This is a genomic window from Stutzerimonas stutzeri (assembly GCF_024448985.1).
Taxonomy (GTDB): Bacteria; Pseudomonadota; Gammaproteobacteria; order Pseudomonadales; family Pseudomonadaceae; genus Stutzerimonas; species Stutzerimonas stutzeri_AP.
Window position 1 is genome coordinate 1 of record NZ_JAMOII010000021.1, and the last position, 53,666, is coordinate 53,666.

Genomic DNA, 53,666 nt, shown 5'->3' on the forward strand with positions numbered 1-53,666 from the left:
AGTAATCATTCGGTGGTGGAAAAAGGGCCTCTTGGGGCCCTTTTTCTATTGCTGATCATTTATTGACACCCTCTGGACGCATCCGTACAATTGCGCCTCCTTTTACCGGGCGTATTGCGTTTGGTAGGGATGGCTAATTGGAGTCTGAGGTCAAAATGCAAAACCAACAAATCCGTATTCGGTTGAAGGCTTTTGACCATCGCCTGATCGATCAATCAACCCAGGAAATCGTGGAAACCGCGAAACGTACTGGTGCTCAGGTGCGTGGTCCGATTCCACTGCCGACCCGCAAAGAGCGGTTCACTGTTCTGGTTTCTCCGCATGTCAACAAAGATGCGCGCGACCAGTATGAGATCCGTACTCATAAGCGTGTGCTGGACATCGTTCAGCCAACCGACAAAACCGTCGATGCGCTTATGAAGCTTGATCTTGCGGCTGGCGTGGAAGTGCAGATCAGCCTCGGCTAAAACTTCGAGTTTTAGTCGTGTAACGCTCTGAAATGGGCGGCCATAGCGGGTGAAAGCCCCGTACACTCAAGAGGTTACAACATGACTATTGGTGTAGTCGGTCGTAAGTGCGGTATGACCCGCGTTTTCACCGAAGATGGTGTCTCTGTTCCGGTCACGGTCATTGAGATCGAGCCGAACCGCGTCACTCAGTTTAAGAATGAAGAGAGCGATGGCTATCGCGCTGTGCAGGTAACTGTCGGCGAGCGTCGTGCGTCCCGTGTTACCAAGGCTCAGGCTGGCCATTTCGCCAAGGCGAACGTTGCTGCCGGTCGTGGCGTCTGGGAATTCCGTCTCGATGGTGAGGAATTCCAGATTGGTGACCAGATCAACGCTGAAATTTTCCAGGCTGGACAGATGGTGGATGTCACCGGTCAGTCCAAGGGTAAAGGCTTTGCCGGTACCATCAAGCGCTGGAATTTCCGTGGTCAGGACAATACCCACGGTAACTCCGTTTCCCACCGCGTTCCGGGTTCGATTGGCCAGTGCCAGACTCCTGGTCGTGTTTTCAAGGGCAAGAAGATGTCCGGGCACATGGGCGCCGAGCGCGTAACCGTGCAGTCCCTGGAAATCGTGCGTGTCGATGCAGAGCGTAACCTGCTGCTGGTGAAGGGCGCAGTGCCCGGCGCCACTGGTGGTGACGTTGTCGTGCGTCCGGCTGCCAAGGCTCGCGGGTAAGGGGGAGTTCACATGCAATTGAATGTAAATGGCGCACAGGCCATCGAAGTCTCCGAGCAAACCTTTGGTGGTGAGTTCAATGAGACGCTGGTGCACCAGGCAGTCGTCGCCTATATGGCTGGCGGTCGTCAGGGCAGCAAGCAGCAGAAGACTCGCTCCGATGTCTCGGGTGGCGGTAAGCGTCCCTGGCGTCAAAAAGGTACTGGCCGCGCTCGTGCGGGTACCTCGCGTGGTCCGATCTGGCGTGGCGGTGGCGTAACATTCGCTGCTCGTCCGCAGAACCATGAGCAGAAGCTCAACAAGAAGATGTACCGCGCAGCGCTGCGTTCCATTCTCTCCGAGCTGGTTCGTTCCGAGCGTCTGGTCGTCGTTGAAGATTTCGCCGTCGACAGCCCCAAGACCAAGCTGCTTGCCAACAAGCTGACCGGTATGGGCCTGAATGACGTACTGATCGTTTCCGATGCTGTCGATCAGAACTTGTATCTGGCGGCTCGCAACCTGCCGCACGTCGATGTTCGTGACGTCCAGGGTTCCGATCCCGTCAGCCTGATCGCCTATGACAAGGTGTTGATCACCGTGTCGGCTGTGAAGAAATTCGAGGAGCTGCTGGGATGAACCAGGAACGCGTATTCAAAGTCCTGCTTGGTCCGCACGTCTCCGAGAAGGCAACCATGCTGGCTGACAGCAAGAGCCAGTTCGTTTTCAAGGTTGCTACTGATGCAACCAAGCTGGAAATCAAGAAGGCCGTCGAAAGCCTGTTCAACGTGAAAGTCGCCAAAGTCAGCACTCTGAATGTTCAGGGCAAGACAAAGCGTACTGCTCGCGGTCTGGGCAAGCGTAACGACTGGAAGAAGGCGTACATCGCCCTTCAGCCCGGCCAGGATCTCGATTTCTCCGGCAACGCTGAGTAAGGAAGGGGTGCATCATGGCAATCGTTAAATGCAAACCGACTTCCGCGGGCCGCCGTTTTGTGGTCAAAGTGGTCGGTCAGGAGCTGCACAAAGGCGCTCCTTATGCTCCGCTGCTCGAGAAGAAGTCGAAGTCTGGCGGTCGTAACAATAACGGTCGAATCACCACTCGTCACATCGGTGGTGGTCACAAGCAGCATTACCGTCTGGTCGATTTTCGTCGCAACAAAGATGGTATTCCAGCCATCGTTGAGCGCGTTGAATATGACCCGAACCGTACTGCGCACATTGCGCTGCTCAAGTACGCGGATGGTGAGCGCCGTTACATCATTGCCCCTAAGGGCGTGAGTGCTGGTGATCAGCTTCTCTCGGGCGTCAACGCGCCGATCAAGGCTGGTAACAGCCTGCCGCTGCGCAATATTCCGCTGGGTTCTACCATCCACGGTGTGGAGCTGAAGCCGGGCAAGGGTGCCCAGATCGCTCGTTCCGCTGGTGCGTCGGCTCAGTTGGTGGCGCGTGAGGGTGCATACGTGACGCTGCGTCTTCGCTCCGGCGAAACACGCAAGGTGCTGGCTGAGTGCCGCGCCACTCTGGGTGAAGTTTCGAATGCCGAGCATAGCCTGCGTTCGCTGGGTAAAGCCGGTGCCAAGCGCTGGCGTGGCGTTCGTCCGACCGTCCGCGGCGTGGCGATGAACCCGGTTGATCACCCGCATGGTGGTGGTGAAGGTCGTACCTCTGGTGGTCGTCATCCGGTGTCGCCGTGGGGCTTCCCGACTAAGGGCGCGAAGACTCGCTCGAACAAGCGCACCGACAACATGATCGTCCGTCGCCGCAAGTAACTAGAGGGATACGACAGTGCCACGTTCTCTGAAAAAAGGTCCTTTTATCGATCTTCACCTACTGAAGAAGGTCGAGGTGGCAGCGGAAAAGAATGATCGCAAGCCGGTGAAAACTTGGTCGCGTCGTTCGATGATTCTGCCGCAAATGGTCGGTTTGACCATCGCTGTGCATAACGGTCGCCAGCACGTCCCCGTTCTCGTGAACGAAGACATGGTCGGTCATAAACTCGGCGAGTTCGCTGGTACCCGCACCTATCGCGGGCACGTAGCGGACAAGAAAGGCAAGCGCTAAGGGGTAAGGAAAGATGGAAGTAGCCGCTAAGTTGTCGGGCGCTCGCATCTCCGCCCAGAAAGCCCGCCTGGTCGCCGACCAGATCCGCGGGAAAGGGGTGGGCGAGGCGCTCAACCTGTTGGCTTTCAGTAGTAAGAAAGCCGCCGAGATCATGAAGAAAGTGCTGGAGTCGGCCGTGGCCAACGCCGAGCACAACGAAGGCGCTGACGTGGACGACCTGAAGGTTTCCACCGTCTTCGTCAACGAAGGGCGTTCGCTTAAGCGCATCATGCCGCGTGCCAAAGGCCGCGCTGATCGCATCGTCAAGCGGTCTTGCCATATCACTGTCAAGGTTGCGGACAAGTAACGGAGTCGATCAGATGGGTCAGAAAGTACATCCCACTGGCATTCGCCTGGGAATCGTCAAGGAGCACACCTCCGTCTGGTACGCAGACGGTCGTACGTACGCCGATTATCTGCTTGCAGATCTGAACGTGCGTGAGTATCTCCAAGACAAATTAAAAAGCGCGTCCGTAAGCCGTATTGATATCCATCGTCCGGCTCAAACAGCACGCATCACCATCCACACCGCTCGTCCCGGCATCGTGATCGGCAAGAAGGGTGAGGATGTTGAAAAGCTGCGTCAGGACCTGACCAAGCAAATGGGTGTGCCTGTGCACATCAACATCGAAGAAATCCGCAAGCCGGAACTCGATGCAATGCTGGTAGCACAGAACGTCGCTCAGCAGCTGGAGCGTCGCGTGATGTTCCGTCGCGCCATGAAGCGCGCGGTACAGAACGCGATCCGCATTGGTGCCAAGGGCATCAAGATCCAGGTGAGCGGTCGTCTGGGTGGGGCTGAAATCGCCCGTACGGAATGGTATCGGGAAGGTCGTGTGCCGCTGCACACCCTGCGTGCCGATATCGACTACAACACCTACGAAGCACACACCACATACGGTGTGATCGGCGTCAAGGTCTGGATCTTCAAGGGCGAAGTAATTGGTGGTCGCCATGAAGAGCTCAAGCCGCAAGCGCCTGCGCCTCGTAAAAAAGCTACCAAGTAAGGAGTACGCCAAATGTTGCAACCAAAGCGTACAAAATTCCGCAAGCAGATGACTGGTCACAACCGTGGCTTGGCTCAGCGCGGTAGCAAAGTCAGCTTCGGCGAATTCGCTCTGAAATCTGTCGCTCGTGGTCGCCTGACCGCGCGTCAGATCGAGTCCGCACGTCGTGCGTTGACTCGTCACGTTAAGCGTGGCGGCAAGATCTGGATCCGCGTTTTCCCCGACAAGCCCATTTCTAAAAAGCCGCTTGAGGTGCGGATGGGTAAAGGTAAGGGTAACGTCGAGTACTGGGTAGCCCAGATTCAGCCGGGCAAAGTGCTCTACGAGATCGAGGGTGTTTCCGAAGAGCTGGCGCGTGAGGCATTCGCCCTGGCCGCTGCAAAGCTGCCGCTCGCCACCTCCTTTGTTAAGCGGACGGTGATGTGATGAAAGCGAATGAACTTCGTGATAAATCCGCTCAGCAGCTGAACGAGCAATTGCTCGAGTTGCTGCGCGACCAGTTCAATCTGCGTATGCAGAAAGCAACTGGCCAGTTGGGGCAGTCTCACCTGCTCTCGCAAGTCAAGCGCGACATCGCTCGTGTCAAGACTGTGCTCAACCAGCAGGCAGGTAAGTGATCATGGCTGAAGTTGAAAAAACTGTCCGCACGCTGACTGGCCGCGTCGTCAGCGACAAGATGGACAAAAGCATCACCGTTCTGATCGAGCGTCGCGTAAAGCACCCGATCTACGGTAAATACGTGAAGCGTTCGACCAAACTGCACGCCCACGACGAAACCAACCAGTGCCGTATCGGCGACAAGGTCACGATTCGTGAGACTCGTCCGCTGGCAAAGACCAAGTGCTGGATGTTGGTTGATGTCGTTGAACGTGCCGTCGAAGTCTAAGGGCTAGGGGTCGGAGAAATTATATGATTCAGACTCAATCCATGCTCGATGTGGCCGATAACAGTGGCGCTCGTCGCGTCATGTGTATCAAGGTGCTCGGCGGCTCGCACCGCCGTTACGCCGGCATTGGCGACATCATCAAGGTTACCGTTAAGGAAGCGATTCCGCGTGGCAAGGTCAAGAAAGGCCAGGTAATGACTGCGGTTGTAGTCCGTACCCGTCACGGTGTTCGTCGTCCGGACGGCTCCATTATTCGCTTCGATGGCAACGCTGCTGTTCTGTTGAACAACAAGCAGGAGCCTATTGGCACCCGTATTTTCGGGCCGGTGACGCGTGAACTTCGTTCCGAGAAGTTTATGAAGATCGTCTCGCTCGCGCCTGAAGTGCTGTAAGGAGAAGCCGCATGCAAAAGATTCGTCGCAACGACGAGATCATCGTCATCGCCGGCAAAGACAAGGGCAAGCGCGGTAAGGTGCTCCGGGTTCTCGCTGACGACCGTCTGGTCGTCGGTGGTATCAACCTCGTGAAGCGTCATACCAAGCCTAACCCGATGTCGGGCGTTCAAGGCGGTATCGTCGAAAAAGAGGCACCTCTGCACGCCTCTAACGTCGCTATCTTCAATGGCGAAACCAACAAGGCTGATCGCGTTGGTTTCAAAGTAGAAGACGGCAAGAAAATTCGTGTCTTCAAGTCGACCCAAAAGCCGGTTGAAGCTTGAGACTGCTAGGTAGATAACCATGGCACGACTAAAAGAAGTTTATCGGAAGCAAATCGCTCCCAAGTTGAAGGAAGAGCTTCAGCTTGGCAACGTGATGGAAGTTCCGCGCATCACCAAGATCACCCTGAACATGGGTATCGGCGAGGCGATCGGTGACAAGAAGATCATCGACAACGCAGTTGCCGACCTGGAAAAAATCACCGGCCAAAAGGTCGTCGTGACTCACGCTCGCAAGTCCATCGCTGGCTTCAAGGTCCGTGAAGGCTGGCCGATCGGTGTCAAGGTGACGCTGCGCAGTGATCGTATGTACGAATTCCTGGATCGTCTGCTTTCGATCTCCCTGCCTCGGGTTCGCGACTTCCGCGGCCTGAATGCCAAGTCCTTCGATGGTCGCGGCAACTACAGCATGGGCGTGAAAGAACAGATCATTTTCCCGGAAATCGATTACGACAAAATCGATGCCCTGCGTGGTCTGGACATCACGCTGACCACTACTGCTCGGACGGACGAAGAGGGGCGCGCGCTGTTGCGTGCTTTCAACTTCCCGTTCCGTAACTGATAGGAGTAGGAAATGGCTAAGCAAAGCATGAAGAACCGTGAGCTGAAGCGTCAGCAAACGGTTGCTAAGTACGCTCAGAAGCGTGCCGCGCTGAAGGCTGTCATCGCTAATCCCGAGTCGTCTCCTGAGGCGCGTTGGGAGGCCCAGGTCGCCCTGCAGAAGCAGCCGCGTGATGCCAGCGCTTCGCGTCTGCGCAATCGTTGCCGTCTGACGGGTCGTCCGCATGGCGTGTATCGCAAGTTCGGTCTTGCACGCAGCATGCTGCGTCAGGCTGCGATGCGTGGTGACGTACCGGGCCTGGTGAAAGCCAGCTGGTAAAAAGCCGCTCCGGCCTCGTTGTCGGAGCTGTGGTCTCGAATCAAGCCCCTTATGGGGCTTGATTCGTTTCTGAACTGTCTCTAGAATGTCCGGCTCGCCCGAGTCACGCCTTTAGGCGTCCGCTCATTTAGCCGGCGACAAGAGCCCTAGCGGGCTTATTTTTTTGAATTAGGAGCCAAGCGCCCATGAGTATGCAGGACCCGTTAGCGGACATGCTAACTCGTATCCGTAATGCCCAGATGGCCGAAAAGTCCGTCGTAAGCATGCCGTCTTCCACATTGAAGGTGGCTGTAGCCAACGTTCTTCAAGGTGAAGGCTATATCGCAGGATACAACGTCAGCAGCGACGCCAAGCCGCAGCTGTCTATCGAGCTCAAGTACTTCGAAGGCCGTCCGGTTATCGAAGAGTTGAAGCGCGTAAGCCGTCCTGGCCTTCGCCAGTACAAATCCGTTGATCAGTTGCCGAAAGTACGCGGCGGTCTGGGTGTTTCGATCGTGTCCACCAACAAAGGTGTGATGACTGATCGGGCTGCTCGCGCTGCTGGCGTTGGCGGCGAAGTGCTCTGCACAGTGTTCTAAGGGGGGATAAGCATGTCTCGCGTTGCTAAGAACCCCGTCAAGCTGCCCGCTGGTGTTGAATTCAACATGGCCGGCCAGCAGCTTTCGGTGAAGGGTGCCAAAGGCACTCTCGAACTGAACGTGCACTCGTCTGTGGAAGTGATCCACGAGGCCGGTGAGCTCCGTTTTGCTGCGCGTAATGGCGATCAGCAGAACCGTGCCATGGCCGGTACCACCCGTGCGCTGGTTAACAACATGGTAATCGGTGTCAGCCAGGGCTTCGAGCGCAAGCTCCAGCTGGTCGGTGTTGGTTACAAGGCGCAAGCCAAAGGTCAAGTGCTGTCCCTGGCCCTCGGCTTCTCGCACCCGGTGGAATATGAACTGCCGCAAGGCGTTACCGCTGAGACCCCCAGCCAGACCGATATCCTGATCAAGGGTGTCGATAAGCAACTGGTCGGTCAGGTGGCCGCTGAAATCCGTGACTTCCGTCGCCCTGAGCCTTACAAGGGCAAAGGCGTACGTTACTCGGACGAAGTGGTCCGTCGTAAAGAAGCTAAGAAGAAGTAGGGCATAGCAAATGAGCGTAAAGAAAGTTACTCGTCTGCGTCGCGCTCGCAAGGCACGCCTGAAGATGCGCGAGCTGGAAACCGTACGCCTTTGTGTGTACCGCTCTTCCCAGCACATCTACGCCCAGGTCCTTTCGGCCGACGGCGGCAAGGTCCTGGCCAGTGCCTCGACTCTCGACAAAGAACTGCGCGGCGGTGCCACTGGCAACGTCGACGCTGCCAAGAAAGTTGGTCAGCTGGTCGCTGAGCGTGCTAAGGCCGCAGGTGTCACCCAGGTGGCGTTCGACCGTTCTGGCTTCAAGTACCACGGTCGTGTTAAGGCACTGGCTGATGCTGCTCGTGAAGGCGGGCTGGAGTTCTAAGTTATGGCATATAACGAGCAAAAGCGCGACGAAGGCTACATTGAGAAGCTGGTTCAAGTTAACCGCGTCGCCAAGACTGTAAAAGGTGGTCGTATCTTCACTTTCACCGCGTTGACCGTGGTGGGTGATGGTAAAGGCCGTGTAGGTTTCGGTCGCGGCAAGTCCCGCGAAGTCCCTGCTGCCATCCAGAAGGCCATGGAGGCGGCGCGCCGCAACATGATCCAGGTCGATCTGAACGGCACCACGCTGCAATACGCCACCAAGGCTGCGCATGGCGCTTCCAAGGTGTACATGCAGCCTGCTTCCGAAGGTACCGGTGTCATCGCCGGTGGTGCCATGCGCGCCATTCTGGAAGTTGCTGGCGTGCAGAACGTCCTGGCCAAGTGCTACGGCTCTACCAATCCGGTGAACGTGGTTCATGCCACTTTCAAAGGTTTGAAGGCCATGCAGTCGCCTGAGTCGATCGCTGCAAAGCGTGGCAAGAGCGTTGAGGAGATTTCCTGATCATGGCTAACACCGTCAAGGTCACGCTGATCAAAAGCGTCAGCGGTCGTATCCCCAATCACAAGCTTTGCGTCAAGGGCCTCGGCCTTCGTCGTATTGGTCATACTGTCGAAGTTCAGGACACTCCTGAAAATCGGGGCATGATCAACAAGGCTTATTACATGCTCCGTGTGGAGGGCTAAGCCATGCAACTGAACGATCTGCGTTCTGCGCCAGGCGCCCGTCGCGAAAAGCTGCGTCCGGGCCGTGGTATCGGCAGCGGTCTCGGCAAGACCGGTGGTCGTGGTCACAAGGGTCAGACTTCCCGCTCCGGCGGCAAGATCGCTCCCGGTTTCGAAGGCGGCCAACAGCCTTTGCATCGCCGTCTGCCGAAGTTCGGTTTCGTCTCCCTGAAAGCTATGGATCGTGCTGAAGTACGCACCTCCGAGCTGGCCAAGGTTCAAGGCGACATCGTGACCGTGCAGAGCCTCAAGGATGCCAACGTCATCAACCAGAACGTGCAGCGTGTGAAAGTCATGCTGTCCGGCGAAGTTGGTCGCGCGGTAACTCTGAAGGGCATCGCCGCCACCAAGGGTGCGCGTGCGGCTATCGAAGCAGCTGGTGGCAAGTTCGAGGAATAAATGGCTAAGCAAGGTGCTCTCTCCGCTCTGAGTAATGGCGGGCTGTCCGAACTCTGGGCTCGTCTGCGTTTTCTGCTGATGGCGATCATCGTCTATCGGATTGGAGCGCATATCCCGGTGCCGGGTATTAATCCCGACAGGTTGGCCGAGCTGTTCCGTCAGAACGAAGGGACCATCCTTAGTCTGTTCAACATGTTTTCCGGTGGTGCACTGGAGCGCATGAGCATCTTTGCATTGGGGATCATGCCGTACATTTCGGCGTCGATCATCATGCAGCTCATGACCGCCGTCAGCCCCCAGTTGGAGCAGTTGAAGAAAGAGGGTGAGGCCGGTCGGCGGAAGATCAGCCAGTACACGCGTTACGGTACGCTTGTGCTTGCCGTGGTGCAGGCTATTGGCATGTCGGTCGGCCTTGCCGGACAGGGAGTTGCATTCAGCAATGACTTCGGCTTCTACTTCGTGGCAATCACCACCTTTGTGGCTGGTGCGATGTTCATGATGTGGTTAGGCGAGCAAATCACCGAGCGGGGCGTCGGCAACGGCATTTCGATGTTGATCTTCGCAGGTATCGTTGCCGGCCTTCCGGGTGCGCTGGGGCAGTCCTTCGAGTCCGCGCGGCAGGGTGATGTGAATATCATCGCATTGCTGGCTGTGGGGCTGGTGGCTGTTGCCATCATCGGTTTTGTGGTCTTCATTGAGCGTGGGCAGCGGCGTATCGCCGTGCACTATGCCAAGCGTCAGCAGGGTCGTAAGGTCTTCGCTGCGCAGACGAGCCACCTACCGCTGAAGGTCAACATGGCAGGTGTTATTCCAGCCATCTTCGCCAGTAGCATTCTGCTGTTCCCCGCTTCGCTGGGGCAATGGTTCGGCCAGTCGGAAAGCATGGGTTGGTTGGCTGATATCTCTCAGTCGATCGCTCCTGGTCAGCCGTTGAATATCCTGTTGTTCAGCGCCGGTATCATCTTCTTCTGCTTCTTCTACACGGCATTGATGTTCAATCCGAAAGACGTCGCGGAAAATCTGAAGAAGTCCGGTGCGTTTATCCCGGGGATTCGGCCTGGTGAGCAGTCGGCGCGCTATATTGATGGCGTATTGACTCGCTTGACCATGTTCGGCGCCCTGTACATGACGGCTGTGTGTCTGCTACCTCAGTTCCTTGTGGTGGCAGCAAATGTGCCGTTCTACCTTGGCGGGACATCGTTGCTGATTGTGGTTGTGGTTGTAATGGACTTCATGTCTCAAGTGCAGTCGCATCTCATGTCTCACCAGTACGATTCCCTGATGAAAAAAGCCAACCTGAAGGGCTATGGCAGCGGAATGCTCCGCTGAAGGTAGTTCGTAAGGTTCCAGGAGTTGTCATGAAAGTTCGTGCATCGGTCAAAAAACTGTGCCGCAACTGCAAGATCGTCCGTCGCGAAGGCGTTATTCGGGTGATCTGCAGTGCAGAACCGCGTCACAAGCAGCGCCAAGGCTGATTGTGAGCTAAGGCTCGAGCCCGGTAGCTAGTGCGCTGCCGGGTTGATTATTTGTTATTACAGCGTTAGTATCTCGCGCCCTTTTCTTGGCTTCCGGGGCGTTGGGTAGCTGTCAATTGGAGTTTCACTGAATGGCCCGTATTGCAGGCGTAAACATTCCGGATAACAAGCACACTGTTATCTCGCTGACCTACATCTATGGTGTTGGTCGCACTCGCGCGCAGACTATCTGCGCAGCTACCGGCGTAAACCCGGCGGCGAAAATTAAGGATCTCTCCGACGAGCAGGTCGAACTGCTGCGCGGCGAAGTGGCAAAGTTCATCGTTGAGGGTGATCTGCGTCGCGAAGTCAACATGAAGATCAAGCGCTTGATGGACCTGGGTTGCTACCGCGGCCTACGTCATCGTCGTGGTCTGCCAGTACGCGGTCAGCGTACCAAGACCAACGCCCGCACCCGTAAGGGCCCGCGCAAGCCGATCCGCAAGTAATCGCGTAGGAATTTAAGTAATGGCAAAACCTGCTGCTCGTCCTCGTAAAAAAGTCAAAAAGACAGTGGTCGATGGGATCGCCCATATCCACGCGTCTTTCAATAACACCATCATCACGATCACCGATCGCCAAGGCAATGCTTTGTCCTGGGCTACTTCCGGTGGCTCGGGCTTCCGTGGTTCGCGTAAAAGCACTCCGTTCGCTGCTCAGGTAGCGGCAGAGCGCGCCGGCCAGGCGGCTCTGGAATATGGCTTGAAGAACCTCGACGTCAACGTCAAGGGTCCAGGTCCAGGTCGTGAATCCGCCGTTCGTGCTCTGAACGGCTGTGGTTATAAAATCGCCAGCATCACCGACGTGACGCCAATCCCGCATAACGGGTGCCGTCCGCCGAAGAAGCGCCGCGTGTAATCAGGAGACAGTGAAGAATGGCTCGTTATATTGGTCCCAAGTGCAAACTGTCTCGTCGTGAAGGCACCGATCTCTTTCTGAAGAGTGGTGCGCGCGCGCTCGAATCGAAGTGCAACATCGAAACCCCACCAGGTGTTCACGGCCAGCGCCGTGGTCGTCTGTCTGATTACGGTACTCAGCTGCGCGAAAAGCAGAAGGTCCGTCGTATCTATGGCGTGCTCGAGCGTCAGTTCAGCGGTTACTACAAGGAAGCTGCCAGCCGCAAGGGCGCTACCGGCGAGAACCTGCTGCAACTATTGGAATGCCGTCTGGATAACGTGGTGTACCGCATGGGCTTCGGCTCCACTCGTGCGGAATCCCGTCAGCTGGTTTCCCACAAGTCGATCACCGTCAACGGCCAGACCGTGAACATTCCGTCCTACCAGGTCAAAGCTGGTGACGTAGTAGCCGTTCGCGAGAAGTGCCGTAACCAACTGCGTATCGCCCAAGCCCTGGAACTGTGCACACAGCGCGGTCGTGTTGAGTGGGTCGAAGTAGATGCCGATAAGAAATCCGGCGTTTTCAAGAATGTTCCGGCTCGCAGTGACCTGTCTGCCGACATCAACGAAAACCTGATTGTCGAGCTCTACTCCAAGTAAGGGCTAGAAAATAGGTGTATCCATGCAGATTTCGGTAAATGAGTTCCTGACCCCCCGCCATATCGATGTGCAGGTGGTCAGTCCGACCCGTGCCAAGATCACTCTCGAGCCTCTCGAGCGTGGTTTCGGCCATACCCTGGGCAACGCGCTGCGTCGTATTCTGTTGTCCTCCATGCCCGGCTGTGCTGTGGTCGAGGCTGAGATCGACGGTGTGCTCCACGAGTACAGCGCTATTGAGGGCGTGCAGGAAGATGTCATTGAAATCCTGCTCAATCTCAAAGGTATCGCCATCAAGCTGCACGGCCGTGATGAAGTGACCTTGAGCCTGGTGAAGAAGGGCGCGGGCGCTGTTACCGCTGCCGATATCCAGCTGGATCACGATGTCGAAATCGTCAACGGCGATCATCTGATCGCCAACTTGGCGGCTAATGGTTCGATCAACATGAAGCTCAAGGTCGCTCGCGGCCGTGGTTACGAGCCTGCTGATGCGCGTCAGAGCGACGAGGACGAAAGCCGTAGCATCGGTCGTCTGCAGCTCGACGCCACCTTCAGCCCGGTGCGTCGCGTGGCTTATGTAGTCGAAAACGCTCGTGTCGAGCAGCGTACTAACCTGGACAAGTTGGTCATCGATCTGGAAACCAATGGCACCTTGGATCCCGAAGAGGCGATCCGTCGTGCCGCGACTATTCTGCAGCAGCAGCTGGCCGCGTTTGTCGACCTCAAGGGTGACAGCGAGCCGGTTGTAGTAGAGCAGGAAGACGAGATCGATCCAATCCTTCTGCGTCCGGTTGATGATCTGGAGCTGACCGTTCGTTCGGCTAACTGCCTCAAAGCAGAAAACATCTACTACATCGGTGATCTGATTCAGCGCACCGAAGTCGAGCTGTTGAAAACGCCGAATCTGGGCAAGAAGTCTCTGACCGAAATCAAAGACGTTCTGGCCTCTCGTGGTCTGTCCCTGGGCATGCGCCTCGACAACTGGCCGCCGGCAAGTCTCAAGAAGGACGATAAGGCTACGGCCTGATCGCCCATAGTCACCGAACTGATCGTTTGGTAAGGAATTTCAATCATGCGTCATCGTAAAAGTGGCCGTCATCTCAGCCGCACAAGCGCACACCGCAAGGCCATGTTCCAGAACATGGCGGTGTCGCTGTTCGAGCACGAACTGATCAAAACAACTCTACCTAAGGCCAAGGAACTGCGTCGCGTCGCCGAGCCGCTGATCACCCTGGCCAAGGAAGACAGCGTCGCCAACCGTCGCCTGGCTTTCGACCGTACTCGCTCGAAGGCTATCGTTGGCAAACTGTTCAACGACCTGGGTCCGCGTTACGCCACTCGCCAGGGTGGTTACCTGCGCATTCTCAAGTGCGGTTTCCGCGCTGGGGACAATGCGCCCATGGCCTATGTCGAACTGGTTGACCGTCCGGTTACCGGTGAAGTGGAAGCCGCTGAGTAAGCCGAATTGCTTGTTCAGAAAAAAGCCGGGCACAAGCCCGGCTTTTTTTATGGTTGCTGATTAGCGAAAAGCTATCAGGAAGCTCGTTTTAATGAATTAGCTTGTCTTTGCCGTTTCGCTAGAATCGCCTCCAAGCCAACCGATTGGCATTTAATGGAGAGACAGTATGAGCGATCAACCTATCCTGACCACAGCTTCCGGAGCCCCTGTCGCCGATAATCAGAACTCCCGTTCCGCAGGGGGGCGTGGCCCGCTTCTGCTGGATGACTTCCATCTTGTCGAAAAGCTCGCGCACTTCAATCGTGAAGTGATCCCTGAGCGTCGTGTACACGCTAAAGGGTCGGGCGCATATGGCACCCTTACGGTTACCGCAGATATCACTCGCTACACCAGTGCCAAGCTGTTCGAGGCCGTCGGCACGCAGACGCCTCTTTTCCTGCGCTTCTCTACTGTGGGTGGCGAGCGTGGCTCGGCGGATACCGAGCGCGATCCGCGTGGCTTTGCGGTTAAGTTCTACACCGAGGAAGGCAACTGGGATGTGGTGGGTAACAACACGCCGGTGTTCTTTATCCGCGACCCGCTCAAGTTTCCCGACTTCATTCACACGCAAAAGCGTGATCCGTGGAGCAATCTGAAGAGCCCGCAGATGATGTGGGACTTTTGGTCGCTCTCGCCCGAGTCATTGCATCAGGTCACCGTTCTGTTCTCGGACAGAGGTATTCCGGATGGCTACCGTTTCATGCACGGCTTTGGCAGTCATACCTTCAGTCTGATCAATGCCAGCGGGGAGCGGCACTGGGTGAAGTGGCACTACAAATCGATGCAGGGGATCAAGAATCTTGCGCCCGCCGATGCGGCGCATCTGGCCGGCACCGACCCTGACTACGCACAACGCGACCTGTTCCACGCGATCGAGCGTGGTGAGTACCCGAAATGGCGTGTGTGCATGCAAGTCATGAGCGAGGCTCAGGCTGCTGAGCACCGGGAGAATCCCTTCGATGTGACCAAAACCTGGTCTCAGAAGGAGTTTCCTTTGATCGAGGTTGGCGTCATAGAGCTCAATCGCAATCCGCAGAATTACTTCGCCGAGGTTGAGCAGGCGGCTTTTGCGCCCAGCAATGTGGTGCCGGGGGTGGGCCTGTCGCCAGACCGAATGCTGCAGGGGCGGGTCTTCGCCTACGCTGATGCACATCGCTATCGCATTGGCACGAACCACCAGCAACTGCCCGTGAATGCGCCGAAGTGCCCTTATCAGAATTACCAGCGTGATGGCGCAATGCGCTTCGACGGTAATGGCGGCTCAGCGCCGAATTACGAGCCGAACAGCTTTACCTCGACACCGAAGCAGGCGCCTCGATATGCCGAGCCTGCACTTGCGCTGAGCGGGGCGGCTGACCGGCACGATCATCGAGTGGATGAGGACTACTACAGCCAGGCCGGCGCACTGTTTCGCCTGATGGATGCGGATCAGCAGGCACTGCTTGTCAGCAACATCGTTGGGGCCATGCAGCCGGTTACTCGCGACGTGCAACTGCGTCAACTGGCGCACTTCGCCAAGGCAGATCCGGCGTATGGCACAGGTATCGCTAAAGGGCTGGGTATCGATCCGAATCTGATCGCCTGACGCGATTGTAGAAACAGAAAGCCGGGCATCGTAGTGGTGCCCGGCTTTTTGCATGGCGTTGCCAGGCTAGACGCGATCCCGCTCCAGCAGTGGCTTCAGGAAGTGACCAGTGTGCGATTGGGCCATGGCTGCCACTTCCTCGGGCGTGCCGGTGGCGATGATCTGGCCGCCCTTGGAGCCGCCTTCGGGGCCGAGGTCCACAAGCCAGTCCGCCGTCTTGATCACGTCCAGGTTGTGCTCGATGACCACCACCGTATTGCCGTGATCGCGCAGGCGATGCAACACGTCCAGCAACTGCTGAATATCGGCGAAGTGCAACCCCGTAGTGGGCTCGTCGAGGATGTAAAGCGTCTTGCCCGTATCGCGCTTGGACAGCTCGCGAGACAGCTTCACCCGTTGCGCCTCGCCGCCGGACAGGGTGGTCGCGCTCTGGCCCAGCTTGATATAGGACAGCCCCACATCGATTAGCGTCTGCAGCTTGCGTGCGACGGCCGGCACCGGATCGAAGAATTCGCGCGCCTCTTCGATGGTCATGCCCAGCACTTCAGTGATGCTCTTGCCTTTGTACTTCACTTCCAGCGTTTCGCGGTTGTAGCGCTTGCCCTTGCACACATCACAGGGCACGTAGATGTCCGGTAGGAAGTGCATCTCCACCTTGATTACGCCATCGCCCTGGCAGGCTTCGCAGCGTCCGCCCTTGACGTTGAAGGAGAAGCGTCCGGGTCCGTATCCGCGTGAACGCGCTTCTGGAACGCCGGCGAAGAGCTCGCGGATCGGCGTGAACAGCCCGGTATAAGTAGCGGGATTCGAGCGCGGCGTGCGTCCGATCGGGCTCTGGTCAATGTCGACGACCTTGTCCAGGTGCTGCAGCCCGTCGAACGAATCATGGGGCGCCACCTCAAGAGTCGTCGCGCCGTTCAGGGCCGTGGCGGTGATCGGGAAAAGCGTGTTGTTGATCAGAGTCGACTTGCCCGAACCGGATACCCCGGTGATACAGGTGAGCAGGCCGACTGGAATCTCCAGATCGACGTTGCGCAGGTTGTTGCCGCGTGCGCCTTTAAGCCTGAGCAGCTTGTTGTTGTCGCGTGGAGTACGTTGCGCGGGATAGAGAATCTTCACCCGGCCTGAAAGATAGCCGCCAGTCAGTGAGGCTGGATTGTTCATCACCTCGTCCGGTGTGCCTTCGGCGACGATCTGTCCGCCATGCACGCCTGCACCGGGACCTATATCAACGACGTAATCGGCGAGGCGTATGGCGTCTTCATCGTGTTCGACAACGATCACCGTATTGCCGATGTCGCGCAGGTGACGCAGGGTGCCGAGCAGGCGTTCGTTGTCGCGCTGATGCAGGCCAATAGAGGGCTCGTCTAGGATGTACATGACCCCGACCAGGCCCGCGCCGATCTGGCTGGCTAGGCGAATGCGCTGAGCTTCGCCGCCGGACAGCGTGTCGGCGCTGCGGTCCAATGTAAGGTAGTCGAGCCCGACGTTGACCAGGAACTGCAGCCGTTCGCGGATCTCCTTGAGAATCTTGTCGGCGATCTCGCCGCGGCGGCCGGTGAGCGAGAGGCTGCCGAAATAGTCGGTGGCATCGCCGATCGGCAGACCGGTCACCGCCGGCAGGGTTTTATCGCCGACCCATACATGGCGTGCTTCACGGCGCAGTCGCGTACCGCGACATTCGGGGCAGGGCTGAGTGCTGAGGTATTTGCCCAGCTCTTCACGTACCGAATTGGATTCGGTTTCACGGTAGCGGCGCTCGAGGTTGGGGATGATTCCCTCGAAGGGGTGCGAACGTTTGTCGATATCGCCGCGATCGTTCAGATAGCGGAAATCCACGCTCTCCTTTCCGCTGCCGCGCAAGACCACTTTCTGCTGCTCTGCTGGCAGAGAGTCGAATGGCTCGTCGAGGCTGAAACCATAATGCGATGCGAGCGAACCGAGCATCTGGAAGTAATAGACATTGCGTCGATCCCAGCCACGAATGGCGCCCTCGGCCAGGGTCAGCTCGCCATTGACCAGGCGTTTGGCGTCGAAGAACTGTTTGACGCCCAGGCCATCGCAGGTCGGGCAGGCGCCGGCCGGGTTGTTGAACGAGAACAGCTTGGGTTCGAGCTCGCTGATCGAATGTCCACAAATCGGGCAGGCGAAGCGGGCGGAGAAGATCATCTCCTCGCTGTCATCGTCGTCGTCCATCGAGGCGACCAGCGCGATGCCGTCGGCAAGCTTGAGCGCCGTCTCGAAGGATTCGGCGAGACGCTGCTGCAGGTCGTTGCGCACCTTGAAGCGATCCACCACGACATCGATGGAATGCTTTTTCTGTTTGTCGAGTTTCGGCAGCTCGTCGAGCTCATAGAGCCGCCCGTTGACCCGCGCCCGCACGAAACCCTGCGCGCGCAGTTCGTCGAATACCGCCAGATGCTCACCCTTGCGCTCGCGAATGACGGGCGCGAGCAGCATCAGCTTACTGCCTTCCGATAGTGCCAACACCTGATCGACCATCTGGCTGACGGTCTGGGCTTCCAACGGGGCATCGTGATCCGGGCAGCGCGGCGTGCCTACACGCGCGTAAAGCAGGCGCAGGTAATCGTAGATCTCGGTGATGGTGCCGACGGTCGACCGGGGATTGTGCGAAGTCGACTTCTGCTCGATGGAGATGGCCGGGGAAAGGCCTTCGATGGTGTCGACGTCGGGCTTTTCCATCATCGACAGAAACTGCCGAGCGTAGGCCGAGAGCGATTCGACGTAGCGGCGCTGGCCTTCGGCATAAAGCGTATCGAAGGCCAGCGAGGACTTGCCGGAACCCGACAGGCCCGTGACTACGATCAGTTTGTCGCGCGGCAGTGTCAGGTCGATGTTTTTCAAGTTATGGGTACGAGCCCCACGAATCAGAATCTTGTCCAAAGCAGCCTCGCGTCGCGGGCGGAAACCCGAAATTATACGGCTTGGGGCGACACAGCGGCAAAGTAGCGAGCCTGTGCCGAACCGCGGGATGACTGTTAGAATCGCCGCCGGTTCATTCAGGCGAGACCCCACATGCAGGATCCCTACAGCGAGCGCATGAGCGCCAGCGAAACTCGCGCAGCATCTGGGCTGGCCCTGGTTTTCGCGTTTCGCATGCTCGGCATGTTCATGGTGCTGCCAGTCCTGGCGACCTATGGCATGGAGCTGCAGGGAGCCACACCGGCACTGATTGGTCTCGCTATAGGTGCCTATGGTTTGACCCAGGCGGTGCTACAAATTCCGTTCGGCATGCTTTCTGATCGAGTTGGCCGTCTGCCGGTGATCTACTTTGGCTTGCTGATCTTTGCCGCGGGTGCGGTACTCGCCGCGACGGCTGATTCCGTTTGGGGCGTCATCGCCGGCCGCGTGCTGCAGGGCGCCGGTGCCATTTCAGCAGCGGTGATGGCGCTGCTCTCGGATCTCACCCGCGAGCAGCATCGCACCAAGGCGATGGCGATGATCGGTATGAGCATTGGTGTTTCATTCGCGGTGGCGATGATTCTCGGGCCGCTGCTGACGCGTGCGTTCGGTCTGTCCGGCCTATTCTGGACGACGGCGGGGATGGCGCTGCTGGGTGTGCTGGTCGTTGCCACGCTGCCGCGCGCCCATCGTCATCTGCGCCATCGTGAGTCGGGTGTAGCCAGGCAGGCGCTCGGCGAGACGCTGCGTCATCCGAGCCTCCTGCGCCTGGATTTCAGTATCTTCGTATTGCATGCGATTCTCATGGCCAGTTTCGTCGCATTGCCGCTGGCCTTGGTGGACGAAGCGGCGCTGCCCAGGGATGAGCACTGGTGGGTCTATCTCACCGCCCTGGTGGTCGGATTCTTCGGCATGGTGCCCTTCATCATTTATGGCGAAAAAAAGCGACAGATGAAGCGCGTCGTCTTGGGCGCCGTGGGGGTTCTGCTATTCGCCGAGCTGTTCTTCTGGTGGCTCGGTAACGGACTCTGGGCATTGGTCGTCGGCATGATCGTGTTCTTCATCGCATTCAATCTGCTGGAAGCATCTTTGCCTTCGCTGATCAGCAAGGTGGCGCCGGCCGGTGGCAAGGGTACGGCGATGGGTGTTTACTCCACGAGCCAGTTTCTCGGTGCCGGTATTGGCGGCGTCCTGGGTGGATGGTTTTACCAGCAGGGCGGCCTTGCGCTGGTTTTCGCCGGCTGCGCCGTGCTTTGCGGGTTGTGGCTGATAGTGGTTTGGGGCATGCGCGAGCCGCCTTATGTCACCGGCTTGCGGCTGCCATTGTCGACCGATGCGCTACGTAACCCCGCGCTCGCCGAGCATATGTTGGCGGTGCCTGGAGTGTCGGATGCCGTGGTGATTGCCGATGAGTCGGCCGCCTACGTCAAGGTCGACATGCAGGTGCTGGATCGGGAAGCGCTCGACCGCCTGGTCGCCTGAACGCCCTTTCGCTGATGCTGGCCGGGCGCGCTTCTCGCTGCCGACTATGCCTCCGCTTGAGGCCATCCCGGTTGGCCGGCAAGGGGTGGTGAGGTAAGATTCACGGCCATTGGCTTTCGCCCCGTCACGGAGCGCTCTCCAGTGAGCCAACCCAAATTCATGTTCAAACAAAGGAGTTACCCATGGCCAGAGGGGTGAATAAAGTCATCTTGATCGGCAATGTCGGCGGCGACCCGGAAACCCGCTACATGCCCAATGGCAATGCGGTGACCAACATTACGCTGGCCACCACCGACAGCTGGAAGGACAAGCAGACCGGCCAGCAGCAAGAGCGCACCGAGTGGCACCGTGTCGTGTTGTTCGGCAAGGTCGCTGAAATCGCTGGCGAGTACCTGCGCAAGGGCTCGCAGTGCTACATCGAAGGCCGCCTGCAAACCCGCGAATGGGAAAAGGACGGCGTCAAGCGCTACACCACCGAGATCGTGGTTGATATGGGCGGCACCATGCAGCTGCTCGGCGGCCGTGGTGGCAGTTCCGACGATGCGCCGCGTCAATCCCAGCCGCGTCCGCAACGCGAGCCGCAACAGCAGTCGCGCCCGCAGTCTCAGCCGCAGCCAGCTCAGCAGCCGGCACCGGACTACGACAGCTTCGACGACGATATTCCGTTCTAGAGTTCTCTCCATGCGAATGCGCCTGATGCTGTTGGGCGGCGGCAATGCCCTGGGTCAGGCGCTGATCCGCCTCGGCGCCGAGGAAGATATAAGCTTCCTCGCACCGCGCCCGCCCGACCAGGGTTGGGACGCGCCCAGCCTGACCAAATTGCTCGACGACAATCGCCCGGATGTCGTGATCAACCTCGCCTATTATTTCGACTGGTTTCAGATCGGCCATGTCGATGAAATCGTGCTTGCCCATCAGGAGCGCGCGGTAGAGCGGTTGGCAGAGCTGTGTCAGCATCACGAGTTCGTACTGATGCAGCCGTCCAGTTACCGCGTGTTTGATGGCGCTCGCACCACCGCTTACAGCGAGAAGGACGAAGTGGCGCCGCTGGATGCGCGCAGCCGTGCGCTCTGGCGTATCGAGCAGAGCGTTCGCGCGCTCTGCCCGCGACACGTTCTGCTGCGGTTCGGTTGGTTGCTGGACGATAGTTCGGACGGTTTGCTGGGGCGGTTTCTGCAGCGTCTCGAACAGGACGAGGAGCTGTGTCTTGCTGATGACCGCCGTGGCAATCCGACGCCTGTCGACGATGCGGCGCGTGTCATCCTCGCCGTGCTGAAGCAACTAGACTGTCGGGCGCCGCTGTGGGGCACCTATCACTATGGCGGGCACGAGGCGTCGACGCCGTTGGTGGTCGGCCAGGCGCTGCTTGCCGAGGCGGCCCACCATCGTCAGTTGAAAATCGATAGCCTGACCCCGGTCGCGCACGCAAGCTGTCCAGACGCTCAGGACGAGCCGCAGCATGGTGTGCTGGCCTGCAAGAAAATATTCAATACTTTCGGAATCAAGCCGCGCGCCTGGCGTACCGGATTGCCGAGCCTGCTGGAGCGTTACTACCGACATGGTTGAATCACCGATTCTGGTTACCGGGGGCGCCGGCTTCATCGGCTCGAACCTCGTCGATGCATTGGTTGCTCGCGGCTATGCGGTACGGGTGTTGGACAACCTGTCCACGGGCAAACGCAGCAACCTGTCGGACGCTGCAGGCGTGGAGTTGATCGAAGGCGACGTCGCCGACGCACAGGTCGTGCGGCGGGCCGTTCGTGGTGTGCGGGCTGTGGTGCATCTGGCGGCCGTGGCGTCGGTGCAGGCATCGGTCGATGACCCGGTGGGCACGCACCAGAGCAATCTGGTTGGCACCTTGAACCTGTGCGAGGCCATGCGCGAGGAGGATATTCGCCGAGTCGTCTTTGCTTCGAGCGCTGCTGTCTACGGCAACAATGGTGAAGGGCAAGCCATCGATGAAGCCACGCCGAAGGCACCGTTGACGCCCTATGCGGCGGACAAGCTCGCCAGCGAGCACTACCTGGATTTCTACCGACGCCAGCATGGGCTGGAGCCGGTCGTCTTCCGGTTCTTCAACATCTTCGGTCCCCGCCAGGATCCTTCATCGCCGTACTCCGGGGTGATCAGCATTTTCACCGAGCGTGCGCAGAAAGGTCTGCCGATCGCGGTGTTCGGCGACGGCGAACAGACCCGCGATTTCCTGTACGTCGGTGATCTGGTCGAGGTGTTGGTGCAGGCGCTGGAGAGCACTGAAGTAGAGGCGGGTGCGATCAATGTCGGACTCAATCGCGCTACTTCGCTGAACGACTTGCTGGCGTCCATTAGCGATGTACTGGGCGGTCTGCCGCCGGTCAGTTACCAGGCGGCGCGAAGTGGCGATATCCGCCACTCGCGAGCCGACAATGCACGCCTGCTGCAGCGCTTTCGGTTGCCGGAGCCAGCCACCGATATGCGGATGGGGCTGGCGAAATTGCTGGATCGCTAACAAAGGATCATGAAATGACAAAGGCGCCCGAGGGCGCCTTTGCTTTGCTCAGCGCTCCGGTGGTCCGGTTTCGTCAGAACTTATAGCCGAGGCCGACCATGTAGACCATCGGGTCGACATCTACGTCGACCTTCACCTTGGCTCCGCCATAGCTCGTTGTGCCAGTCGTGTCGATATCGATATAGCGAACCTGAGCGTTGATCATCACGTTCTCGGTCAGCATGTAGTCCATGCCCATCTGGGCCGCCAGGCCCCATGAATCTTTCATGTCCAGCCCGTTGAAACCTTTGCCTTCAGCCTCGCTGGTGAGTTTGTCGTCAAAGAACCATGTGTAGTTGATCCCTGCGCCGACATAAGGCTGGAACGCGGACTTATTGTCGAGCGGGTAGTAAACGATGCTGAGGGTTGGTGGCAAATGCTTGAGTTCGCCCAGCTTTCCGTTCAAGCCTGCAAACGCGCCAGGCATTCCGGAAACACCAACGTCGTGGGTGAAGGGGCTTGCAGCGAGCAGCTCAATACCAATTTTATCGGTCAGCATATAAGCGAAGTTCAAGCCCAGTTGGGTGTCGCTATCGAGGGTGGCCTTTGTTCCCGCGACGCTAGTCGAAAGCGCACCTACATAGATATCGCCACTGTCTTCACGCGGATCAACGGTGATCGCGCCGGCGCGCAGGATCACATCGCCTGCCTGATGGGCCTGGGCGAAGGGGGCGGCGAGTGCGACGGCCAGCACTGAAGCGGTAAACAGGGTCTTGCGCATAATGAGCTCCATCGAGACGTGATCTGTTGCGTTGGAGCCATGGTAGGGCGCGATGCGCTGCCAAATATGATCCAGCTCAACGAAACGCTCCGCTTTGTCTGGGCTGCGACGTATTGCCCTGGGTTGCCTTCCTTTGTGCACCTAGATGATAATGTTTCTCTTTCGAGTTTGACCTTCGTCTGCAAGGATCCATTAATGCAAGCCCTTATCCCCCGCCTCTTGGCGGTCGCCGTGTTGCCATGCTGCGTTCAGCTTCACGCAGCTCCGCTGGATGCTGCACTGGACGAAAGTCAGCGTCTGGCAGCGGAGGCCAAGGCATCTCAAGCACGCATTGAGCAGCTCGACGATGCCACCCGGCAGATGCTCAACGACTATCGCAACGCTGTGCAGCAGGCGGAGGCGCTGGAAGCTTATAACAAGCAGCTAACCGAACTCACCGCGGGGCAACGTAAGGAACTCGAAGGATTTCAGCGTCAGCTGGACAGCATCGAGCGCACCCAGGAGGCCGTTGCGCCACAGATGGGGCGGATGATCGATGTGCTCGAGGAATTCATCGCGGCGGATCTGCCATTTCTTCCCGACGAGCGCGCCGACCGCCTGGCCAGCTTGCAGGACATGCAGGCGCGCGCGGATATCAGCCTGGCCGAGAAATACCGTCGAATCCTCGAGGCTTATCAGATCGAAAGCGATTACGGCAGAACGCTGGAAGCCTGGCGCGGCGAGCTGCCGGTCGAAGGTGGCAGCCGTAGCGTCGAATTTCTGCGCCTGGGACGGACGATGCTCTATTACCAGACGCTCGATGCGCATGAGAGCGGCTGGTGGAATCCCCAGGCCGGTGCGTGGGAGACGCTTGACGCAAGCGCACGCCGGCCAATCACCAAGGCAATCGCCATTGCGCGCCAGCAGCAAGCGCCCAGCTGGCTCGAATTGCCGGTGAAGACTCTGGCCAAGGAGGCGGCGCAATGAACCGTTTATTGACTCTTTTGCTGATCGGCTTGTTGCCGGCGCTGGCTCAGGCAGCCGAACCGCTGACCCCCGATCAGCTGCTGCAACGCATCCGCAGCGAGCGCGCCGCGGAAGTCGAAGCCATGCAGGCGCGTGAGCAGGCGTTTATTCAGAATCGCAGTGAGCAAGCGCAACTGCTGGCGCGTGCCAACGCCGCGCTTGAAAAGCAGAAGGCCGAAGCCGAGCGTCTGAAAGCCGAGTTCGATCGTCAGGAGGCCGAACTGGCCGAGCAGGAAACACTACTGGCACAGCGGGTGGGCCATCTCGGCGAGCTGTTCGGCGTGGTTCGCCAGAGCGCAGGTGATATCGCTGGCCAGTGGCAGGACAGCCTGCTCAATGCCCAGTATCCGGATCGGCTGGCGCGGCTGAAGGCGCTGGCCGAAAGTCGTGCGCTTCCGTCCGCAGAAGATCTGGATGGCTTCTGGATGACCTTGCTCGAGGACCTCGCCGCCAGTGGGCGAGTCGAGCGGGTTGAGCTACCGGTCGTGGGCGCCGACGGTCAGCGCAGCGTTGAATCGGTGCTGCGGATCGGTGCTTTCTCCGTCTTCACCGATGATGCCTTCCTGCGTTACGACAGTGATGCCGGCGAGCTCCTGGCTCCGGCACGGCAACCTGCCGGGTTGGGCTTGGTCGATGATTACCTGAGCAACAGCGACGCGCTGGCTACCCTCCCGATCGATCCAACCCGCGGCTCGTTGCTTGCACAGCTGCAGCGCCAGCCGCAGCTATGGGATCGGGTTCAGCAGGGCGGTTTGGTCGGCTGGGTCATTTTGGTGCTCGGCGCCATCGGCCTGCTGTTGGCGATCTGGCGCATGGTCTATCTGACTGGTGTCGGGCGCGCTGTGGGTCGGCAGATGAATGAGCTGAACAAGCCGCGCGATGACAACCCGCTGGGTCGCATCATTGGCGTCCTCGGACCTAAGCCGCAACTGTCCGATCTGGAAACCCTCGAACTGAAACTCGACGAAGCGATTCTTCAGGAAACGCCGCCGCTGGAGCGTGGACAGCCGCTGCTCAAATTGTTGGCCGCCGTCGCGCCGCTGCTCGGGTTGCTGGGTACCGTGACCGGCATGATCGTGACCTTCCAAGCCATCACCCAAAGCGGTGGCGGTGACTCGCGGCTGATGGCCGACGGCATCTCCCAGGCGCTGGTGACTACGGTGCTGGGGCTGGTTGTGGCGATTCCGCTGTTGTTTCTGCATAGCTTGCTGGCCAGCCGCAGCAAGGCGCTGATTCAATTGCTGGAACAACAAAGCGCTGGCCTGATAGCGCTGCATTTGTCGGGAACACCGCGCCGTGACTGATCTGCACGGTAGCTGGCTGCGTCTGGTCGACAGCGGACACGCGCTGCTCGACTTCATGGCTGCGGGTGGCGTGGTGATGTGGGCGCTGGCCGGCTTGTGCGTGCTCTATTGGACGCTGGTGTTCGAGCGCCTGTGGTTCATGCGCCGGGTCTTTCCGCGTTGGGCCGAGACACGTCGCCAGGCTTGGGCGCGGCTGGGCGATGAGCCCGGCAGCTGGCAGCGCGCGGTACGCAGTACCTGGCTGGCTCAGGCCCAGCAGCAGCTCTCTGGCCCTTTGCGGATGAGTAAGACACTGGTGGCGATGTGTCCGCTGCTCGGCCTGCTTGGCACCGTCAGCGGCATGATCGCGGTATTCGATGTGCTGGCGCTCAACGGCACCGGCAACCCTCGTGGCATGGCTGCGGGCGTCTGGCAGGCGACCCTGCCGACAATGGCTGGCATGGTGCTAGCCATCACTGGACTGTTCAGCCTGGCGCGCCTCGAGCGAATCGCGCGACTGGCTCTGGACCGGCTGGCCGACCAGCTGCGTCACGATTGAGGATTACTGGATGCGTATGCGTCGTCACCACCAGCAGGAAGAAGACACCGGCATCGACCTGACGCCGATGCTCGACGTGGTCTTCATCATGCTGATTTTCTTCATCGTCACCAGCTCCTTCATCAAGGAGTCCGGTGTCGAGGTTCAACGCCCGCAGGCCGATACCGCCAGCGCGCAGGACAAGGGCAACATCCTGATTGCGGTAACGGCTGAAGGTCAGGTCTGGATAGATAAGCAGGCGGTGGATGTACGCAGCGTGCGTGCGCATGTCGAGCGCATGCGTGTCGATCAGCCTGAGGGCGCCGTGGTGGTGCAAGCCGATCAGGATGCGCGCACCGGGCTCGTGGTTCAGGTCATGGATCAGGCGCGTCTGGCCGGGGTCCGGGACGTGGCGCTCGCTGCCAGTTCGGGAGTGCAATGATGGTCCGCGGGCTGGGCCGGATCGGGTTGTCCTTCGTCGCCGCTTGTGTGGTGGCGTTGCTGTTGTTCGCCTTGATGTTGAGCATGGTCACCCCGCCGCGCAGTGAAGTGGCAGACGATCCAGTAGCGATCGCCAACTTCGTGCGCATGGACAGCCGCAACGAAAGCGCCTCGACTCGTTCGCGACAGCAGGCTCCAGAGCCGCCGCAACCGAAGACACCACAACCGCCAACCCCGCCCACGCCGAGCATGGCCAGCCCAAGCGCCAACCTGCCGAAACTCGACCTGCAGCTGCCGAACATCGACAGCGGGCTATCCGTCGCCAGCGCGCCAGCACCCAGCCTGAGCGGCCTGACCGCGGCGGCACCGGCCGCCACGCCGGCTCCTGCGCCCACTGCGGCCGCGGTCGCGGATACGGCGGCGCAGTCCGGCGGCCCAGAGCAGGAAGTCATGCCGCTGAACGATGTCCGCCCCGAATATCCGTACCGCGCGCGCCAGCGTGGCATCGAAGGTCATATCAAACTCGCCTTCACCATCACGGCTGCGGGCAAAGTCGAGAACATCCGTGTTCTGGAAGCCTCGCCACGCAATGTGTTCGATCGTGAAGCGCGCCGTGCCGCCGCGCGCTGGCGTTTCGCGCCGCGTACCGAAAACGGCGCGGCGGTATCGCGTGAAGCGGTAAAAACTCTGCACTTCCGCCTGCAAGGAGAACGCTGACATGCCTCGTTTGCTGCTGTTGATCTCATTGTTGTTCGCTGTCTCGACGCAGGCGGCCCAGACCATCGATCCGCTGGTGTTCAAGGCGCTTGAGCGCGCGCAGACCGCGCAGGAAAAAGGCGATTACAGCGCCGCGCGAAACGCGCTTACGCAAGCCGAGGCCAAAGTCGGCAGTGTCGAAGAGGCGCTGTTGTGGCGCAGCCGGGCTTATCTGGCCTGGGCCGAAGGCAACAACCGCCAGGCGCTGGAGTTGCTCGACAAGGCGATCACGAGCGGCAAACTGGACGAGGCGATGCTGCCCAACGAGCGGCTCAATCTGGCGAAACTCAATCTGATCGAGCGACGTTATGCCAAGGTGATCAGCCTGCTGGGTTCGCCGGCCCAGGCAAGCGAGGAAGTACTGCAAATGCTGGTGCAGGCCTATCAGGGTCTTGGCCAGCACAGTAAGGCGTTGCCGCTGGCCGAGCGCTATGTGCAGGCCAACCCCAACGCGGCGGATACCTGGCTGCAATTCCTGGTTGCTGGCAATGCCGAACTGAAGCGTTACGAGACAGCGGAGCGGTGGCAGCGCAAGTTGCTGTCGCGCCATCCGAATGAGGCCAAGATCTGGCGTCAACTGGCCGGGCTGCAACAGATGGCGGGTGATGAGGACAAGGCGCTTGCCACGCTGCGTGCCGCGCATGCCAAGGGTCTGCGTTTCAGCGAGGCGGAGTTGGATAATCTGGTGCTGCTTGCCAGCGCTGCGGATCAGCCCTGGCAGGGTGCCAAGCTGCTTGAAGGCATGCTTGAGTCGCGTTTGTTGGCGAGCAATGCCAGACGTCAGGAGCGCTTGGGCATGCTCTGGTGGCAGGCGCGCGAGCGCGCTGCTGCCGCGACGATCTATCGTCAGCTGGCCGCGCAGACGGCGAGCGCCAAGTTTTGGATGAACGTGGCTCAGCTGGAGCTTGAGCAGGCCCGCTGGCAGGCCGGGCTTGACGCTCTGAAACAAGCCGAGCGTGCCGGAGCAGAGCGGCGCCAGGTACGCGCTTGGCGTGAATGGGCCGAAGGTGAGCTGAGTTTCGAGCGCGAGCGTCAGATCGCACGCGTCAACTGAAATGTAGGCGAGTCATCTCGTAGGGTGCGCTCTGCGCACCGACGTTGATGTATGTGGATGCCCCCCTCCGGATCATTTCGCTCTTTGATCCGCTCGGTGCGTGGAACGCACCCTAGCTTCGCACCCGGCGCGCCGCGTCCCCAGGAAGCGGATAGCACTGCTTACTTATTCCAGTTCGTAGAAATAGATTTTCTCTGCCGACATCCGATACCCGGCTTCGGCCAATTCGCTGCTGGCGTGCTCGACGCTAAGCGGACCTTCGATCCAGAAGGGCTGATAGAGCTGATCGACCTTCACACCCAACTCGCTGGTGGCATGCACGATCTGGTTCGAGGGTGGCGGTGGGACGTGAATGCACGCACCGAAATAAGGCACCAGCAGGAATTCGGTAACGCGACCGTCCTCGCTCATGTCCAACGGCACGATATAGCCCGGCAACTTCGCCTGGATGCCGTCCAGTGCCTCGACCACTGGTGCGGCGGGAGATTGTTGCATGGCCGCTGGACCGGTTTCGGCAGCCAGCGCATCGGCCAGTTGCGACATGTCGTGCATCGCGACGGGAGGCGGGGGTGGGGGTGCGTCGGCGGGAATTAGGTCCGACCACTGCAACTCGCGCACCTCGGCGATTGCGAGATTGGCCGCAAGGGTCAGCAGGACGGCAAGCAACAGATTTGGCACGGTCATCCTCATAGTCGTATCGACAGGCCATCGGCCAGCGACTGCCGGTAAGCACGCCAGGCTGGTACGCAGCCGATCAGCAGCCCGGCCAGCAGTATCGCGGCAAGCAGCGACCATTCATAAGCGCTGGGCCAAGCCAGCGGCAGGTAGAGGCCGTACTTGGCCTGCAGCGGCGTCTGGGCCACGGCGATGGCTACATATAGCAATAACAGCCCGAGCAGCACACCGGCCAGCGCCAGGCTGAAGGCCTCGGCCACCAGCAGGCCGCCAATATGCCAGGGCCGAGCGCCCACCGAACGCAGGATCGCCATCTCCCGGCGCCGCTCGTTGAGGCTGGTCAGGATCGCCGTCAGCATTCCGATGAGTCCGGTCAGCACGACAAACAGTGAAACCACGAACAGTGCCTTTTCCGCCGTGCCCATCAGGCTCCAGAGCTCCTGCAGGGCGACGCCGGGCAGGATCGCCAGCAGCGGCTCGCCGCGATACTGGTTGATCTCGCGCTGCAGGGTAAAAGTCGCGATCTTGCTGTTCAGGCCGAGCAGAAACGCGGTGATCTGTTGGGGTTGCAGCGTGAGCTGGCGCGCCTGTTCGGCATCGATGCGGGCAGCGCCCTGCGCCGGCATGCCGTTCTGCCAGTCGATGTGCAGCGCTTCCATACCGGCCAGGTTGATGTGCAAGGTGCGATCGACCGGTGTCCCAGTGCGTTGCAGGATGCCCACCACACGGAACGGTTTGTCATCGTGCTTGATCAGGCTGACCGTCGCGACTCCGTGTGCCAGCACCAGCTGTTCGTCCAGCGTGTAGTCCAATGCACGCGCGACTTCGGCGCCAAGGACCACTTCGAAGGGATCGTCGGCAAAGGGCCGGCCTTCGGCAAGTTGCAGGGGTTGCTTGCGGCCGTAGCGGTAATGCTCGAAATAGTCGGCGCTGGTGCCCAGCACGCGATAGCCACGGTGGGAGTCACCCAGCGAGATGGGAACCGCCCAGTCCACCTGGGGATGCTCGGCGAAATGCTCGAAGCTGCCCCAGCGAATGTTGTTGGTCGCGTTGCCGATACGAAACACCGAATACAGCAACAGATTCACCGAGCCGGAGCGGGCGCCGACGATCAGGTCGGTGCCGCTGATGGTGCTGGCAAAACTGGCGCGGGCTTCGGTGCGCACGCGCTCGACTGCCAGCAACAGGCACACCGACAGGGCGATGGCGAACACCGTGAGCAGGGCGGTGAAACGGCGATTGATCAGGCTCGCCAGGGCCAGGCGCAACAGGTACACGATCAGGTCTCCGCGGCGCGGCTGGCGCGGTTGAGGTCGCTCAGCGACAGGCTGCGGTCGAACAGCGGCGCCAGGCTTTGGTCATGGCTGACGAACAACAGGCTCGAACCGGCTTCGCGGCATTCGGCGAACAACAGTTGGAGAAAGGCTTCGCGGCTGTCTGCATCCAGCGCCGAGGTGGGTTCGTCGGCGATTACCAGCTCCGGTTGGCCGATCAACGCACGCGCCGCGGCAACACGTTGCTGCTGTCCGATGGATAGTGCTTCGGCGCGTCGTTCGAACAACGCTTCGGATAATCCAAGATGCACTAACAGGCTCGCAGTCGCCTGCGCAACGCTACCGTGACGCTGACGGGCACGCTCGGCACGCAGTGTCGAAAAGCGGCAAGGCAGGCTCACATTTTCAGCGACCGAAAGAAATGGCAGCAGATTGAACTGCTGAAAGATATAGCCGGTGTGGTCGACTCGATAGCGATCCCGTGCACCGGAAGACAGCGTGGCGAGATCCGAACCGAGCAGGCGAACCGTTCCGCGCTGGGCTTTCTGCACGCCGCCTATCAGGCCGAGCAGTGTAGTTTTGCCGCTGCCGGACGGTCCTTTGAGAAACAAACTCTGGTTTCGCTCCAGTTCGAAACGAGGGATGTCGAGCAGTTCCGCCTGGCCAGGCCAGGCGAAGCCGAGTTCGTGAATTTCAAGCAGCGGAGCGGTCATTGATGATCTGAGTCGTTACGGGGAGTCGGGAGTTTACTGGCTCATGATCGGGTTGCGGCAGGCCGCGCCGGGTCAGAAGTCCAGCTGTGGATGTTCAGTAGTCAGCTGCGCGCCGCGCTGGCCGTTCGGACCGATCAGTTGTGTCTGGATCTGCTCGGTAGCCGGAAAGGCTTCAAACAGCCTCTGCAGATTGATTCCCTGCAGCGCCTCGGGATTCGCGCAGTCATAGCGGTAGCGAGCGTGAATGTCGCTGTGCTGGCTGTCATGGTCGTGATGTTCATGCGCGTGCTCAGCCGTTTCGGCGTTTGAGTGGAACAGCGGGCTCTCCAGCGCGACCGTTTTCAACGCGCAGCCGGCGGACGCAGGTAAACCAAGCAGTGCGGCTGGCTGTTCCAGCTGCTTGTGCGCATCGGCGACCTTGCGCTCGTCCGCCGCGCTGCCCGGCGCATGCTCGAAGCCGACCAGGTTTATCGCCGGGCTGCGCAGTTCGATGTCCAGCTCAGCGCGCTCCAGTGCGACATCCAGCTCCGCCGCGCCATGTACATGGGCGCCCAGGTTGCCGTGTTGATGATCAGGTGCCGGGTGTGCCTGTGCGAGGGTGGATAAAAGGATGAGGGGTAGTGCGAGTGAAAGGTAATGCATGGCGAGCTCCTGGCCTTGAAGTCGTTACGTTATAACAAAGGTGTGCCAAGACTGGCCAGCCCGTCGAAAGTCATGTGACCATGCCGTGGCTTTTCGGGAGATGAGAAATGATTCGAATTCGTGGGCATATCGGTGAGCTGCCGGTGGATCTGAGTGTGGAACTGAATGAACAGGATTGGGCGCAGCTGGCGCGGCAGCTGCCGGCGAGCGCCAATGTGCAGAGTATGCAGGCAGTGACCGAAGACGGCATCGATCCGCACTGGCTCGGCGCTCAGCAATTGTTACGCGATGTGGGGCGGATGGAGGGGCCGCAGCTGTTGGCCGAGCTGGAAGCCCTGAGCGGCAGCGCGCAGGCGGCGAAGCGCCTGCTGGTGCGTCTGCGCCATAACGCTCAGGTCAAGGTGCAGAGCAGCGCCGACGCACCGATCTACAGCTGGGTAGGAAAGGCGGAATGATTACTCAGAGACGACTTGCCTGAAAGGTGTCGCAGCGGCCCGGCTCGCCACTGTCGAAGCCGGTACGAAACCACCTTACCCGCTGCGCCGAGGTGCCATGGGTGAAGGCATCCGGCACGACGCGCCCTTGGCTCTGCTTCTGCAGATTGTCGTCGCCGATGGCATTGGCCGCGTTCAGCGCTTCCTCCAGGTCGCCTTCTTCGAGCCAATCATGGCGCTGCTGCGCATGGTACGCCCAGACACCCGCGAAGCAATCGGCCTGCAGCTCCTGGCGAACCAGCAAACCGTTGTCGCCTTCCATGCGGGCACCACGCTGGCGTGCGGCCTGCATCTGCTGAGACACGCCTAGCAACGTCTGCACGTGATGACCCACTTCGTGAGCGATGACATACGCCTGAGCGAAATCGCCTGCCGCGGAGAAGCGTGAGGCCATCTCGTCGAAGAATTGCAGATCAAGGTAAACCTGACGGTCGCCCGGGCAATAGAAGGGCCCGACCGCAGAACTGGCGAAGCCACATGCCGAATTGACACCGCCACGGAAGAGCACCAGCGTTGGGTCGCGGTACTGCGAGCCGGATTGCTGAAATAAGGCGCGCCAGGTGTCTTCGGTATCACCCAGGATCGCCTGGACGAAGGCCACTTGCGGATCGTCGCCGCGCGCCGGTGTGTCGCTCTGCTGAGTGGGAGCCGGACCAGCCTGGTTCGCCAGCTGGCCAAGAATCTGCAGCGGGTCCTGGCCGGACAGCAATCCGATCACGACCACCACCGCCACGCCCGCCAGACTCAGGCGCCCGCCACCGATGCCGCCGCGTCGGCCGTGGGCATCCACCACGTTGTCACTGCGCCGTGCTTTCTTCCAACGCATACATGAGTCCTTCTACCAGACAGTGCTGGTGGATAGACCCCTCGTGCTGGTCGCTAATTCAGCCGGCAGCTTGCGCTTCGTCTGTTTTCGCTCAGCGCACCGGGTAGTCGGCGAGTACCGATTCGTCGCCGCTTTTGCTCAAGCCGATCACCTTGTAGGCATCCTTGCGGTCGCCCATTTCCATACCTGGAGAACCCATGGGCATGCCGGGCACGGCCGCGCCGATCAGATCCGGCTGGGCGCGAAGCTTGAGAATATCGCTGGCGGGCACGTGGCCTTCGACGAATTTGCCGTCGATCACGCCGGTGTGGCAGGAGCCCAATCGGTGCGGAACGCCAAGCTTGGCTTTGACCGATGCCATGTCGGTTTCGACGTGATCGGTCACTTCGAAGCCGTTTTCCTCCAGATGCTTGATCCAGGACTTACAGCAGCCGCAGTTGGCGTCGCGGTGCACGTCGATGGCGATGGGCTCGGCTGCCTGAGCGAGGCTGGCGAAAAGGGCGGTAGCGAACAGGAGACGGCGCATAAGAATTCCTCCGGGCGGGGTTGGCGGCAGCATACCGCCAAGACGTAGCCGTGCCCAAGTATCGGCCTGTGTGCAAATGTCGCAGTTTCGGGCGCATTGGTTTAGTTATGGGGCGAACCAAAGCGGGGCGTTTCGGTCCGATGACCACTGTGGTGCGCAGCCGCTATCAGGAGAGTTTTCGATGCGTTTTGCCCGTTTCGTTCTGATTGTTCAGGCCGTAGTAATGATTGGTTTGAGCCTGGCTTATTGGCTGCGGCCTTATGAAATGGCCAATCTGAACGGGATGCTGCTGATGGAGACCGCCTCGGTCAGCCATATGCGCGTCTATTACGGTGGGTTGCAGTTGGGACTGGCGCTGTTTCTGCTCTGGGCCATGCGCGCGCCGGAGCGTGTCCGGACGGCGCTGACGATGCTGGTTATTACTATGCTGGCGCTGGTTGCGGGACGGTTAGGTTCCTTGTGGCTGGACGGCGGCGAGTTGATCGGTTTCGACCTGGCCTCGTTGATCTATCGGGTAGGTGCCGCATTGCTCGCTGCAGTCGCGTTGCTGCTGATGCGTGAACGCCCGGTGGGTGAGCCTGTTGCCGAACCGGAAGTGGACCCCCGGCCCAAACGGCCTCTGATCGATGACGGGCCGCCCAAGCCGTTTCGCCTGGGTGACGGACCAGCGGCGCCAGCCGACCCTGAGCCTGCGTCAGGCCTTGAGCCGTTTCGGCGGGGTGATCCAGGCGGCCCATCGCTGGAAACGACGCCGGATTCGCCCGTCAGATAACCAGTCCGCAGCGTTGCTGCTGGGTTCAGGCGTTAGCCGCGGCGCACCAGCAGCACGCCCGATTCCATATGGTGGGTATAGGGGAACTGGTCGAACAGCGCGCAGCGTTCGATGCGATGAGTGTCGTGCAGCTGGGCGATGTTCTGCGCCAGCGTCTCTGGGTTGCAGGAGATGTAAAGGATGCGCTCGAAGCGACGAGTCAGCTCGCAGGTGTCCGGGTCCATGCCGGCGCGGGGCGGGTCGACGAAGACGCTGCCGAAGTCATAGCTCTTCAGATCGATGTCAGCCAGCCGGCGGAACGGGCGTACCTCGTTCAGCGCCTGGGTCAGTTCTTCGGCGGAGAGGCGCACCAGGCTGACGTTATAGATGCCGTTATCGTCGAGGTTGTGCAGGGCGGCATTGACTGAAGACTTGCTGATCTCGGTGGCCAGTACCTTGCGCACGCGTGTGGCCAGCGGCAGGGTGAAGTTGCCGTTGCCGCAGTAGAGCTCCAGCAGGTCATCGTCGCGCTCGCCCAGAGCATCAAAGGCCCAGTTCAGCATCTTCTGGCAGACCTCGCCGTTGGGCTGGGTGAAGGCGCCTTCCGGTTGGCGATAGCGGAAGGTGCGGCCAGCGACCACCAACTTCTCTTCCACGTAATCACGACCGATGACGATGCGCTTGCCTTTGGAACGGCCGACGATGCTCGCACCGAGCTGCGCCGCCAGCTGTTCGGCCTCGGCCTGCCAGGCGTCGTCCAGCGGTCGATGATAGGCGAGGGTGATCAGCGCGTCGCCGCTGAGCGTGGTCAGGAACTCTACCTGGAACAGCTTGAAACTCAGCGTCTCGCTGGCCATCCAGGCGGCTTTCAGTTGCGGCATCAATTCGTTGATGCGGCGGCTGGCGATGGGAAAGTCGTCGATCAGGATCGGCGTGCGGTTGTCGCCCGGCTCGAACATCGCGTAGTGGCGCTGACCATCCTCGCGCCACAGACGGAATTCGGTGCGCAGCCGGTAGTGCTCGCGCGGCGAATCGAAGACTTCCGGCGCTGGCGCGTCGAACGGCGTCAGCAGTTCGCGCAGCCGCTCGGCCTTGGCAGCGAGTTGAGTGTCGTAGGTGGCGGGGTCGAAGCGAAGATGAGTCATGGTGGCGGCCGTTGCGTGGTGGCCGCGGCGTGTCCGCGCGGCGATCGATGACGAAGGCTGGGCTCGCGCCCACCGATGGGGGCGCCGATTGTACGGAGCTGGGGCGGTATTGTCAGGGGCTGCACGGGCTCCGGCTACGAGTGGGGGAGGTGGGCTGAAGCCCACCCTACGCTAATGAAGCCCGTAGCTCGTAGGGTGGGCCGGGCGGTGTTCCGCTTCAGCCCACCACTCCCAAGCGAAGCGATCAGCCGTTGAAAAAGCCCAGCTTGATCACGAACAGAATCGAGAGGATCCACATCGCCGGGCTCAGTTCGCGCCAGCGGCCGGCCAGCAGCTTGACGGCGGTCCAGGCGATGAAGCCGAAGGCGATGCCGTTGGCGATAGAGAAGGTCAGCGGCATGGCCAAGGCGGCAACCACCACCGGCGCGGCAACGGTCATGTCGTCCCAGTCGATGCCGGCCAGGCTGCTCATCATCAGAACGGCAACGAACAACAGCGCGGGTGCCGTGGCATAGGCCGGCACGGCGCCCGCCAGCGGCGCGAAGAACAGGCTGAGCAGGAATAGCAGTGCCACCACGCAGGCCGTCAGGCCGGTGCGTCCGCCGGTACTGATGCCGGCTGCCGACTCGATGTAGCTGGTGGTGGTGGAGGTACCCAGCGCCGCACCGGCCATGGTGGCGGTGCTGTCAGCCAGCAGGGCGCGGCCAAGGCGCGGCATCTTACCGTCCTTATCCAGCAAGTTGGCCTTCTGCGCCACGCCGATCAGCGTGCCGGAGGTGTCGAACAGATCGACGAAAAGGAAGGCGAAGATCACGCTGATCAACCCGATATCCAGCGCGCCGGCGATATCCAGCTGCATGAAGGTCGGCGCCAGCGATGGCGGCATTGAGACCACCGCATCGAGCTCCGACAGCCCGAGCAGGATCGACAGTCCGGTGACCAGCAGAATGCCGATCATCACCGCGCCGGTGACCTTGCGATAGGCCAGCGCGGCGATGACGAAGAAGCCCAGGCAGGCCAGCAGCGGGCCGCCGGCGCTGAGGTCGCCCAGGCCCACCAGGGTGGCTGGGTTGTCAACGACGATGCCTGCATTCTTCAGCGCGATGATCGCCAGGAACAGGCCGATACCTGCCGCAATGCCGGCGCGCAGCGGCAGAGGAATGCTGTGGATGATCCATTCGCGGATCCTGAAGATCGACAGCAGAAAGAAGATCACACCGGAGAGGAACACCGCACCCAGCGCCGTCTGCCAGGTGTAGCCCATGGTCAGCACCACGGTGTAGGTGAAGAATGCATTCAGCCCCATGCCCGGCGCCAGTGCGATCGGGTAGTTGGCCAGCAGCCCCATGATCGCCGAACCGATCGCACCCGCCAGGCAAGTCGCGACGAACACCGCACCATGGTCCATGCCGGCTTCGGCGAGAATGCTTGGGTTGACGAAGAGGATGTAGGCCATCGTCAGAAAGGTGGTGATACCGGCCAAAAACTCGGTGCGCAGCGTGGTGTTGTGCGCTTTGAGTTGGAACAGCTTCTCCAGCATGGTGAATCCCCTTGTGTGCCGGTCGTGGCCTGGCGGTTGGGTAATGTCTGCCTCTCGGGACAGTCTCTCGCTACAGCAAAGCCTATAAGCGGGTTGCGCGCCAAGGCGGGGCATCTTACACCGGCCCCGCAGAGGGTTGAATTTCCCATTGCGTGACCAGCGGGTATCGCCAGCTGGCGCATCGATGCCCTTCGCCCTTTCGGGCAGTCGCTCATGAGTCACTCCGTCATCCGGCTGAACGTTCTTCCCGCCTGGGCAGTCGTACGCCAAGACGCACGGACAGCGCACCAGATGCCTGAGGTCCTCGGCGAACCTGCGAAGAACAGGTCGCGGACGACTCCCGAACCGTGAGGCTGCCATGAGCGAAACATCTCCTGCTGCAGGTGGGATTGCCGCCTGCTCCATTACCCTTGAGTTAAATGGCGAGAGCCGCCAAGTCGAGGTCTATCCCTGGACCACGCTGCTCGACCTGCTGCGCGAACAGCTGTCGTTGACCGGCACCAAAAAGGGCTGCGACCACGGTCAGTGCGGCGCCTGTACGGTGTTGCTCAATGGCAAACGGATCAATTCCTGCCTGACCCTGGCGATCATGCACGACGGTGCGGAGCTGACCACTATCGAGGGCCTGGCCCGGAACGAAGAACTGCACCCGATGCAGGCTGCCTTCGTCAGCCACGACGCCTTTCAGTGTGGCTACTGCACGCCGGGGCAGATCTGCTCGGCTGTCGGCCTGGTTGCCGAGGGCCATGCACAGACCCGTGATGAGCTGCGCGAGCAGATGAGCGGCAACCTGTGCCGCTGCGGCGCCTACCCGAACATCCTCGCGGCCATCGAAGACGCGATGCCGCAAACCCGCGTCCGCCTGACCGCCGTGCGGGAGGTGAAGCCATGAATCCCTTCAGCTATGCGCGCCCCTCCGCGATCGATGAAGCCATCAGTCTGTTTCGCCCGGACAGCCGTTATATCGCCGGTGGCACCAATCTGCTCGATCTGATGAAGGAAAATGTCACCCGTCCGGCGCAGTTGATCGACATCACCCAGTTGCCGATGAGCGATATCGAGGAAACTGCCGAAGGCGGTCTGCGTATCGGCGCGCTGGTGAGCAATTCGGAGCTGGCCTGGCATCCGCTGGTGCAACGACGCTATCCGTTGCTGTCCCAGGCGATTCTCGCCGGGGCGTCGCCGCAGTTGCGCAACATGGCCACCACCGGCGGCAACCTGTTGCAGCGCACCCGTTGCTACTACTTCTACGACAGCACCACGCCGTGCAATAAACGAGAGCCCGGCAGCGGCTGTTCGGCGCGTGGCGGCCTCAACCGCATCCACGCGATTCTCGGTCACAGCGAGGCCTGCATCGCGGTGCATCCCTCCGACATGTGTGTGGCGCTGGCAGCGCTGGATGCCGTAGTGCATGTCCAGGGCCCACAGGGCGAACGGCGTATCGCCTTCGCCGACTTCCACCGCTTGCCTGATGATGCGCCGGAGCGCGACAACACCTTGGTCGACGGCGAACTGATCACTGCGGTCGAACTGCCGGCGCAGGGCTTTTCCGCGCATTGCAGCTACCTCAAGCTGCGCGACCGCGCCTCCTATGCGTTCGCCCTGGTCTCGGTCGCAGCCGCGCTGGAAATGGACGGCGGCACCGTTCGTGACGCCCGTCTTGCCATGGGGGGCGTGGCGCACAAGCCTTGGCGCAAGCAGGAAGCCGAAGCGCTGCTGGTCGGCAAGGCGCCGGACGCGTCCACCTTCACCGCCGCGGCCGATGCATTGCTCGAAGGCGCCAGCGGTTTCGAACACAACGCGTTCAAGATCGAACTGGGCCGGCGCGCCATTGTTCGCGCCCTGACCGACGCTGCCAAAGGAGCCGCCCGATGAAACCCGCCACTTCCCCATTCGGCCAGCCCATCGACCGCGTCGACGGGCCGCTCAAAGTTACCGGCCAGGCACGCTATGCCAGCGAGTTCCATGTGCCGGGGCTACTGTATGGCAGCGTGGTCAACAGCAGCATCGCGCCCGGTCGGATCGTCAATATCGATGCCAGCGCGGCCGAGGCGGTGCCCGGCGTGGTGCTGGTGCTGACCCACCAGAATCGTCCGCCAATCGCCAGCTATGACGAGCCCTACGAGGACGACGATGCGGCGGAAGGTTCGCCGTTCCGTCCGCTGTACAACGACCGCATTCTCTACAGCGGCCAGCCGATCGCGCTGGTGGTGGCTGAAAACCTCGAACTGGCCCGTTATGCAGGGAGCCTGGTGCGGGTGGAGTACGAGCGCGAGCCTCACCGGACCGACCTAATCAGTGAACTGGAAAGCGCGCACAAGGCGCCGGCCGAGCTGCCGCCGCCGCGTGGCGATGTGGACGCTGCCCTGCGTGGCGCGCCGCTCAGGCTGGAGCTGGAATACAGCACGCCGGTGGAGCATCACAATCCGATGGAGCCGCACGCATCCACCGTCCACTACCTGCCCGAAGGCAAGCTGGAGATCTACGACAAGACCCAAGGCGTGCAGAACTGCATGCGCTATCTGGAAGGCGTGTTCGGCATGAAAGGCAAAGTCCGCGTGCTCTCGCCCTTCGTCGGCGGCGCTTTCGGCTCCGGTCTGCGTCCGCAGTATCAGCTGCCGCTGGCGGTGATGGCGGCGCTCAAGCTCAAGCGCTCGGTGCGCGTCACGCTCAAGCGCCAGCAGATGTTCACCTTCGGTTATCGCCCGCGGACCGTGCAGCGTTTTGCCATTGGCGCGGCGGCCAACGGCCAGTTACAAGCGATCCACCACCAGGCGATCGGCCAGACGTCGTCGTTCGAAGACTTCACCGAACATGAAGTCGAGTGGTCGGGGATGCTTTATCAGTGTCCGAACGTGAAGCTCGATTACCAGCTGGTGCCGCTGGACGTCTACACGCCGCTGGACATGCGCGCGCCCGGCGCGGCCATCGGAGTTTATGCGCTGGAATGCGCCATGGACGAGCTGGCCTATGCGGCGATGGTCGATCCGTTGACGCTGCGCCTGACCAACTACACCGAGCGCAATGGCAACGAGGACAAGCCCTATTCCAGCAAGGAACTGCGTCAGTGCTACGAGCAGGGCGCCGAGCGCTTCGGCTGGTCGCGCCGGTCGATGGAGCCGCGCAGCATGCGCGACGGCAACCAGCTGATCGGCTGGGGCTTGGCCACGGGCGTCTGGGAGGCGATGCAGATGCCGGCCAGCGCCAAGGCCTGCATCGAGCCGGATGGTCGGTTGGTGGTCAGCAGCGCCACGGCGGATATCGGCACCGGCACCTACACGGTGATGACCCAGATCGCGGCGGCCGCCATGGGCTTGCCGATGGAGCGCGTGGAGTTCCGCCTTGGCGATTCGAACCTTTCTCAGGCTCCGCTGGAAGGCGGCTCGGCGACCGTTTCATCGGTGGGTAGCGCTGTGCAGCAGGCCTGTGAAGCGCTGTGCCAGAAGATACTGGATACCGCTCAGCAGACGCCGGTGTCACCATTCACCGGGGCCAAGCTCGACGACGTGGAATTCATCGACGGTCAGTTGCGATTGAAAGCCGCGCCCGCGCATAGCGTTGCGATCGAACAGGTCGTCGCCGTCACCGGCGTGCTCGAGGCCGAGGTGAGCATCAAGCCTGGCGAGAAGCGCAACGAATATGCCACTGCCACGCATTCGGCCGTGTTCGTCGAGGTGCGGGTGGACGAGGTGTTGGGTACCGTCAAAGTGACCCGCGTGGTCAGCGCCGTGGCGGCCGGGCGCATCGTCAATCCGAAGACGGCTGGTAACCAGATCGTTGGCGGGGTGGTCTGGGGCATCGGCCAGGCGCTGCACGAGGAAACCATGATCGACCATGCGCTGGGCCGCTACATGAACCACAACCTGGCTGAATACCACGTGCCGGTGAATGCCGATATCGGCGACATCGACGTAATCTTCGTCGAAGAGAAAGACGAGATCGTCAACGCGCTCGGCTCCAAGGGAGTCGGCGAGATCGGCATCGTCGGTGTCGCGGCGGCGGTGGCCAACGCCATCTATCACGCCACCGGCAAGCGAGTGCGGGATTTGCCGATCACGATGGATAAGTTGCTCTGAAAGCAGCTGGACGCTGTAAGTGTCTCTGGTGGGCTGAAGCCCACCCTACATTGGCGGGCGCGGAACGCTACAGTCCGTAGGGTGGGCTTCAGCCCACCACCATAGAGTGATACTGGCGGCCATCTTGGTGTCTGAAGCGGAGCGCCGCCGGTCCATCCTGGGTGTTCAGGCGAGCCGGTGCCTTGCTCACGCCTTGATCGCCCGTAGGATGACGAACTTGGGCGTCGCCGCCACCTGCTCGACCTTGCCGAACAGCCGTTTGAGCTTCAGGTGATAGCCCAGGTGGCGGTTGCCGACGATCCACAGCTCGCCGCCCTTGCTCAGTGCGGATTTGGCCTGAGTGAACATGCGCCAGGCAAGGAAGTCGCCGACCACTTGCTGCTGGTGGAAGGGCGGATTGCACAGCACCAGGTCCAGCGAGTCCGCCGGTTGTTCGGCCAGGCCGTCGCCGGCGCGGATCTCTGCCGGGCGTTCGCCAAGGATCGCTTGCCAGTTCTCGCGGGCCGATTGCACCGCCATGTAGCTTTCGTCCACCAGCGTCAGCCGTGCCTGCGGGTTACCCAGTGCATAGACGATGCCGAGCACGCCGTTACCGCAGCCCAGATCGGCCACGCGCAAGTCGCCGAGTGCCTTGGGCAGGTGTGGCAGAAAGGCGCGCGTGCCGATGTCCAGGTCTTCACGACAGAACAGGTTGGCGTGGTTGAGCAGTCCGATGGCGGGCTGATCGAGGCGGTAGCGCGTGGGGTAGGGCGACGTCGGCATCGGTTTTTCAGCGGGCGTTGCCGTCAGCAAACGGGCCTTCTTCACTGCCAGCGAGGCCTGCACCGGACCGATGTATTTTTCCAGCAGGTCGCCCGCCGCGCGCGGCAGATGCTTGATCATCGCTGCGGCGATCACCTGGGCGCCGGGTGCCAGCTGGCCGTGCAGGCGGATCAGCTGTTCTTCCAGCAATGCCAGGGTTTTCGGCACGCGGATCAGCACGAAATCGAACGGGCCGCTGGCGATCTGGCTGGCGGGCACGAAGACGATGCTGTCGCTCGGCAGGCCGTTGCGTGCCAGGTTCTTCTGCAACCCCAGGTGCGCTAGATGGGAATCGCCGCTGCTGGTCACCTGTGCATGGCACGCCAGCGAGGCGGCCAGGGCGCCGAAACCGTCGTTGAGAATCAGAATCCGACTGCCGGCCGGTAGGCCCTGCTCGTGTAACTGCCTCAGCAGATATTCATCGGCCGCGTCGAAGGCCTGTAGCGGTTCGTTCGGTTGTTCGGGCTGGCGGATCAGATCGAGGCGCGCATAGGGGGATTCGAGAATAGGCATAAGAACTGGCGGTGTTTGTCGGCGTCGGAAAGGTGTATCAAGGGCTTCACCCTCGAATCCGCAGATGTCCGCGAAGGGAGCGAAGTATGACCGTCAGCGAAGAGAAGTTCACCCGCCAGCGCCTGCTCAGGGTGCAGACGCTGACGCCCAACCTGTTCACCCTGCGTACTACACGCGATCCGGGCTTCAGATTCACCGCCGGGCAGTTCGCCCGGCTGGGGGTGCGCAAGCCCAGTGGCAGCATCGTCTGGCGGGCTTATTCAATGGTGTCGGCACCGCACGACGAATTTCTCGACTTCTTTTCCATCGTGGTGCCGGACGGCGAGTTCACCAGCGAGCTGAGCCGGCTTAAGGTGGGCGACGAGCTACTGATCGACAAGCAGGCGTTCGGCTTCCTAACCCTGGACCGTTTCCCCGACGGGCGCGATCTCTGGTTGCTGGCCACCGGCACGGGGCTGGCGCCATTCCTCTCGATCCTGCAGGGCCTTGAAGTGTGGGAACGCTTCGAGCGCATCGTGCTGGTCTACAGCGCGCGCACCGAGTCGGAGCTGGCCTATCAGCAACTGATCCACGAATTGCCGGAGCGCGAATACCTGGAAGGGCTGGGCAGCAAGCTGACCTATTTGCCGGTCGTTACACGCGAGCAAGTGCCGGGTGCGCTGAACGGGCGCATCACCACGCTGATCGAAAACGGCGAACTGGAACGCGCCGCCGATCTGAAGCTTGACCCCGAGCATTCGCGCATCATGCTTTGCGGCAACCCGCAGATGATCGAAGACACCCGCGCCATCCTCAAGACACGCGACCTCAACCTGGCTCTGACCCGCAGGCCGGGGCAGGTGGCGGTGGAGAATTATTGGTAAGGGGCTAGCTGGAAGAAAAAGCGACGTAGGTAACGCGGGATGGTCGCCAATAAGTAGGGTGGGCTTCAGCCCACCGATGTTTTTTCAGTCCGGCCCTTGCTGCGGGGGGCTAAAGCCCACCCTACGGGCTTAGCCTCAACCTCTTAAACGAAAAGCCCGCACCGGACTATCCGGCGGGGGCTTTTGCTTTCAGCTTCAGGCGTCCAGCTTCAAGCTGCCGTTAAACGACACCTTGAGCCAGCATGGCGTCGGCGACTTTGACGAAGCCGGCGATGTTGGCGCCTTTGACGTAGTTGATGCGGCCGTTTTCTTCGCCGTAGGCGACGCAGGCGTGATGGATGGACTGCATGATGCCGTGCAGCTTGGTGTCCACCTCGCCGGCGGTCCAGTGCAGGCGCATAGCGTTCTGGCTCATCTCCAGGCCGCTACAGGCCACGCCGCCGGCATTCGATGCCTTGCCCGGTGCGTAGAGGATGCCTGCTTCAATGAACAGGTCGACCGCTTCCAGGGTAGAAGGCATGTTGGCGCCTTCGGCCACGCAAATACAGCCGTTCTTCAGCAGCGTGCGGGCATCTTCGCCGTCCAGTTCGTTCTGGGTGGCGCACGGCAGGGCGATGTCGCACGGCAGGCCCCATGGGCGCTGGTCGGCCAGATAGGACACCCCGAAGTGGGCGCCCATTTCTTCCAGGCGACCGCGACGCACGTTTTTCAGATCCATGAGGTAGGCCCACTGCTCTTCGGTCATGCCGTCGACAAAGTGCAGGGTACCGCCCGAGTCGGAAAGGGATATGACCTTGCCGCCCATCTCCATGACTTTCTGCGCGGCGTATTGCGCGACGTTGCCGGAGCCGGAAATCGAGACGCGCTTGCCTTCGAAGCTGCTGCGTACGCTCTTGAGCATCTCTTCGGCAAAGTAGACGCAGCCGTAGCCGGTGGCTTCCGGGCGAATCAGGCTGCCGCCGTAGGCCAGGCCCTTGCCAGTGAGGACCGAGGTGAACTGGTTGGACAGGCGCTTGTACTGGCCGAACATGAAGCCGATTTCGCGGCCGCCGACACCGATGTCACCGGCCGGCACGTCCAGATCGGCGCCGATGTGGCGGTACAACTCGCTCATGAACGACTGACAGAAGCGCATGACTTCGTTGTCGCTCTTGCCCTTGGGGTTGAAGTCCGAACCACCCTTGCCGCCGCCCATGGGCAGCGAGGTCAGGGAATTCTTGAAGACCTGCTCGAACGCGAGAAATTTAAGAACGCCGACGTTGACCGAAGGGTGGAAGCGCAAGCCGCCTTTGTATGGGCCGATGGCGCTGTTCATCTGAATGCGGAAACCGCGGTTGACCCGTACCTGACCCTGATCGTCGACCCAGGGCACCCGGAACATGATTGCCCGCTCGGGCTCGACCATCCGCTCCAGAATCCCGGCCTGCATGTAGCGCGGGTTGGCTTCCAGGAAGGGCCAGAGGCTGCGAACGACCTCTTCTACGGCCTGATGGAACTCTGGTTGATGGGGGTCGCGCTGCTTAACACGGGCAAGAAAGGCGTCAACGGATTCGATCATTTAAAGAGCCCTCGTCGGACCGCTAGCAGCAGTCATTAAAATTTTTTTGGGCGGCGACTCTAACAAACAACTTTTGCACCGTGAAGGTGCCACATGGTCCGAAGTGTCGCATCTTGGTGCGTGAATGGTCCGGCGCGGCTGTGAACTGCGTGCCACGAAGCAAGGAACTTCGGTGTGCCCGTATGACCGAAAAAGGAGGCGTGCGCGCCCTGGCGCGGCGCTGGAGGTCTGTTGCTGGTCTCGAATTCTCAACTGCCGGAAGAAAACCAAGGGGTGCAAGTGATAGTTGTGATCATGGGCGTATCTGGAAGCGGCAAAACGACCATTGGCGAGCAGTTGGCCGCTCGCCTGGGGTGCGGTTTCTCGGATGCCGATGAGTATCACGGACCTGCCAACAAGGCGAAAATGGCCGCCGGAATCCCCCTCACCGACGAGGATCGCCAGCCATGGTTGCAAGCGATGCATGAAGCCATCGCCGAACGGGCACGTCAGGGAAAGGATCATGTTTTCGCCTGCTCGGCACTCAAACGTCGATATCGCGACGTACTGCGTGGCGAAGTTGCCGATGTGAGACTGGTGTTTCTACAGGGGCCTCGTGACGTGCTGGAGGAACGCATCGCCAATCGTCGCGGGCATTTTTTCGCCTCTGCGTTGCTGGATGATCAGCTCGCCAATCTCGAGCCGCCTGAGAAGAGTGAGGCGCTGATCATGGATATCCGCCAGGCACCGGACGCGCTCATCGAGCAGATCGTCAAGGCGCTTGCTGCGACAGGATGCAACCAGGGCTAGCGTTATGGCTCGCTTGGCCGCATCGTGGCTCGGCGCTTCTGATCGGTAAGAAAGCCATACGAAAACGGAGCCTTTCGGCTCCGTTTTCGGTTGTGTTACTGCGCTAACTTCTTGTATTTGACGCGATGCGGCTGAGCGGCGGCGTCGCCCAAGCGCTTCTTGCGGTCGGCCTCGTACTCGGTGTAGTTCCCCTCGAAGAAGATGATGTCACCGTTGTCCTCGTAGGAGAGTATGTGCGTGGCGACCCGGTCCAGGAACCAGCGGTCGTGGGAAATCACGATCGCCGCGCCGGGGAAGTCCAGCAGCGCTTCTTCCAGTGAACGCAACGTTTCCACGTCGAGGTCGTTGGACGGTTCGTCGAGCAGCAGCACGTTGGCGCCTTCCTTGAGCGTCAGCGCCAGATGCAGACGGCCACGCTCACCACCGGACAGGTCCTTGACGAACTTCTGCTGGTCGCCGCCCTTGAAGTTGAAGCGCCCCACGTAGGTGCGCGAGGGGACTTCATAGTTGCCGATGCGGATCATGTCGGAGCCATTGGACACCGCTTCCCATACCGTCTTGCTGCCGTCCAGGTCCTCGCGGCTCTGGTCCACGCAGGCGACCTGCACGGTATCGCCGATCTCGATGCTGCCCGAGTCCGGCTGCTCCTTGCCCATGATCATGCGGAACAGCGTGGATTTGCCCGCGCCGTTGCCACCGATGACGCCGACGATGGCGCCCTTGGGCATGCTGAACGAGAGGTCTTCGATCAGGATGCGGTCGCCGTAGCCCTTGGTCACGTTCTTGAAGTCGATAACCTTATCGCCCAGACGCGGGCCGGCAGGGATGTAGATTTCGTTGGTCTCGCTGCGCTTCTGGAATTCCTGGGACTGCAGTTCCTCGAAGCGCTGCAGGCGCGCCTTCGACTTGGCCTGACGAGCCTTGGCACCCTTGCGGACCCACTCCAGCTCTTCCTTCATGGCCTTTTCGTGGGCCGATTGCTGCTTGGATTCCTGCGCCAAGCGGTTGGACTTGGCTTCCAGCCAGCCGGAATAGTTGCCCTCGTAGGGAATGCCCGCGCCGCGGTCTAGTTCGAGAATCCAGCCAGCGACGTTGTCGAGGAAGTAACGGTCGTGGGTGATCGCCACCACGGTACCGGGGAAGTCGTGGAGGAAGTGTTCCAGCCAGGCTACCGAATCGGCGTCCAGGTGGTTGGTCGGTTCGTCCAGCAGCAACATGTCCGGCGCCGACAGCAGCAGACGGCAGAGCGCGACACGGCGCTTTTCGCCACCGGACAGGTGTCCAACCGTTGCATCCCACGGCGGCAGGCGCAGGGCATCGGCCGCGACTTCCAGCTGGCGCTCGAGATTGTGACCATCGCTGGCCTGCAGAATGGCTTCGAGCTTGGCCTGTTCGGCGGCCAGCTTGTCGAAGTCGGCATCGGGTTCGGCGTAGGCAGCGTAGACCTCATCGAGGCGCGCCTGCGCGTCCTTGATGCTGCTGACTGCTTCTTCAACTACGTCGCGAACCGTTTTGCTCGGGTCGAGCTCGGGTTCCTGGGGCAGGTAACCCACGTTCAGGTCGGGCATCGCCCGCGCCTCTCCGTCAAACTCCTTGTCAACGCCGGCCATGATTCTCAACAGCGTGGATTTACCCGCGCCGTTGAGGCCGAGTACGCCAATCTTGGCGCCAGGGAAAAAGGATAGAGAAATGTTCTTGAGAATCTCGCGCTTCGGCGGAACGACCTTGCTCAGCCGATGCATGGTGTAGACGTAAGAGCCTGTTTTGCCTGATTTGTCACTTTTGGACATGGTTTGATTCGCCTTTAATCCTGTGTCTTCAGTGCTTTGAATGGTAGCGGCAAGCGCTTAAATTAGGAAAATAAAACGTTAGGTTTGCGCTGGCCAGCCGATGCGCCTGACTATACTTAGAAAAAGTTAATTTTTATGAGGGAGCAACATGGGTTTGCAAGTCATAGAGCAGGTGGTGAATGCTGCTCGAAGAAAGATGCTGGTGCAAGACTGCATCCCGGTCTACTACCCCAACCTATACATCACCATGGAGCACTCGGGCAGAGCCCTCGAAACAACCAAGAAGTACCTTGAGCATCTGGCTGTGTTTGAGGAGTTTCTGGCGTTTTCCTCCATTGATCTGATTTCTCACCTCGAACAGCGCCCTCACAGCCGGTACCTGACAGACAGTGAGCTTTCAAGGTTTGTGTCGGACGCGGGGTTCAGCAAGGAAACCTTGGCCATGAAGTATGCGGGGATGCGCTTGCATCCGACCGCCTACAAATCCGTTGGCAAAGTCCATGCGCAGCAGCGAATCGAGGCGGTACGCGACTATCTGGCCTTCCTCTATGACAAGTTGGGTGATCACTCAACACGATATGAGGCGGTTGACGATCTGAAGAAGCGCATCAACCGCAAGATCAAAGCGGCCAGCCCTGCGTGGAAAAAAACGCGAACGGACGAAATGAAGGGGCTTACTGCCCAGGAGCGAACTCGGTTGCTGGAAATCATGCATCCGAATAGCGCCGAGAATCCCTTTTCAGATGACGCCATCAGGCTGCGTAACTACATCATTTTGCTGTTGGGTCTCGACATGGGGCTGCGACGCTCCGAGATGCTGCTGATCAAGACCAGAGATATTCACTGGCACAGTCGTCAACTGGCGGTGGTCAACCTCGAGGATGAGAGCATCGATCCACGAACCATGGCCCCGCAATTCAAAACCCACGAGCGCATGCTGGTGATGACCGATGACCTGTATGACGCGATCACTGAGTACGAATCGAAATATCGCCACAGAAAGCCCCGTAGCGGCACATCGCAAGCAAGGAAGCATCCGTTTTTGCTGGTGGCGCACAAGCGAAATGAGGGCGGGCCTCTGACCATCAAGGCAGTGGATGGCGTTCTGTCGAGGGTTCGAGAAATAGCGCCGGAACTGGCTCATGTGCACCCGCATATTCTCAGGCATGACGCGGTCTACACCATGCTGGAAAGCATGCGTGAGGAGCTGGCAGCGCTCACGCCGGAGGATCGCACCACGCAAGTTCAAAAGACCCTGACATGGATGTTCGGCTGGAGTCCCGAGTCGAACATGCCCGGCCTCTACGGCGCAAAGTTCTGGAAGGAGGAGGCAGACAAAGCGATACAGAAACGGGCCGAGCGGTTTACGTCCAGCCGTCATAAGGCCGGCATGACACCAGGAGGTTCAGCGTGAACATCGCCGTCGAAGCACTTCAGGCCCCCACAAAGGACAGCCTCGATGCATGGCTGAGCACGCCTCGCCTGGCGAAATGTGGGGAGGTGTTCACACCGACTCACCCCATGTGGAAACCCGATAAATCGGCCACACACCCAGTCAACTGGAAAGCGGCCCTCGCCTGCGTCTCGCCGGATTGGCAGCCCTGGTTGCACGCCGCCATGGCCTATCGAATGGCTGATCATGCAACGGGCTCGGTTGCTAAAGTCGCCAGTGTGTTGTCGCGGGCTGCTCAGGCCGGTCTTGACCCGCTCAACGAGGATCACCTGATCGCTCTGCGGGAGCGCTTTAACGTCAGCGAGTTCAGTCAGTTAGCCGCTTTCATGGCGTTTTGGCGCGACTGCGAATCCCTCGAACAACGTCCGCCGCAATCCCTGATCGAGGCCTACCAGGCACTGCCCAGAAAAAAGAAATCCAGCCACGATGTGATCCTCAGCCTGGACCCCGAACAGGGCCCGTTCACCCAGGTGGAGCAGGACGCGCTGCACCAATGGATACATGAGCAGTTCTGTCACGGTCAGCTAGATCCCGACCAATACCTGTATCTGCGCCTGTTGATGATTTACGGGCAGCGTGGCGCTCAGGTGCGCATGATGGTGTTTGGTGATTTAACGAAGACCGATCAGGGCTGCAAGGTCAGGTTTCATTGGGCAAAGCAAAAACACGGCGAGGCGGGTTGGCGAGCCAAGTCCGAAACCTTCAGTCTGGATGAGGACCTGTACAACACCGTGCAGGCCTACAAGGCCATGGTTCTGGCGCAACTCTGGCAAACCTATCCAGACCGCGCCTACTGGGATGCAGCCATTGAGAATGTGCCGCTCTTTCGTCGGAAGATAGATGATGAAGCAGAATTTTTGGAACGGGTGAATCCCCCTGTTTTACTCGATAGCCCTCTGCAAAAAGCCCTCGAAGAGGCGCCGCAGCCAATCTTTCATGTTGGAGCAGGCACGGTTCAGGCATGGCTTGATCGCATCGAGCGGATGGAGGGCTTTCCAATTTCGCCTCGCACCCATCAGCCGCTGAAAGTGACGCGGGGGCACCGGTTCAGGCACACCCTCGGCACGGACTTGTCCAATGCCGGGCTGGATGAGTGGACGATGGCCAGCGCATTGATGCACAACAATACTCGGACAGTACGAAAGTACCGCCAGGTGTCGCCGGAGCTGCTGGCCTTGATCGACGCGAAGATGAGCGACCATCTGGCCTTGGTTGTGAATGCGTTCACCGGGATCATCGTCACGGATCGCACCTCAGCAAAAAACGGGGATCGAGCGGATCGACAAATCGAGGATCTGGCAGTGTGCGGTGCCACTGCCGCCTGCCATCTCGATGCGCCCTTTACCTGTTACGCATGCGGAAAATTCCAACCCCTTCTGTACGCCAATCACCGCGCGGTTCTTGAGCGATTGGAACGTCGGCGGGCGCAAACCATTGCCACGGATAAAACGACCGGCGTGCTCTGGGATCGGGCCATTCTGGCGTGCCGCAAGGTGATTCTGGATTGTGAGGCCACGCGCCAATCAGGGAGGAAAGGCGAATGACCGATGCGTTTGATTCTGAACTGACGAACAACATTGTTGATTTCAAGCCCAGGAGCCAACTGGCTACGGAGGCTCAGCTCACGGCGTTTATCGAATGGGCAAAACAGACCCTGCCCAAAGGCATTCCCAGTCGCGTGCACTCGAGTATTTGCTGGGAAGACGGCAGTTGGCACAAGCATGGCGTCCATAGCTGTAGCTTCACGGCGCTGGGATCGACCAACGCAGCCCCAAAGGCGATACAGGCACCCTTCACGGAGTTTGCCAAGGCCATCATGGTGTACCGACGGGTGTATTTGCAGAAAAAGGCAATTAAAGACTGGCTGACTGCCCTGAAGGTGCTGGAAGCCGCCTTGGTCGAGCTGACCGGCACGCGGGATGTGACGCAGGTGTCCGCCGCTGTCTGCAATAAAGCGTGCGAGCACCTGAGTCGTCACTGGGCAAAATGCAACAACGCATACGTTAGCAGCAAGGCACTTGAGGCGCTCATCACCCTGATGCGGGCCAAAAAACTGCTCAAGGCCGATTTTCGGTGGACCTCTCCGCTGACGATGAAGTCGCGTGGCACGCTCAAGCAGCAAAAAGCGGATCGGGAACAGAAACTGCCCAACCCCGAAGCGATCAAAGCGCTCGGGGAAGTGTTCACTAACGAATTGACCCGCCCTCTGGATATCGTTGTGACATCCGCCTGTGCGCTGTTGCTGAGCGCCCCGAGTCGCGTGGGTGAGTTGGCGGATGTTGAATTGGATTGTCGGGTGTTCAAAGAGGATACCCACGGCAACCGGCGCATGTTCCTGCGCTGGTACGCGGAAAAGGTAAACCAGGTCACGCTGAAGCCAGTCGTTAAGCCCGAGATGGAGCCGGTCGTCGAGCGGGTCATCACCTTACTGAAACCGATCACCGATGAGGCGCGGGCTTACGCCGCCTGGCTGGAAGAGCATCCCGATGAGTTTCCGCCCCATGAAGGGCTGCCACTCAAGGGGCCTGATGAACCGCTTACCTATGCCGAAGCCTGTGCCGCGCTGAAACTCAGTGTTCATGAGAGCCACAACCCGCGAACAACATTCCAAAATGGTTTCCTAAAACCCATGGAGAAGAAAAAGGCGCTCAGCCCCGCCGCCCGAGCCCTCTTGGCCGAGATTCGTGATGGTTTGGATGCCAGTAGAGGGAAGCGGATATACGTGAAGGACAAGCCAGGAGTCCAGGGTGTTGAGTTTGACGACCGGTGTGTGATCACGCTGCGCACGCTCAATGCGCTGCTGCGTGAGAAGTATCTCCCAAAGGATTTTCCCTACACCACGCCGTACACGGAGGGCAAGGCGCGGGTGAAGTTTCGTGATGCCTTGTTCACCGTGCGCACGGGAGCGCTGGCTGAAGACGCAGGTGGCACTGCTGTGACGCACGGGTTTGGCGTAGAGATCGCGGCGAACCCTAACCGAATGAAGGCGCAATTGGGCGGTTCGAACAAACCGAAAAGGAAAAGCCTGTTCGAGCGCTATGGCTATCCCGGCGTCAAGGTCAACACGCATGCGTTTCGGCACGAATTGAACACGCGGATGCACGAGGCCGGTCTGTCGCAGCTCCTGATTGACGCCTTCTCTGGACGCACGACGATGGGGTCTATCTACAACCATGAGACCATCGAGGATCGTACTCAAAGGGTTGCGGCTTACCACCCCAAAACGAAGCACAGCACCGCTGCTCAGCGTCTGGACAAGGTCAAAACCAATCAGCCGCTGACCCTGGCGGAGGTGAGGGAACTGCGCGAGGGTGAGCAAGACCGCATTATCCATCAAACCCATCTCGGCGTTTGTGCACACAACTTCGCATCCGAGCCCTGTCCGAAAATGGGTGCCTGTTTGGACTGCGGGCGGCTCGGTTGCGTCAAAGGGGATGACGTGAAGCTGGGCAACCTCATGGAAGAACGCGACGACCTTCAACGCCGCCTAGATAAAGCCATGGATGCGCAGTCTCGTGGTGTGTTTGGAGCATCAGAGTCTGCCAAAAAACTGGGTGAGAAGCTCTTTAAGTGCGAGGCGCTCATCCAAACGCTGGAAAACCCCGAACTCGAAAACGGTGACATTGTGTGGAACGCCGACAACGGTTGGACGCTGACCAAGAACGCCGCCGCAATGTCGGGGTTGATCGAAGTCAAAGTCATTGAAGAGAACCAGGCGCAAGAGGCGTTGCCATCGTTGGATGACGTCTTAGCTTTGCTTGATGAGATCGAGGGTTAACGATGGGGCATTTAACGCCAAAGGATGAGAAACGCATCATTAAGCTGATTGAGGAATGGTCAGAGCCGAAGCTGACTTGGCCTTTGCTCGTTGAGGCCTGCAAAGAGAAACTGGGTATCAGTCGTGCTCGCCAGTCCCTGATGAATCTACCTGCCGTGGATTTAGCGATGAAGAATTGCAAGGCGGCATTGAAGGCTCAGAAGCTGAAGCCGGGCTGGATTAGCGATATTCAGGCCGCTAACGAGCACATTGAGAAACTGACAGCGAACAATCAGAAGCTGTTAGCTGCTGTTCGAGATATGCGTAGCCGGTTTTTGATTTGGCAAGCCAATGCGGATATGCACGGGCTAACGCAATCGATGTTGGAGCGGCCGGTTTCACAGCTTCAAAAGAAGATCTGATCCGGTGTTCGGAAACTTGTACCTGGAAAAGACTCATGGCAGCTACGTCCTGAAATTCAAGCACTCGGATCATGCTCCGCGCTACGTTCTGGAAGGGGACGAATTGATGATCCGGCCGTATTGCAAGCCATAATCAGGGATGCGGGTACCAGAGGAGCAAAAGTCGCAGATCACATAATCATGGCTACCGTCGCCAGCGATTTAATTTCCATGCTCACACCTGAATAATTTTCTTGTGAATGAAGCGGTCTGTTGCAGCTGGCCAACAATGACCGCTTTTGACCGCTTTGAGCCTTTCGGATTAGGCAGGAATCGGCCCAGAGTGTGTAAAAACATCCCGGTAAACCCTTGCTATGATTTCCGAGAATCTCATCGCAAGGGACGCCCATGAAACGGTTTATCCAGGGTGAACATCGAGGTCAAAGCACCTTACTTCCCGAAAGCCTCGACGACTACGTCAGCGATACCAATCCGGTTCGGGTGGTTGACGTTTTCGTCGATGAACTCGATTTGGCCAATCTAGGTTTTGATGGCGTCATTCCAGCCGAAACCGGCAGACCTGCCTACCACCCGGCGATCCTGCTGAAGATCTACATCTACGGTTACCTAAACCGAATTCAATCGAGCCGACGTCTGGAGCGAGAAGCCCAGCGCAACGTCGAACTCATGTGGCTAACCGGGCGTTTGATGCCCGATTTCAAGACCATCTGCGGATTCCACGCCATTCGGACACTCAGCCCACGCTGATCCGGACACCTGTTCCACGTTCATTCGGACAGGCAGTCGGAGCGCAGCGACGCAGGGGTGGCATTGTTAGTCTGAGGTGCCCGGCGTCGTCAATTTCTGCGTCCGTTTGCGCATTGATTCACCCTCCAGATTG

Annotated in this window: 64 protein-coding genes and 1 pseudogene (1 of these 65 running past the window's edge); 51 read left to right on the top strand and 14 right to left on the bottom strand. The window is 60.0% G+C overall.

What is annotated here, in order from left to right; translation table 11 throughout:
- The first annotated feature begins 155 nt into the window (after positions 1 to 155).
- From rpsJ to NA647_RS17145, 29 genes are all read left to right on the top strand, one after another.
- A complete protein-coding gene (gene rpsJ / locus NA647_RS17005; protein ID WP_003186070.1) occupies positions 156 to 467 on the top strand; it encodes a 30S ribosomal protein S10 in 312 nt (103 codons plus the stop codon).
- 81 nt (positions 468 to 548) lie between these two features.
- Positions 549 to 1,184, top strand: coding sequence for a 50S ribosomal protein L3 (gene rplC, locus NA647_RS17010; RefSeq protein WP_256058763.1), 636 nt, complete (start codon positions 549 to 551; stop codon positions 1,182 to 1,184).
- A 12-nt stretch (positions 1,185 to 1,196) separates the two neighbouring features.
- Positions 1,197 to 1,799 carry a 50S ribosomal protein L4 gene (rplD, locus tag NA647_RS17015; protein ID WP_019339977.1) on the top strand — a complete coding sequence of 201 codons (603 nt, stop codon included), beginning with the start codon at positions 1,197 to 1,199 and terminating at the stop codon, positions 1,797 to 1,799.
- Positions 1,796 to 2,095, top strand: coding sequence for a 50S ribosomal protein L23 (gene rplW / locus NA647_RS17020; RefSeq protein WP_021209378.1), 300 nt, complete (start codon positions 1,796 to 1,798; stop codon positions 2,093 to 2,095). Before rplD ends, rplW begins: the two co-directional genes overlap by 4 nt.
- A 14-nt stretch (positions 2,096 to 2,109) precedes the next feature.
- Positions 2,110 to 2,931: a 50S ribosomal protein L2 gene (gene rplB / locus NA647_RS17025; protein WP_256058764.1), complete on the top strand. Its 822-nt coding sequence runs from the start codon at positions 2,110 to 2,112 to the stop codon at positions 2,929 to 2,931.
- A 16-nt stretch (positions 2,932 to 2,947) separates the two neighbouring features.
- Positions 2,948 to 3,223 carry a 30S ribosomal protein S19 gene (rpsS, locus tag NA647_RS17030; protein WP_014854225.1) on the top strand — a complete coding sequence of 92 codons (276 nt, stop codon included), beginning with the start codon at positions 2,948 to 2,950 and terminating at the stop codon, positions 3,221 to 3,223.
- 13 nt (positions 3,224 to 3,236) lie between these two features.
- On the top strand, positions 3,237 to 3,569 hold the full coding sequence (rplV, locus tag NA647_RS17035) for a 50S ribosomal protein L22 (protein WP_131651935.1): 333 nt from the start codon (positions 3,237 to 3,239) through the stop codon (positions 3,567 to 3,569).
- Between the two features lie 13 nt (positions 3,570 to 3,582).
- The gene (gene rpsC, locus NA647_RS17040; RefSeq protein WP_256058765.1) at positions 3,583 to 4,269 is read left to right on the top strand and encodes a 30S ribosomal protein S3; all 687 of its coding nucleotides are present in this window, start codon (positions 3,583 to 3,585) and stop codon (positions 4,267 to 4,269) included.
- 12 nt (positions 4,270 to 4,281) lie between these two features.
- Positions 4,282 to 4,695 carry a 50S ribosomal protein L16 gene (gene rplP, locus NA647_RS17045; protein ID WP_003176421.1) on the top strand — a complete coding sequence of 138 codons (414 nt, stop codon included), beginning with the start codon at positions 4,282 to 4,284 and terminating at the stop codon, positions 4,693 to 4,695.
- A complete protein-coding gene (rpmC, locus tag NA647_RS17050) occupies positions 4,695 to 4,886 on the top strand; it encodes a 50S ribosomal protein L29 (protein ID WP_256058766.1) in 192 nt (63 codons plus the stop codon). The genes rplP and rpmC overlap by 1 nt, the downstream gene beginning before the upstream one ends.
- Positions 4,887 to 4,888: 2 nt before the next feature.
- Positions 4,889 to 5,155: a 30S ribosomal protein S17 gene (rpsQ, locus tag NA647_RS17055; protein ID WP_029404618.1), complete on the top strand. Its 267-nt coding sequence runs from the start codon at positions 4,889 to 4,891 to the stop codon at positions 5,153 to 5,155.
- Between the two features lie 23 nt (positions 5,156 to 5,178).
- On the top strand, positions 5,179 to 5,547 hold the full coding sequence (gene rplN / locus NA647_RS17060; protein ID WP_003289207.1) for a 50S ribosomal protein L14: 369 nt from the start codon (positions 5,179 to 5,181) through the stop codon (positions 5,545 to 5,547).
- 11 nt (positions 5,548 to 5,558) lie between these two features.
- Positions 5,559 to 5,873 (top strand): 50S ribosomal protein L24, encoded by a 315-nt coding sequence (gene rplX / locus NA647_RS17065; protein WP_019339971.1) that lies wholly within the window; start codon positions 5,559 to 5,561, stop codon positions 5,871 to 5,873.
- Between the two features lie 19 nt (positions 5,874 to 5,892).
- On the top strand, positions 5,893 to 6,432 hold the full coding sequence (gene rplE, locus NA647_RS17070) for a 50S ribosomal protein L5 (RefSeq protein WP_019339970.1): 540 nt from the start codon (positions 5,893 to 5,895) through the stop codon (positions 6,430 to 6,432).
- 12 nt (positions 6,433 to 6,444) lie between these two features.
- A complete protein-coding gene (rpsN, locus tag NA647_RS17075) occupies positions 6,445 to 6,750 on the top strand; it encodes a 30S ribosomal protein S14 (protein ID WP_131651931.1) in 306 nt (101 codons plus the stop codon).
- Between the two features lie 185 nt (positions 6,751 to 6,935).
- Positions 6,936 to 7,328: a 30S ribosomal protein S8 gene (gene rpsH / locus NA647_RS17080; protein ID WP_003281824.1), complete on the top strand. Its 393-nt coding sequence runs from the start codon at positions 6,936 to 6,938 to the stop codon at positions 7,326 to 7,328.
- A gap of 12 nt (positions 7,329 to 7,340) precedes the next feature.
- On the top strand, positions 7,341 to 7,874 hold the full coding sequence (gene rplF, locus NA647_RS17085) for a 50S ribosomal protein L6 (protein ID WP_025240350.1): 534 nt from the start codon (positions 7,341 to 7,343) through the stop codon (positions 7,872 to 7,874).
- A 10-nt stretch (positions 7,875 to 7,884) separates the two neighbouring features.
- A complete protein-coding gene (gene rplR / locus NA647_RS17090; RefSeq protein WP_019339967.1) occupies positions 7,885 to 8,235 on the top strand; it encodes a 50S ribosomal protein L18 in 351 nt (116 codons plus the stop codon).
- A 3-nt stretch (positions 8,236 to 8,238) separates the two neighbouring features.
- The gene (rpsE, locus tag NA647_RS17095) at positions 8,239 to 8,739 is read left to right on the top strand and encodes a 30S ribosomal protein S5 (protein WP_019339966.1); all 501 of its coding nucleotides are present in this window, start codon (positions 8,239 to 8,241) and stop codon (positions 8,737 to 8,739) included.
- 2 nt (positions 8,740 to 8,741) lie between these two features.
- Positions 8,742 to 8,921, top strand: a complete 180-nt coding sequence (gene rpmD, locus NA647_RS17100) for a 50S ribosomal protein L30 (RefSeq protein ID WP_003281818.1) — start codon at positions 8,742 to 8,744, stop codon at positions 8,919 to 8,921.
- Between the two features lie 3 nt (positions 8,922 to 8,924).
- A complete protein-coding gene (gene rplO / locus NA647_RS17105) occupies positions 8,925 to 9,359 on the top strand; it encodes a 50S ribosomal protein L15 (RefSeq protein ID WP_256058767.1) in 435 nt (144 codons plus the stop codon).
- Positions 9,360 to 10,688 carry a preprotein translocase subunit SecY gene (gene secY, locus NA647_RS17110; RefSeq protein WP_131651929.1) on the top strand — a complete coding sequence of 443 codons (1,329 nt, stop codon included), beginning with the start codon at positions 9,360 to 9,362 and terminating at the stop codon, positions 10,686 to 10,688.
- Positions 10,689 to 10,717: 29 nt separating this feature from the next.
- Positions 10,718 to 10,834, top strand: coding sequence for a 50S ribosomal protein L36 (rpmJ, locus tag NA647_RS17115; RefSeq protein WP_021209367.1), 117 nt, complete (start codon positions 10,718 to 10,720; stop codon positions 10,832 to 10,834).
- 131 nt (positions 10,835 to 10,965) lie between these two features.
- The gene (rpsM, locus tag NA647_RS17120; RefSeq protein WP_014854208.1) at positions 10,966 to 11,322 is read left to right on the top strand and encodes a 30S ribosomal protein S13; all 357 of its coding nucleotides are present in this window, start codon (positions 10,966 to 10,968) and stop codon (positions 11,320 to 11,322) included.
- Between the two features lie 19 nt (positions 11,323 to 11,341).
- Positions 11,342 to 11,731 carry a 30S ribosomal protein S11 gene (gene rpsK, locus NA647_RS17125; protein WP_014854207.1) on the top strand — a complete coding sequence of 130 codons (390 nt, stop codon included), beginning with the start codon at positions 11,342 to 11,344 and terminating at the stop codon, positions 11,729 to 11,731.
- 17 nt (positions 11,732 to 11,748) lie between these two features.
- Positions 11,749 to 12,369, top strand: coding sequence for a 30S ribosomal protein S4 (gene rpsD, locus NA647_RS17130; protein ID WP_256058768.1), 621 nt, complete (start codon positions 11,749 to 11,751; stop codon positions 12,367 to 12,369).
- 22 nt (positions 12,370 to 12,391) lie between these two features.
- The gene (locus NA647_RS17135) at positions 12,392 to 13,393 is read left to right on the top strand and encodes a DNA-directed RNA polymerase subunit alpha (RefSeq protein ID WP_019339960.1); all 1,002 of its coding nucleotides are present in this window, start codon (positions 12,392 to 12,394) and stop codon (positions 13,391 to 13,393) included.
- A 45-nt stretch (positions 13,394 to 13,438) separates the two neighbouring features.
- Positions 13,439 to 13,825, top strand: a complete 387-nt coding sequence (gene rplQ, locus NA647_RS17140; RefSeq protein ID WP_019339959.1) for a 50S ribosomal protein L17 — start codon at positions 13,439 to 13,441, stop codon at positions 13,823 to 13,825.
- 166 nt (positions 13,826 to 13,991) lie between these two features.
- Positions 13,992 to 15,449 carry a catalase gene (locus tag NA647_RS17145; RefSeq protein WP_256058769.1) on the top strand — a complete coding sequence of 486 codons (1,458 nt, stop codon included), beginning with the start codon at positions 13,992 to 13,994 and terminating at the stop codon, positions 15,447 to 15,449.
- A gap of 66 nt (positions 15,450 to 15,515) precedes the next feature.
- Here the strand turns inward: NA647_RS17145 and uvrA are convergent, their stop codons facing one another.
- Positions 15,516 to 18,353 (bottom strand): excinuclease ABC subunit UvrA, encoded by a 2,838-nt coding sequence (gene uvrA / locus NA647_RS17150; RefSeq protein WP_256058770.1) that lies wholly within the window; start codon positions 18,351 to 18,353, stop codon positions 15,516 to 15,518.
- Positions 18,354 to 18,485: 132 nt separating this feature from the next.
- Here uvrA and NA647_RS17155 point away from each other — a divergent pair, with 132 nt between their 5' ends.
- From NA647_RS17155 to NA647_RS17170, 4 genes are all read left to right on the top strand, one after another.
- Positions 18,486 to 19,853 carry an MFS transporter gene (locus NA647_RS17155; RefSeq protein WP_256049937.1) on the top strand — a complete coding sequence of 456 codons (1,368 nt, stop codon included), beginning with the start codon at positions 18,486 to 18,488 and terminating at the stop codon, positions 19,851 to 19,853.
- A 182-nt stretch (positions 19,854 to 20,035) separates the two neighbouring features.
- Positions 20,036 to 20,524, top strand: coding sequence for a single-stranded DNA-binding protein (locus NA647_RS17160; protein WP_131651924.1), 489 nt, complete (start codon positions 20,036 to 20,038; stop codon positions 20,522 to 20,524).
- 10 nt (positions 20,525 to 20,534) lie between these two features.
- Positions 20,535 to 21,419, top strand: coding sequence for a sugar nucleotide-binding protein (locus NA647_RS17165; RefSeq protein ID WP_256058771.1), 885 nt, complete (start codon positions 20,535 to 20,537; stop codon positions 21,417 to 21,419).
- Positions 21,412 to 22,341: an NAD-dependent epimerase/dehydratase family protein gene (locus NA647_RS17170; RefSeq protein ID WP_256058772.1), complete on the top strand. Its 930-nt coding sequence runs from the start codon at positions 21,412 to 21,414 to the stop codon at positions 22,339 to 22,341. Before NA647_RS17165 ends, NA647_RS17170 begins: the two co-directional genes overlap by 8 nt.
- A 73-nt stretch (positions 22,342 to 22,414) precedes the next feature.
- Here NA647_RS17170 and NA647_RS17175 read toward each other — a convergent pair whose 3' ends face one another.
- Positions 22,415 to 23,101 (bottom strand): OmpW/AlkL family protein, encoded by a 687-nt coding sequence (locus NA647_RS17175; RefSeq protein ID WP_256058773.1) that lies wholly within the window; start codon positions 23,099 to 23,101, stop codon positions 22,415 to 22,417.
- Positions 23,102 to 23,296: 195 nt separating this feature from the next.
- On the opposite strand from NA647_RS17175, the gene NA647_RS17180 reads away from it, so the two are divergent.
- Genes NA647_RS17180 through NA647_RS17205 form a run of 6 tightly spaced genes read left to right on the top strand, consistent with a single transcriptional unit; the run spans position 23,297 to position 28,178 of the window.
- Complete coding sequence (locus tag NA647_RS17180) at positions 23,297 to 24,067, top strand: DUF3450 domain-containing protein (RefSeq protein ID WP_256049941.1); 771 nt, start codon at positions 23,297 to 23,299, stop codon at positions 24,065 to 24,067.
- The gene (locus NA647_RS17185; RefSeq protein WP_256058774.1) at positions 24,064 to 25,410 is read left to right on the top strand and encodes a MotA/TolQ/ExbB proton channel family protein; all 1,347 of its coding nucleotides are present in this window, start codon (positions 24,064 to 24,066) and stop codon (positions 25,408 to 25,410) included. Before NA647_RS17180 ends, NA647_RS17185 begins: the two co-directional genes overlap by 4 nt.
- On the top strand, positions 25,403 to 25,948 hold the full coding sequence (locus NA647_RS17190; protein WP_256058775.1) for a MotA/TolQ/ExbB proton channel family protein: 546 nt from the start codon (positions 25,403 to 25,405) through the stop codon (positions 25,946 to 25,948). Before NA647_RS17185 ends, NA647_RS17190 begins: the two co-directional genes overlap by 8 nt.
- A 10-nt stretch (positions 25,949 to 25,958) precedes the next feature.
- The gene (locus tag NA647_RS17195) at positions 25,959 to 26,369 is read left to right on the top strand and encodes an ExbD/TolR family protein (RefSeq protein ID WP_131651917.1); all 411 of its coding nucleotides are present in this window, start codon (positions 25,959 to 25,961) and stop codon (positions 26,367 to 26,369) included.
- Entirely contained in the window at positions 26,369 to 27,085 is a 717-nt protein-coding gene (locus tag NA647_RS17200) for an energy transducer TonB (RefSeq protein ID WP_256058802.1), read from the top strand. The genes NA647_RS17195 and NA647_RS17200 overlap by 1 nt, the downstream gene beginning before the upstream one ends.
- Position 27,086: 1 nt before the next feature.
- Positions 27,087 to 28,178, top strand: coding sequence for a tetratricopeptide repeat protein (locus NA647_RS17205; RefSeq protein ID WP_256058776.1), 1,092 nt, complete (start codon positions 27,087 to 27,089; stop codon positions 28,176 to 28,178).
- Between the two features lie 165 nt (positions 28,179 to 28,343).
- Here the strand turns inward: NA647_RS17205 and NA647_RS17210 are convergent, their stop codons facing one another.
- The 4 genes from NA647_RS17210 to NA647_RS17225 form a co-directional block, all read right to left on the bottom strand.
- Positions 28,344 to 28,856, bottom strand: a complete 513-nt coding sequence (locus tag NA647_RS17210) for a DUF3299 domain-containing protein (RefSeq protein ID WP_256058803.1) — start codon at positions 28,854 to 28,856, stop codon at positions 28,344 to 28,346.
- Between the two features lie 8 nt (positions 28,857 to 28,864).
- Positions 28,865 to 30,130 carry an ABC transporter permease gene (locus NA647_RS17215; RefSeq protein ID WP_256058777.1) on the bottom strand — a complete coding sequence of 422 codons (1,266 nt, stop codon included), beginning with the start codon at positions 30,128 to 30,130 and terminating at the stop codon, positions 28,865 to 28,867.
- Positions 30,131 to 30,132: 2 nt separating this feature from the next.
- Complete coding sequence (locus NA647_RS17220) at positions 30,133 to 30,840, bottom strand: ABC transporter ATP-binding protein (RefSeq protein ID WP_256058778.1); 708 nt, start codon at positions 30,838 to 30,840, stop codon at positions 30,133 to 30,135.
- 72 nt (positions 30,841 to 30,912) lie between these two features.
- Complete coding sequence (locus NA647_RS17225) at positions 30,913 to 31,482, bottom strand: DUF2796 domain-containing protein (RefSeq protein WP_256058779.1); 570 nt, start codon at positions 31,480 to 31,482, stop codon at positions 30,913 to 30,915.
- A 107-nt stretch (positions 31,483 to 31,589) separates the two neighbouring features.
- Between NA647_RS17225 and NA647_RS17230 the strand changes: the two genes are divergently transcribed.
- A complete protein-coding gene (locus NA647_RS17230; protein WP_256058780.1) occupies positions 31,590 to 31,937 on the top strand; it encodes a hypothetical protein in 348 nt (115 codons plus the stop codon).
- A 4-nt stretch (positions 31,938 to 31,941) separates the two neighbouring features.
- On the opposite strand, the gene ypfJ is transcribed toward NA647_RS17230, so the two are convergent.
- Positions 31,942 to 32,802 carry a KPN_02809 family neutral zinc metallopeptidase gene (gene ypfJ, locus NA647_RS17235; RefSeq protein WP_256058781.1) on the bottom strand — a complete coding sequence of 287 codons (861 nt, stop codon included), beginning with the start codon at positions 32,800 to 32,802 and terminating at the stop codon, positions 31,942 to 31,944.
- A gap of 91 nt (positions 32,803 to 32,893) precedes the next feature.
- Positions 32,894 to 33,328, bottom strand: coding sequence for a DUF411 domain-containing protein (locus NA647_RS17240; protein WP_256058782.1), 435 nt, complete (start codon positions 33,326 to 33,328; stop codon positions 32,894 to 32,896).
- Positions 33,329 to 33,509: 181 nt separating this feature from the next.
- Between NA647_RS17240 and NA647_RS17245 the strand changes: the two genes are divergently transcribed.
- Positions 33,510 to 34,100: a DUF4345 domain-containing protein gene (locus NA647_RS17245; protein ID WP_256058783.1), complete on the top strand. Its 591-nt coding sequence runs from the start codon at positions 33,510 to 33,512 to the stop codon at positions 34,098 to 34,100.
- 32 nt (positions 34,101 to 34,132) lie between these two features.
- Here the strand turns inward: NA647_RS17245 and trmA are convergent, their stop codons facing one another.
- Positions 34,133 to 35,224 carry a tRNA (uridine(54)-C5)-methyltransferase TrmA gene (trmA, locus tag NA647_RS17250; RefSeq protein ID WP_256058784.1) on the bottom strand — a complete coding sequence of 364 codons (1,092 nt, stop codon included), beginning with the start codon at positions 35,222 to 35,224 and terminating at the stop codon, positions 34,133 to 34,135.
- Between the two features lie 244 nt (positions 35,225 to 35,468).
- Positions 35,469 to 36,764 carry an NCS2 family permease gene (locus tag NA647_RS17255; RefSeq protein WP_256058785.1) on the bottom strand — a complete coding sequence of 432 codons (1,296 nt, stop codon included), beginning with the start codon at positions 36,762 to 36,764 and terminating at the stop codon, positions 35,469 to 35,471.
- A 358-nt stretch (positions 36,765 to 37,122) separates the two neighbouring features.
- On the opposite strand from NA647_RS17255, the gene NA647_RS17260 reads away from it, so the two are divergent.
- The 3 genes from NA647_RS17260 to NA647_RS17270 are packed head-to-tail and all read left to right on the top strand — an operon-like array spanning position 37,123 to position 40,840.
- Positions 37,123 to 37,656, top strand: a complete 534-nt coding sequence (locus tag NA647_RS17260) for a (2Fe-2S)-binding protein (protein WP_256058786.1) — start codon at positions 37,123 to 37,125, stop codon at positions 37,654 to 37,656.
- On the top strand, positions 37,653 to 38,639 hold the full coding sequence (locus tag NA647_RS17265; RefSeq protein ID WP_256058787.1) for an FAD binding domain-containing protein: 987 nt from the start codon (positions 37,653 to 37,655) through the stop codon (positions 38,637 to 38,639). Before NA647_RS17260 ends, NA647_RS17265 begins: the two co-directional genes overlap by 4 nt.
- On the top strand, positions 38,636 to 40,840 hold the full coding sequence (locus NA647_RS17270) for a xanthine dehydrogenase family protein molybdopterin-binding subunit (RefSeq protein WP_256058788.1): 2,205 nt from the start codon (positions 38,636 to 38,638) through the stop codon (positions 40,838 to 40,840). Before NA647_RS17265 ends, NA647_RS17270 begins: the two co-directional genes overlap by 4 nt.
- Positions 40,841 to 41,026: 186 nt before the next feature.
- Here the strand turns inward: NA647_RS17270 and NA647_RS17275 are convergent, their stop codons facing one another.
- Positions 41,027 to 42,154, bottom strand: a complete 1,128-nt coding sequence (locus tag NA647_RS17275; protein WP_256058789.1) for a methyltransferase — start codon at positions 42,152 to 42,154, stop codon at positions 41,027 to 41,029.
- 86 nt (positions 42,155 to 42,240) lie between these two features.
- Here NA647_RS17275 and NA647_RS17280 point away from each other — a divergent pair, with 86 nt between their 5' ends.
- Entirely contained in the window at positions 42,241 to 43,017 is a 777-nt protein-coding gene (locus NA647_RS17280) for a ferredoxin--NADP reductase (RefSeq protein WP_256058790.1), read from the top strand.
- A gap of 220 nt (positions 43,018 to 43,237) precedes the next feature.
- Here the strand turns inward: NA647_RS17280 and gdhA are convergent, their stop codons facing one another.
- Complete coding sequence (gdhA, locus tag NA647_RS17285) at positions 43,238 to 44,575, bottom strand: NADP-specific glutamate dehydrogenase (protein WP_256058791.1); 1,338 nt, start codon at positions 44,573 to 44,575, stop codon at positions 43,238 to 43,240.
- Positions 44,576 to 44,806: 231 nt separating this feature from the next.
- Between gdhA and NA647_RS17290 the strand changes: the two genes are divergently transcribed.
- On the top strand, positions 44,807 to 45,364 hold the full coding sequence (locus tag NA647_RS17290; RefSeq protein ID WP_256058792.1) for a gluconokinase: 558 nt from the start codon (positions 44,807 to 44,809) through the stop codon (positions 45,362 to 45,364).
- A gap of 95 nt (positions 45,365 to 45,459) precedes the next feature.
- Here the strand turns inward: NA647_RS17290 and ettA are convergent, their stop codons facing one another.
- The gene (gene ettA, locus NA647_RS17295; RefSeq protein WP_256058793.1) at positions 45,460 to 47,154 is read right to left on the bottom strand and encodes an energy-dependent translational throttle protein EttA; all 1,695 of its coding nucleotides are present in this window, start codon (positions 47,152 to 47,154) and stop codon (positions 45,460 to 45,462) included.
- Between the two features lie 148 nt (positions 47,155 to 47,302).
- Between ettA and NA647_RS17300 the strand changes: the two genes are divergently transcribed.
- From NA647_RS17300 to NA647_RS17320, 5 genes and pseudogenes are all read left to right on the top strand, one after another.
- Positions 47,303 to 48,568, top strand: coding sequence for a site-specific integrase (locus NA647_RS17300; RefSeq protein ID WP_222910700.1), 1,266 nt, complete (start codon positions 47,303 to 47,305; stop codon positions 48,566 to 48,568).
- Positions 48,565 to 50,151, top strand: coding sequence for a tyrosine-type recombinase/integrase (locus NA647_RS17305; protein ID WP_256058794.1), 1,587 nt, complete (start codon positions 48,565 to 48,567; stop codon positions 50,149 to 50,151). The genes NA647_RS17300 and NA647_RS17305 overlap by 4 nt, the downstream gene beginning before the upstream one ends.
- Entirely contained in the window at positions 50,148 to 52,385 is a 2,238-nt protein-coding gene (locus NA647_RS17310; RefSeq protein WP_256058795.1) for a hypothetical protein, read from the top strand. Before NA647_RS17305 ends, NA647_RS17310 begins: the two co-directional genes overlap by 4 nt.
- Positions 52,386 to 52,387: 2 nt before the next feature.
- On the top strand, positions 52,388 to 52,786 hold the full coding sequence (locus NA647_RS17315; RefSeq protein ID WP_256058796.1) for a hypothetical protein: 399 nt from the start codon (positions 52,388 to 52,390) through the stop codon (positions 52,784 to 52,786).
- Positions 52,787 to 53,173: 387 nt separating this feature from the next.
- Positions 53,174 to 53,503: pseudogene (locus NA647_RS17320) on the top strand (transposase); the annotation flags it as partial.
- 96 nt (positions 53,504 to 53,599) lie between these two features.
- On the opposite strand, the gene istB reads toward NA647_RS17320, so the two are convergent.
- Positions 53,600 to 53,666 carry the 3' end of an IS21-like element helper ATPase IstB gene (istB, locus tag NA647_RS17325; RefSeq protein WP_256058797.1) on the bottom strand. 689 nt of this gene lie beyond the right edge of the window, so the window shows 67 of its 756 coding nt (coding positions 690-756); the start codon falls outside the window, past its right edge — the gene reads right to left on this strand; it ends in the stop codon at positions 53,600 to 53,602.

Bases quoted from the DNA above. Each gene is read 5' to 3' on its own strand.
- rplE (WP_019339970.1), top strand. From the start codon at position 5,893: ATGGCACGACTAAAAGAAGTTTATCGGAAGCAAATCGCTCCCAAGTTG.
- secY (WP_131651929.1), top strand. From the start codon at position 9,360: ATGGCTAAGCAAGGTGCTCTCTCCGCTCTGAGTAATGGCGGGCTGTCC.
- rplB (WP_256058764.1), top strand. From the start codon at position 2,110: ATGGCAATCGTTAAATGCAAACCGACTTCCGCGGGCCGCCGTTTTGTG.
- NA647_RS17160 (WP_131651924.1), top strand. From the start codon at position 20,036: ATGGCCAGAGGGGTGAATAAAGTCATCTTGATCGGCAATGTCGGCGGC.
- NA647_RS17135 (WP_019339960.1), top strand. From the start codon at position 12,392: ATGCAGATTTCGGTAAATGAGTTCCTGACCCCCCGCCATATCGATGTG.
- NA647_RS17145 (WP_256058769.1), top strand. From the start codon at position 13,992: ATGAGCGATCAACCTATCCTGACCACAGCTTCCGGAGCCCCTGTCGCC.
- NA647_RS17200 (WP_256058802.1), top strand. From the start codon at position 26,369: ATGGTCCGCGGGCTGGGCCGGATCGGGTTGTCCTTCGTCGCCGCTTGT.
- NA647_RS17245 (WP_256058783.1), top strand. From the start codon at position 33,510: ATGCGTTTTGCCCGTTTCGTTCTGATTGTTCAGGCCGTAGTAATGATT.
- NA647_RS17220 (WP_256058778.1), bottom strand. From the start codon at position 30,840: ATGACCGCTCCGCTGCTTGAAATTCACGAACTCGGCTTCGCCTGGCCT.
- NA647_RS17185 (WP_256058774.1), top strand. From the start codon at position 24,064: ATGAACCGTTTATTGACTCTTTTGCTGATCGGCTTGTTGCCGGCGCTG.
- ypfJ (WP_256058781.1), bottom strand. From the start codon at position 32,802: ATGCGTTGGAAGAAAGCACGGCGCAGTGACAACGTGGTGGATGCCCAC.
- rpsM (WP_014854208.1), top strand. From the start codon at position 10,966: ATGGCCCGTATTGCAGGCGTAAACATTCCGGATAACAAGCACACTGTT.
- rplW (WP_021209378.1), top strand. From the start codon at position 1,796: ATGAACCAGGAACGCGTATTCAAAGTCCTGCTTGGTCCGCACGTCTCC.
- rplF (WP_025240350.1), top strand. From the start codon at position 7,341: ATGTCTCGCGTTGCTAAGAACCCCGTCAAGCTGCCCGCTGGTGTTGAA.
- gdhA (WP_256058791.1), bottom strand. From the start codon at position 44,575: ATGATCGAATCCGTTGACGCCTTTCTTGCCCGTGTTAAGCAGCGCGAC.
- NA647_RS17155 (WP_256049937.1), top strand. From the start codon at position 18,486: ATGCAGGATCCCTACAGCGAGCGCATGAGCGCCAGCGAAACTCGCGCA.
- NA647_RS17280 (WP_256058790.1), top strand. From the start codon at position 42,241: ATGACCGTCAGCGAAGAGAAGTTCACCCGCCAGCGCCTGCTCAGGGTG.
- rpmJ (WP_021209367.1), top strand. From the start codon at position 10,718: ATGAAAGTTCGTGCATCGGTCAAAAAACTGTGCCGCAACTGCAAGATC.
- NA647_RS17195 (WP_131651917.1), top strand. From the start codon at position 25,959: ATGCGTATGCGTCGTCACCACCAGCAGGAAGAAGACACCGGCATCGAC.
- rplP (WP_003176421.1), top strand. From the start codon at position 4,282: ATGTTGCAACCAAAGCGTACAAAATTCCGCAAGCAGATGACTGGTCAC.
- rplD (WP_019339977.1), top strand. From the start codon at position 1,197: ATGCAATTGAATGTAAATGGCGCACAGGCCATCGAAGTCTCCGAGCAA.
- NA647_RS17260 (WP_256058786.1), top strand. From the start codon at position 37,123: ATGAGCGAAACATCTCCTGCTGCAGGTGGGATTGCCGCCTGCTCCATT.
- NA647_RS17315 (WP_256058796.1), top strand. From the start codon at position 52,388: ATGGGGCATTTAACGCCAAAGGATGAGAAACGCATCATTAAGCTGATT.
- NA647_RS17170 (WP_256058772.1), top strand. From the start codon at position 21,412: ATGGTTGAATCACCGATTCTGGTTACCGGGGGCGCCGGCTTCATCGGC.
- rplR (WP_019339967.1), top strand. From the start codon at position 7,885: ATGAGCGTAAAGAAAGTTACTCGTCTGCGTCGCGCTCGCAAGGCACGC.
- NA647_RS17180 (WP_256049941.1), top strand. From the start codon at position 23,297: ATGCAAGCCCTTATCCCCCGCCTCTTGGCGGTCGCCGTGTTGCCATGC.
- NA647_RS17225 (WP_256058779.1), bottom strand. From the start codon at position 31,482: ATGCATTACCTTTCACTCGCACTACCCCTCATCCTTTTATCCACCCTC.
- NA647_RS17265 (WP_256058787.1), top strand. From the start codon at position 37,653: ATGAATCCCTTCAGCTATGCGCGCCCCTCCGCGATCGATGAAGCCATC.
- rplO (WP_256058767.1), top strand. From the start codon at position 8,925: ATGCAACTGAACGATCTGCGTTCTGCGCCAGGCGCCCGTCGCGAAAAG.
- rplC (WP_256058763.1), top strand. From the start codon at position 549: ATGACTATTGGTGTAGTCGGTCGTAAGTGCGGTATGACCCGCGTTTTC.
- rpsH (WP_003281824.1), top strand. From the start codon at position 6,936: ATGAGTATGCAGGACCCGTTAGCGGACATGCTAACTCGTATCCGTAAT.
- NA647_RS17230 (WP_256058780.1), top strand. From the start codon at position 31,590: ATGATTCGAATTCGTGGGCATATCGGTGAGCTGCCGGTGGATCTGAGT.
- trmA (WP_256058784.1), bottom strand. From the start codon at position 35,224: ATGACTCATCTTCGCTTCGACCCCGCCACCTACGACACTCAACTCGCT.
- rpsC (WP_256058765.1), top strand. From the start codon at position 3,583: ATGGGTCAGAAAGTACATCCCACTGGCATTCGCCTGGGAATCGTCAAG.
- rpsE (WP_019339966.1), top strand. From the start codon at position 8,239: ATGGCATATAACGAGCAAAAGCGCGACGAAGGCTACATTGAGAAGCTG.
- NA647_RS17310 (WP_256058795.1), top strand. From the start codon at position 50,148: ATGACCGATGCGTTTGATTCTGAACTGACGAACAACATTGTTGATTTC.
- rpsN (WP_131651931.1), top strand. From the start codon at position 6,445: ATGGCTAAGCAAAGCATGAAGAACCGTGAGCTGAAGCGTCAGCAAACG.
- rpmC (WP_256058766.1), top strand. From the start codon at position 4,695: ATGAAAGCGAATGAACTTCGTGATAAATCCGCTCAGCAGCTGAACGAG.
- rpmD (WP_003281818.1), top strand. From the start codon at position 8,742: ATGGCTAACACCGTCAAGGTCACGCTGATCAAAAGCGTCAGCGGTCGT.
- NA647_RS17165 (WP_256058771.1), top strand. From the start codon at position 20,535: ATGCGAATGCGCCTGATGCTGTTGGGCGGCGGCAATGCCCTGGGTCAG.
- NA647_RS17275 (WP_256058789.1), bottom strand. From the start codon at position 42,154: ATGCCTATTCTCGAATCCCCCTATGCGCGCCTCGATCTGATCCGCCAG.
- ettA (WP_256058793.1), bottom strand. From the start codon at position 47,154: ATGTCCAAAAGTGACAAATCAGGCAAAACAGGCTCTTACGTCTACACC.
- rpsK (WP_014854207.1), top strand. From the start codon at position 11,342: ATGGCAAAACCTGCTGCTCGTCCTCGTAAAAAAGTCAAAAAGACAGTG.
- rplX (WP_019339971.1), top strand. From the start codon at position 5,559: ATGCAAAAGATTCGTCGCAACGACGAGATCATCGTCATCGCCGGCAAA.
- rplQ (WP_019339959.1), top strand. From the start codon at position 13,439: ATGCGTCATCGTAAAAGTGGCCGTCATCTCAGCCGCACAAGCGCACAC.
- NA647_RS17300 (WP_222910700.1), top strand. From the start codon at position 47,303: ATGGGTTTGCAAGTCATAGAGCAGGTGGTGAATGCTGCTCGAAGAAAG.
- NA647_RS17205 (WP_256058776.1), top strand. From the start codon at position 27,087: ATGCCTCGTTTGCTGCTGTTGATCTCATTGTTGTTCGCTGTCTCGACG.
- rpsD (WP_256058768.1), top strand. From the start codon at position 11,749: ATGGCTCGTTATATTGGTCCCAAGTGCAAACTGTCTCGTCGTGAAGGC.
- rpsQ (WP_029404618.1), top strand. From the start codon at position 4,889: ATGGCTGAAGTTGAAAAAACTGTCCGCACGCTGACTGGCCGCGTCGTC.
- rpsJ (WP_003186070.1), top strand. From the start codon at position 156: ATGCAAAACCAACAAATCCGTATTCGGTTGAAGGCTTTTGACCATCGC.
- NA647_RS17175 (WP_256058773.1), bottom strand. From the start codon at position 23,101: ATGCGCAAGACCCTGTTTACCGCTTCAGTGCTGGCCGTCGCACTCGCC.
- NA647_RS17255 (WP_256058785.1), bottom strand. From the start codon at position 36,764: ATGCTGGAGAAGCTGTTCCAACTCAAAGCGCACAACACCACGCTGCGC.
- rplN (WP_003289207.1), top strand. From the start codon at position 5,179: ATGATTCAGACTCAATCCATGCTCGATGTGGCCGATAACAGTGGCGCT.
- NA647_RS17270 (WP_256058788.1), top strand. From the start codon at position 38,636: ATGAAACCCGCCACTTCCCCATTCGGCCAGCCCATCGACCGCGTCGAC.
- NA647_RS17240 (WP_256058782.1), bottom strand. From the start codon at position 33,328: ATGCGCCGTCTCCTGTTCGCTACCGCCCTTTTCGCCAGCCTCGCTCAG.
- rplV (WP_131651935.1), top strand. From the start codon at position 3,237: ATGGAAGTAGCCGCTAAGTTGTCGGGCGCTCGCATCTCCGCCCAGAAA.